The following is a 57,671-nucleotide window of genomic DNA, read 5'->3' on the forward strand; positions in this document are numbered from 1 at the left end:
CGGCCTAATCTCCTCTGGCTTTTCAACGCACCCGTTTAAGGGCCTCGTTTCGTCGTGTCTTGTGTTATGCGGCTGCACTTTGCGTGGGTGGCGTCATCTTCAAAACCTCCCTTGTTTGTGTTGCCCAAAGTCTGAATCTCTTTGCGCTGCAGCATCAAGAACTATCGAGTCAGCCATGTTGACCGATATGGCAAACACTGAGTCTTTGCGCGATAATCCGCACACAAATAAAAAAGCCGGGGCGTGTGCCCCGGCTTTTTCTGTTTGCGCTGCACAAGAAGCGCAGCGGTTATGCGTAGCCTTAGGCCGAGTAGTACATATCGAACTCAACCGGGTGCGGTGTCATTTCATAGCGCATGACCTCTTCCCACTTCAGTTCCATGTAACCATCGATCTGGTCGTCGGTGAACACGCCGCCCTTCTTGAGGAAGTCGCGGTCCGCGTCCAGCGAGTTAAGAGCTTCGCGCAGTGAGCCGCAAACGGTCGGCACATTGGCAAGTTCTTCAGGCGGCAGGGCGTACAGATCCTTGTCCATCGGCTCGCCGGGATGGATCTTGTTTTCAATGCCGTCGAGGCCCGCCATCAGCATGGCCGTGAACGCCAGATACGGGTTGGCGGTCGGGTCAGGGAAGCGGATTTCGATGCGCTTCGCCTTGGGGCCTGAGCCATGCGGAATGCGGCATGATGCAGAGCGGTTGCGGGCCGAGTACGCCAGCAGAACCGGTGCTTCATAGCCCGGCACCAGACGCTTGTAGGAGTTGGTGCTGGGGTTGGTGAAGGCGTTGATGGCCTTGGCGTGTTTCAGAATGCCGCCAATGTAGTAGAGGCACATGTCTGACAGGTCAGCATAGCCTGACCCGGCAAACAGCGGGTTGCCATCTTTCCAGATCGACTGGTGGCAGTGCATGCCGGTACCGTTGTCGCCAAACACGGGCTTGGGCATGAACGTGGCGGACTTGCCATAAGCATGTGCCACGTTGTGAACCACGTATTTGTAGATCTGCAGCTTGTCAGCCACACGCACCAGCGTGTCGAACTTCATGCCCAGCTCATGCTGTGCAGCCGCCACTTCGTGGTGGTGCTTTTCAGTATCGACGCCCATTTCCTTCATGACCGTCAGCATTTCAGAGCGCAGATCCTGCGCGCTGTCCACCGGGTTCACGGGGAAGTAGCCGCCCTTGGTGCGCGGACGGTGACCCAGGTTGCCGATTTCATATTCGGTGCCGGTGTTGGTCGGCAGCTCGACTGAATCAAGACGGAAACCCGTGTTGTATGGGTCGGATGAGAATTGCACATCGTCAAAAATGAAGAACTCGGCTTCCGGGCCGAAATAGGCTGTGTCGCCAATCCCGGTCTGCTGCAGATAGGCCAGAGCTTTTTTCGCCGTTGTGCGCGGGTCACGTTCATAGGCCTGACCGGTTGGGTCCACGATGTCGCACATGATGGCGAGCGTGGTCTGCGCATAGAACGGATCGATGGTGGCAGTGTCTGGATCCGGCATCAAAACCATGTCGGACTCGTTGATGGCCTTCCAGCCGGCAATCGACGACCCGTCAAACATGGTGCCGTCTGCGAACAGATCCTCGTCCACGAGGTCTGTATCGAAAGTGACGTGCTGCATCTTGCCACGCGGATCGGTGAAGCGGAGGTCAACATACTTGACGTCCTTCTCCTTGATCATCGCCAGAATTGAAGCGGCATCGGACATAGGCGTTATTCCTTTCCTTGTGGTCTTAAAGCGCGACGGCCCCTCACTGGAGCTGTCGGTGCTGGTACGTCCGCCATGCAGGGGCACAAGCCCCTGCATGGCGATTTGAAACTCATGAACCTTGGGCAGATATGCCCTCAGCCCCCCGATTTTGGCCTGCTGCCGTGCGTGCCAGCAGCGCGACCGGGCCTCGCTATCACGCGAAGCCTAAATAGCAGCGTCGCCGGTTTCGCCGGTGCGGATCCGCACGGCTTCCTCGACATTGGTAATGAAAATCTTGCCATCGCCGATGCGCCCGGTGCGGGCCGCAGCCTGAATGGCTTCGAGCGCGGCTTCCACCTGCTCGTTGCCCAGCACGATTTCAATTTTCACCTTCGGCAGAAAATCCACCACATATTCAGCACCGCGATAAAGCTCCGTATGGCCCTTCTGGCGGCCAAAGCCTTTGGCTTCGGTCACTGTAATGCCCTGCAGGCCCACGTCGTTCAAAGCCTCTTTTACTTCGTCGAGCTTGAACGGCTTGATGATTGCCTCGATTTTTTTCATGCCTCTTGCGGGCCTCCCTCTACGCAACCCATGCCCGACAACCGCTCCGGACACGCAGGGAACCAGTACCGGTTCCCATGTGCCCGCATATAGCACGCCTCATGCCAGTCAGGAGCAGGCCGGAAAGTTGTTTGGAATCAGATATTTCGTTAATGGCGGATTGAGGCTTCACGGCAGGCGAAATGGTTTTCGCCCACTATTTAATCATAGAGCACAAATTGTAGGCATCTAGATAGCCCGTTTAATAGCCATTTCCGCTGCCCGGCGTGTCATCGCCGGGATGCGTCATGGGTTGCCAACAATCAGGCGTTGCTGGCATGTGAGCGCGGCACTTCTTCAAACAGGACTCCGCGCTGCACCCGATGAAAGCCCCCAATCCAACATACGGGTCTCAAGGCACCACCATCTTTGCCGTGATGTCAGGGCTGGCGACTGAGGCCGGAGCCATCAATCTGGGGCAGGGTTTCCCGGACGACGAAGGCCCCGCCGACATTCGCGCTGCTGCCGCCCGTGCCATCACCGACGGCCCGAACCAGTATCCGCCGATGATGGGTATGCCGGAACTGCGCGAGGCTGTGGCAACCCACGCTCAACGCTTCTACGGGCTTGATCTGGACTGGCGCACGCAGGTGCTCATCACGTCCGGCGCAACGGAGGCATTGGCTGCCTCACTGAGTGCGCTTCTAAGCCCCGGCGATGAAGCCATTTTGATTGAACCGTTCTTCGACACGTATTTGCCTGTCATCGAGGCGGCAGGTGCCACCGCACGCTGCGTCAAGCTGCACCCGCCGACGTGGCATCTGGACCTCGACGAGCTTGCCTCAGCGTTTAGCGCCAAGACCAAACTCATTCTGGTCAACACGCCTCACAACCCCATTGGCCGGGTTCTCGACGCTGCCGAACTCAGCACCATTGCCGAGCTGTGCCAGCGCCATGATGTGGTGGCCGTGTGTGACGAAGTGTATGAGCACATGGTCTTTGACCGTCTGACGCACAGCCCGCTGATGACCATGCCCGGCATGGCAGATCGCGTGGTGCGAATACAGTCAGCAGGCAAGATATTCTCCCTCACCGGCTGGAAGGTGGGCTTCATCACCGGCTCTGCGGAGCTTGTGAGCCTTGTCTCGAAGGCACATCAAAACCTTGTGTTCACAACGCCGCCCGGCCTGCAACTCGGCGTCGCCTACGGGCTTGGGAAGGAAGACGCTTTCTTCCGCGATCAGGCTGGCGATCTGGCAGCCAGGCGCGACATCCTGCGCAGCGGCCTTGAGAAGGTCGGCTTCGATATCAGCCCCTGCGAAGGCACGTATTTTCTGACGGCGGACATCCGCCCTTTCGACACCGATGAAACCGACGATGCGTTCTGCCGCCGCATCACCACGCAGGCGAAAGTTGCTGCTGTACCCATCAGCGCATTTTACGCGCCTGCATCGCCGGACATTCCGCGGCATTACATTCGCTTTTGTTTTTGCAAACGCCCGCAGGTGCTTGAAGAGGCATGTGACCGCCTCTCGCGCTATCTGGGCTGACGTGACCCGCTTTAGCTATTCGCCATAATCCAGGAAACTCAGGAGACATCATGCCCGAAGCAAACACCCCCATTCTCGTCGGCGGCGGCCAGATCACCCAAAAGGGCGTGGCCGTGGCCGATGCGCTCTCACCCATGGGCCTGATGGCAGAAGCGGCCAGGCGTGCGCTGGCTGACTCACAATGCGGCGACGCGCTGACCAGGGCGCTGGATACGGTCGCGGTGGTGCGCTTCACGGCAGATTCGCCCGAAGCCGGACGCCTGCCGTTTGGCCAGTACACCAACGCACCGCGCACGCTGGCCAACGAGCTTGGTGCCAAGCCCACCCGTGAGCTGTACACCGCCACCGGCGGTAACACCCCGCAATGGCTGGTCAACCGCACCGCCGAGGAAATTGCCAATGGCGAAACCGATTGCGCGCTGCTGGCAGGCTCTGAAGGTCTGGCAACCATGCTCTCAGCCCTCAATCAGGGTGAGAGCCTGACATGGGGCGATGATCCCGGCGGCGAACCAACGCATATTGGTGTTGAAAAACCCGGCGTGAACGAAATGGAACGTCGCCACGCCATGTTTTTTCCGGTCAACACCTATCCGCTGTTCGAAAACGCTATTCGCGGTCAGCTTGGCCGCACGGTCGCTGACCATCAGCTTGAGCTTGGAAAGCTGTTTTCAAAGTTCACCAGGGTGGCAGCAGACAACCCGTATGCATGGTTCCCCACGTTCCGCTCGCCCGAAGAAATTGCGACTGAAACCCAGACCAACCGCTATGTCGGCTTTCCGTACACGAAGTATCTCAACTCAATCATTCGCGTCGATCAGGCGGCGGCCGTTGTGATGATGAGCGTCGGCAAGGCGCGTGAGCTTGGCATTCCCGAAGACCGCTGGGTCTATCTGCATGGCTGTGCAGACGCCAACGACCTTTGGTATGTGTCAGAGCGCGTGAACTATCATTCGTCTCCCGCCATCCGCACCATGGGCCGCAAGGCGCTGGACATGGCCGGTATGTCCATCGGCGATATGGAGTATCTGGACCTGTATTCGTGCTTCCCGTCTGCCGTACAGATTGGCGCGCAGGAACTGGGCCTGTCGCTGGATGACCCGCGCCCGTTCACCATCACCGGCGGGCTTCCGTATTTTGGCGGTGCAGGCAACAACTATGTGATGCACTCCATCGTCACCATGCTGGACAAGCTGCGCGCCAAGCCCGGCTCAAAAGGCATCTGCACGGCCAATGGCTGGTTTGTCACCAAACACTCCATCGGTGTGTATTCAACGCAGCCAAAGGAAGGTGCGTGGCAGCGTGAGAACCCTGCCACCTATCAGGCCGAGCTTGACGCGTTGGATCACCCCACGGTGGATGAAGCCCCACAGGGCAACGGCAAGATCGAGACATACACCGTTGTGCATGGCCGCGAGGGTGCGCAGTTTGGCCTTGTGATCGGCCGCAAGACCGACTCCGGCCACCGCTTCGTGGCACATGTTCCCGCTGACCCGGCGCTGCTTGAAACCATGAAACAAAAAGAGATGCTGGGCGCGCCCGGCACCGTCGAACCCGCCAAAGAGGGCCCCGATGGCAAACCCGGCGTCAACATCTTCACACCCGCTGCATAGGAAAACACACATGATCATCCGCATCGCCAAAAGACTTGGGAGTGCCGTTGCTCTGACGCTGCTCCTTGCAGCCTGCGACATCGGCGAGATCACGCCGGTTGAAACGCAGGGCTGGCGTGATGCTGCGGATGCACCCCAAAGCTGGGACGAAGTTGTTGCAGACCCCGTCGCTCTCGACGTAACCGCCTATGTTACCGGCGAGGTGCTGGCCGGCCCCGGCATTCTCATTGACCCGGATGTGGAAGGCGTGCCGGCCGAGTATGCGCAGGACATATGGGTGCCCGCCATCAGCTATCTGGTGACGCACCCAAGCGGCAAGCGCGTGCTGCTAGACGCAGGCCTCAAGGCGGGTGATTGCAGTTACTCGGTGGTGATGGTCATCTCCATCGGCTGCCGCAATGTGGTGGGTCGCGATGTTGTCACGCAACTGGCGGCTGATGACATCGACAGCATCGACTACATATTCATCTCGCACTTTCATGGCGACCACGCCAGCGGGCTGGAACAGGTGCTGGCGCGTTACGACCCGGTTGTGCTCACAACCGACGCGGAGCTTGACGGCATCCAGAGCATGACCCGCGAACTGGCAGGCTATAAGCGCAACCAGCTTGCCGCCGACATGCGCGTTGAAACCATGGATACGCACCTCCTCGACATGCAGCATCTAAAAGCGGCTGATCTTTTTGGCGATGGCTCACTGTGGCTGCTGTCAACGCCCGGCCATACGGCGGGCCATGCCTCGGCTTTGCTCAACACACCTGATGGCCCAACGGTGTTGACGTTTGATGCTGCCCACCTTGAAGCCACCTACACCTACACGGCCCCCGGCGGGCTTTGGTATGACGTAGAGGCGGGTGCGCAAAGCATTGAAGGTCTCAAGAGCCTTGCAGCGTCGCTTGCCGGTGCGCGCGTGCTGTTTGGCCACGAACCCACGCAGTGGACGCCGGACACCCACCGCGTTGCCCTCACATCACCCACAACAGGCGAGTAACCCATGGCGCGCATTTACATGATCCGGCACGGCAAGGCGGCGGCCGGCTGGGCGGCAGACCCTGACCCCGGCCTTGATGCCGAAGGTCAGGCGCAGGCGGAAGCCGTTGCAGAGCATCTTGGCCCGGCCCTGTCCGAAAAGGCAGGCCCGTTGCCGGTGCTCACAAGCCCGCTTAAGCGCTGCCGCGAAACCAGCATCCCGCTGGCCCGCATGTGGTCGCTGGTGCCGGTAGTAGAACCGCTGGTAAGCGAGATACCGTCGCCTACGGACGATCTGGAAGCGCGCGGCGCGTGGCTGCGACGCATCATGCCTGGCACCTGGGCCGATATTGCAAAGGATCAGACCTCCGGCACTGTCGATTTTACCGGCTGGCGCGATGCGCTGGTGCAGCGGCTTCAACGGATCGAACAGGACACGGTGATCTTCAGCCACTTCATTGCCATCAACGCTGCGGTGGGGGCAGCAAAAGGCAACGACAGCGTGGTCGTGTTCAGACCCGACAACTGCTCCGTAACCCAACTCGAAACGTCATCTGACGGTTTGCACGTAGTGTCACTGGGCCGCGAAGCAGATACGGTGGTTCGCTGATTTCAACCTGCGGGGGAGGCGGACATGCGCAACGACATATCTTCCGGCCAACCCGGCCCGGCGCTCCTCACGACCGAAGAAATGTATCGCGCGGATGCGTATGCCGTTAAGGCAGGCATCCCCGGCCGCACCCTGATGGAAACCGCAGGCACCGCCGTGGCGGATGCCATCTGCGACCGCTGGGACGCGCGCCCCACTGCCATCCTGTGTGGCCCCGGCAACAACGGTGGCGACGGGTTTGTGGTTGCACGCCTGCTGGCAGACCGCGGCTGGCCGGTAACGCTCTCCCTGCTCGGCGATATCACCAACCTCAAAGGCGACGCGGCGCTGGCAGCGGCTGACTGGTCCGGCGCAACGCAGCCGCTGACCGGCGACAGCACGAACGGCGCCGGGCTGATTGTGGACGTGCTGTTCGGGGCAGGCTTGTCGCGTCCGCTGGAAGGCGTTGCAGCTGATCTGGCGCGCGCCAGCCATAGTGCGGACGTGCCCGTGGCGGCGGTGGATGTGCCAAGCGGCATCAATGGCAACACGGGTGAAGCTCTGGGGGATGCTTTTGCCGCTGACCTCACCGTCACGTTCCACTGTGCCAAGCCTGGCCATGTACTGATGCCGGGCCGCGTGGCCTGCGGCGAACTGGTGGTGGCCCCTATCGGCATACCTGATGCGGCAATCGCCGAAATTGCGCCGACCATTTTCCACAACATGCCTGACCTGTGGCGCGATGTTTTCCCGGTCCCGCGCAATGACGGCCATAAATACGCGCGCGGTCATGCGCTGGTGGTGAGCGGTCCGGCCACAAAAACCGGCGCGGCCCGGCTGGCAGCCCGCGGTGCGCTGCGGGCGGGGGCGGGGCTTGTGACCGTTGCGACACCGCCGGATGCTGCCGCAGAAAATGCCGCCCACCTGACCGCCATCATGCTGGCTGAGTTCGACGGTGCGCCCGGGCTCAAAAGCATTCTGGAAGACAAGCGCAAGAACGCCGTACTGATCGGGCCGGGCAGTGGGGTTGGCTCCTCCACCCGCGCCCGCACCCACGCGGCACTGAAAATGGGACCGGCAATGGTCATCGACGCTGATGCGCTGACATCGTTCGAGGATGACCCGGCAAGCCTGTGGCGCGACTTCAATCAACCGGTTGTCCTCACCCCCCATGACGGTGAGTTCGCCCGGCTGTTCCCTGACCTGACGCACCACCCTGACGGCAAGCCGGGCCGCGTGCGCGAAGCGGCAAGGCGCAGCGGCGCTGTCGTGGTGCTCAAGGGTGCCGATACGGTCATCGCCGACCCTGACGGACGAGTGGCCATCAACTCAAACGCCCCGCCGACGCTGGCCACGGCTGGCTCCGGCGACGTGCTGGGCGGTTTTATTCTGGCGCATCTGGCGCAGGGCGTGCCGGCGTTTGAGGCCGCATGCATCGGCGTCTGGCTGCATGGCGAAGCAGCCACACTGTTCGGCCCCGGCCTGATTGCCGAAGACCTGCCTGAAATGCTGCCGGAAGTGCTCGAACAACTGGAGGCAGACCTTGGCTAACGGCGACACACACATTCGGCCCGCCACGCCAGACGACTGGCAGGCGATTGTCGATATCTACAACCACTATGTGACCGATACCCCGGCCACGTTTGATATCGAGCCGCACACGGTTGAGACCCGTATGCCCTATTTGTCACAGTTTGCCGATACCGGCCCCTACCGCCTGATGGTCGCCACCCGCGCCGGTCGGGTCATCGGCTATGCGGCGTCAGTGCAGTACAGCGCACGTGCCGCCTACGACCAGACAGTAATGGTCAGCATCTTTCTGCATAAGGACGAGCGGGGCAGGGGCACCGGCAAAGCCCTCTACAGGCACCTGTTTGCCGCTCTCGACGGCGAGCTTATCCACAGACTGGTAGCAGGCATTACACAGCCCAATCCGGCCTCTGAGGCGCTCCATGCAGGCTTCGGGTTCTCCCAATGTGGCCTGTTCGCCGAAGTGGGCTTCAAGTTTGGCCGCTACTGGGATGTGGGCTGGTATGAACGACCGTTCAAACAGCCTGTCAAACAGTAGCTGAGCAATCTCGCGTGATGGCTGTTTGCGTGCGGGCTTTCATGGTGTAGAAAGCGCACCGCCCGTCAGGCGGGTATGCGGGCGTGGTGGAATTGGTAGACACGCAAGATTTAGGTTCTTGTGCCGCAAGGTGTGGGGGTTCAAGTCCCTCCGCCCGCACCAACTCCTGACACTCTAATTTGCTGGCTTTTGGGCGCGCACCCCATGCGCTGCCCGTCATTCAAGCCCAGCGTCACGGCACCGGACATATCTGTCTGGTGCGCCATATGAAACGGAATTGAGACGTCTATGCAGGTCACCGAAACCCTCTCCGAAGGGCTCAAGCGCGAATTCAAGGTTGTTGTCGAGGCAGCCGAACTCAACACCCGCCTGGATGCCAAGCTGGACGAAATCAAAGGTCAGGTGCAGCTCAAGGGCTTCCGCCCCGGCAAGGTGCCCAAAGCACACCTGAAAAAGACCTATGGCAAGTCCGTGATGGGCGATGTCATTCAGGAGACCGTCGGCGAAACCTCCCAGAAAGCGATTGAGGAAAAAAACCTCAAACCCGCCCTGCAACCCAATATTGAGCTTGAGGGCGACGTGGAGCCCGTGATCGAGGGCACCGCTGACCTCGCCTACAAGCTGACCTTCGAAATCATGCCCGATTTCGACCTGCCGGACTTCTCAAGCCTCAAGCTGACCCGCCCGGTTGTGGAAGTCTCCGACGAGGAGATTGACGAAGCGCTGGGCCGCATGGCCGCCCAGCAGCAGAGCTATGAGCCGAAGGATGACAAGGCCAAGGCGGATGAAGGCGACCGCCTGACCATTGATTTCCTTGGCAAGATCGACGGCGTGCCGTTCGACGGCGGTGCCGCTGAAGGCGCGTCACTGGTCATCGGCTCGGGCCAGTTCATTCCCGGCTTTGAAGAGCAGCTCAAGGGCGCCAAAAAAGGCGACGAGGTGCTGGTCAAGGTAACCTTCCCTGAGGAATACGGTGCTGAGAACCTGGCCGGCAAGGATGCCGAGTTCGACGTGACCGTGCAGGAAGTGGCAGGCCCCGCTGAAACGAAAATCGACGATGAGTTCGCCAAACAGATGGGCCTTGAAAGCCTCGATGCATTGAAAGAGGCCCTCAAGGGCCGCATGGGCGAAGATTATGCCCGTATCTCGCGCAGCCGCGTGAAGCGCTCCCTTCTGGATGAACTGGACGGCATTACCGATTTTGAACTGCCGCCGACAATGCTGGAGCAGGAGCTGGAGCAGATCATCCAGCAGGCGCAATCTGAGAAGGCACACAGCGCTGAGGACTATGATCCTGAGCACGATCACGATCATGACCACTCGGACGTTGAAATCACCGACGAGGAGCGTGACGAGTACAAGACCATTGCCGGTCGCCGTGTGCGCCTTGGCCTGCTGTTGTCAGAGGTTGGCTCGCGCAACGAAATTACCGTGACGCAGGAAGAGGTAAACCGCGCTATTGCCGAGCAGGCCCGCAATTATCCGGGGCAGGAACAGCAGGTTTTCCAGTTCTACACCCAGAACCAGCAGGCCCAGGCTCAGCTTCGTGCGCCACTGTTTGAAGACAAGGTGGTGGATTACATCCTTGAGCTTGCCAAAGTGACCGATGAAAAAGTCACCCGCGAAGCCCTGCTCGAAGACCCCGACGCGCCTGCGGAAGATGCCGTGGATGCAAAGGACGACAAGCCCAAAAAGAAGAAAGCCGCTGCCAAAAAGAAGACAGCGACAAAAAAGAAAGACGCCAAGAAAAAAGACGACTAGGTGCAGGCACGCAGCGTCCGGCCACCAATTCCGGGATGTTCCCGTTCCAGTGGCAACCCATCCAGTGTCACCCCGAACTTGATCCGGGGTCCAGAGCGGCCCGGATCGCTGTTGCAGGTGGCTCAGGATTCCACGACCAGGTCGTGGAATGGCAAAAAGGGGGGGGGCTTAGTCGAAACTGAACCATTTCCCGGCACTGCGCTTTCCCGGGTCAGGTCCGGGTGACGGGAGCTTGGTGTGAATGCCCCCTTGCGGTTTCATTGCCCCGATAAATTGCCGGGCGGGATCAAAGAATCCTGCGTGCCTTTACGGTTTGGCCAGCAAACCCTATTTAATGTGCAGCATCGCGATTCCGCGCGTCTTGCCTCCGCTTACCGCCTCCGCAACAAGGACCACGCCCACATGAACGATCCGATCGAAACCTATATGAACCTTGTGCCGATGGTGGTTGAGCAGACCAGCCGGGGCGAACGCGCCTACGACATTTTCTCGCGGCTGCTGAAAGAACGGATCATTTTCGTGACCGGCGGCGTGGAAGACGGCATGGCCAGTCTGGTGACGGCGCAGCTTCTGTTTCTCGAATCCGAGAACCCGAAAAAAGAAATATCGATGTACATCAACTCGCCCGGCGGCATCGTGACCTCCGGCATGGCGATTTACGACACCATGCAGTTCATTCGCCCGAAGATCTCCACATTGTGCATAGGTCAGGCGGCGTCCATGGGATCCTTGCTGCTCGCGGCAGGCGAAAAGGACATGCGATTCGCGCTGCCGAATGCGCGCATCATGGTTCACCAGCCATCAGGCGGCTTTCAGGGCCAGGCGTCGGATATCGAGATTCATGCCCGCGAAGTGCTCGCGTTGCGTGAGCGGATGAATGACATCTACGTGAAACACACAGGCCAATCCATGGACGCGGTTCAGGAGGCACTGGAGCGGGATAACTTCATGACACCTGAATCTGCCAAGGATTTCGGTATCATAGACGCTGTTATGGACAGCCGACCCGGCGATCCTGCCGACGAAGCCAAGGCCGCCTGACCCAAAAATCCGCCTGTTTCGGGTCAGTTTGCAGGCCTGCCTTGATTTTGTGCACCTTGATTAAGGTAAAGGCCGCTCCACCTTGTTCTTAACCGGGTGTTGATCGGCCTTTGTCTATCGTGGTCGAATGAAACCTTGGGATTCGCCGGTGCCGCTTTTCCTGTTGCCGACCGTTCATATTGGCTGGCTTAGCATTTGCAGGATTTTCAGGCGCACTTTGGCGCAAACGAACGAGACAGCGGCCACTACTGGTCGCGCAGACAAATCGGAAGAACCCCAGATACCGGGGCCACTTGGGAAAAGTCTTTATGAGCAAAGTCACCGGCGGCGGCAGCAGCGATCCAAAAAACACTCTCTACTGCTCGTTCTGCGGAAAGAGCCAGCATGAAGTGCGCAAGCTGATTGCCGGGCCAACGGTTTTCATCTGTGATGAATGCGTTGAACTGTGCATGGACATCATCCGCGAGGAAAACAAATCCTCGCTGGTGAAATCCACTGACGGTGTGCCGACGCCCGCCGACATCAATGCAGTGCTCGATGAATATGTAATCGGTCAGGCCCATGCCAAGCGCGTGCTGGCAGTGGCTGTGCACAACCACTACAAGCGGCTTGGCCACGCCTCCAAGAACTCCGAAGTGGAACTGGCCAAATCCAACATCTTGCTCATTGGCCCCACGGGCTGCGGCAAGACGCTGCTGGCACAAACGCTGGCACGCATTCTGGACGTGCCGTTCACCATGGCCGATGCCACCACCCTGACCGAAGCAGGCTATGTGGGCGAGGATGTTGAAAACATCATTCTCAAGCTGTTGCAGTCTGCCGACTACAATGTGGAACGCGCTCAGCGCGGCATCGTTTACATCGACGAAGTGGACAAGATTTCCCGCAAGTCTGACAACCCGTCCATCACCCGCGACGTATCGGGTGAGGGTGTGCAGCAGGCATTGCTGAAAATCATGGAAGGCACCGTTGCCAGCGTGCCGCCTCAGGGCGGGCGCAAGCACCCGCAGCAGGAGTTCCTGCAGGTTGATACAACCAACATCCTGTTCATATGCGGTGGTGCATTTGCGGGGCTTGAAAAGATCATCGGCAAGCGCGGCAAGTCCACATCCATCGGCTTTTCAGCCCAGGTGGAAGCCGAAGACGACCGCAAGACCGGCGAATTGCTGAAAGGCATTGAGCCCGAAGACCTGTTGAAGTTTGGTCTTATTCCTGAGTTTGTCGGCCGCGTACCGGTTCTGGCAACGCTGGAAGACCTCGATTCCGACGCGCTCATCCAAATCCTCACCGAGCCCAAAAACGCGCTGGTGAAGCAGTATCAGCGTCTGTTCGAGATGGAAGACACCGCCCTGACCTTCACCGAAGAAGCGCTCAAGGAAATTTCACTGAAAGCCATTGAGCGCAAGACCGGTGCCCGTGGTCTGCGCTCCATCCTTGAGGCCATTCTGCTTGAAACCATGTTTGAGTTGCCGGGCCTCGATGGTGTGGAAGAAGTGGTGATCTCCGGCGATGTCGTCGAAGGCCGTGCTCAGCCACTTTACATCTATGCCGAGCGCCCGGCTGAAGAAGCAGACGCAAGCGCCTAGTACATTTGTGTCAGCGCGCGCGGGACACCACCTGGCCTTGAAGCCCCGCGCCGGCGCACCAGATATAGAGGCGTAGCGCGGTGCGTCCTGCACGGCCGCAGCTTCTCATACGTGTTGAAATCCGGGTTTTGATGCCCGCCGTCGCCTGATCTTTGGCGGGGGCAGAGCAGCAGCGTTAAGCCCGCCAGGATGCCTCATGCGAGGGTCCGCAACTCAAGGTGACTTTGTATGTCTGATAGTCCCGAAACACCAAAAGAGACCGCCGCTCCGGCGACGTCATCCAACGTGAAGGACGTGACGCCCCGGCCCGAAGGCCTGCCCGTCCTGCCGCTGCGTGACATTGTGGTGTTCCCCCATATGGTGGTGCCGCTGTTTGTCGGGCGCCCCAAGTCCGTTCGTGCCCTCGAAGATGTGATGGCGGACGACAAGCAGATTTTGCTGCTGACGCAAAAAGACGCGTCCAATGATGATCCGTCCACGGACGATATGTACGAGATTGGCGCTGTCGCCACAGTGCTGCAGCTTCTCAAGCTGCCCGACGGCACCGTCAAGGTGCTGGTCGAAGGCGTGCGCCGTGCGCGCGTAACCGAGTTTGTGCCCAACGATGATTTCTTCCAGGCCCGCATGGCGGTGCTGGATGACGACGTTGATGGCGAAGCTGAAATCAACGCTCTCAAGCGCTCGGTCACCGGGCACTTTGAAGAGTATGTGAAGCTCAACAAGAAAGTACCTCCGGAAGTGGTGGTGTCCGTCGGCCAGATCGCGGACGCCTCCAAACTCGCAGACACTGTGTCGTCGCACCTCAATATCTCGATTGCTGAAAAGCAGGAACTGCTGGAGCTCACCAGCATCCGCGAGCGGCTGGAACGCATCTTCGGCTTCATGGAAGGCGAGATCAGCGTCTTGCAGGTGGAAAAGGAAATCCGCAAGCGCGTCAAAACCCAGATGGAAAAGACGCAGCGCGAGTACTATCTGAACGAGCAGCTCAAGGCGATCCAGAAGGAACTGGGCGAAGGCGAAGACGGCAAGGACGACGTTGCCGAACTCGAAGAGCGCATCAGCAAGACCAAGTTCTCGAAGGAAGCCAAGGAGAAGGCCACTGCCGAGCTGAAAAAGCTCAAGCAGATGAGCCCGATGTCGGCTGAGTCCACGGTGGTGCGCAACTACCTGGACTGGATGCTGTCTATCCCCTGGGGCAAGAAGAGCCGCGTCAAGAAAGACCTCAACGCCGCTGAGAAGGTGCTCAACGACGACCACTACGGCCTGGAAAAGGTCAAGGACCGCATCCTCGAATATCTCGCGGTTCAGCAGCGCACGAACAAACTGCGCGGCCCCATTCTGTGCCTCGTCGGTCCTCCCGGTGTCGGCAAGACCTCGCTTGGCAAGTCCATTGCGAAAGCAACCGGACGTGACTTCGTGCGCATGTCGCTGGGCGGTGTGCGGGATGAATCCGAGATCCGTGGCCACCGCCGGACATATATAGGCTCAATGCCCGGCAAGATCATCCAGTCGATGAAAAAGGCCAAGTCCACAAATCCGCTGTTCCTGCTCGATGAAATCGACAAGATGGGTCAGGATTTCCGTGGTGACCCGGCATCGGCGCTGCTTGAGGTGCTTGACCCCGAACAGAACTCGACGTTCTCGGACCACTACATGGAAGTGGACTACGATCTGTCGAACGTCATGTTCGTCACCACCGCAAACACTCTCAATATGCCGCAACCTTTGATGGACCGGATGGAAATCATCCGTATTGCGGGGTACACGGAGGATGAGAAGGTGGAGATCGCCCGCCGTCACCTGATCGAGCGCCAGATCAAGGCGCATGGTCTGAAAAAGGGTGAGTGGGAAATAAGCGACGATGCCCTGCGCACGCTCATTCGCCGCTACACTCGCGAAGCCGGTGTGCGCAACCTTGAGCGTGAACTGGCCGGCCTCACCCGCAAGGCGATCAAGGCCATCCTCACCAGCGACGTGGACAGGGTGTCAGTCACCGACGACAACCTTGAGGAGTTTGCTGGTGTGCCCAAATACCGCTTCGGTGTGGGCGAGGAAGAAGATCAGGTGGGTGCCGTCACCGGCCTTGCCTGGACGGAAGTGGGCGGTGAACTGCTGACCATCGAAGGTGTGATGGTGCCTGGTTCCGGAAAAATGACCACCACCGGCAAGCTGGGCGATGTGATGAAGGAATCCATCGGTGCGGCGTCTTCTTATGTGAAGGCGCGGTCCGCTGAACTTGGCATCCGCCCGACGCTGTTCCAGCGCAAGGACATTCACGTCCATGTGCCCGAAGGCGCCACGCCCAAGGACGGTCCGTCGGCCGGCATCGGCATGGCGACCACCATCATCTCACTGATGACGGGCATTGCCGTGCGCAAGGACATTGCCATGACGGGTGAAGTAACCCTGCGCGGTCGTGTACTGCCCATCGGTGGTCTCAAGGAGAAGTTGCTGGCAGCCCTTCGCGGCGGCATCAAGACGGTGCTGATCCCCGAGGAAAACGCCAAGGACCTGCCGGAGATCCCCGACAACGTGAAAAACGCGATCGAGATCATTCCGGTGTCCAGCATGGACGAGGTGGTGAAACACGCGCTTATCAGGCCAGTGACACCCCTTGATGCGGAGACGGCGGAGCTTGAAGAAAAAGCCCTGTCTAACATTGCTCAGGGTGCAGGCAGTGCGGGCGAGGGCGCGATACGCGCTCACTAGGCCCACTGGATTGGGTCAAATGGCCTGATTCGAAAAACCGCGGGCGGCGAGACATTTTGGCCTCGTCGCCCGTTTTCGTGGAATGAACCGCTAAGTGCCTGATTTTTAATGACTTCTTGTCAGAGTTTGAGAAGCCAACATCGGCCAGAGAAATATCAGTAAAATCAATGCGTTAGACTTCTTTTGCCCCTCACCGTGAATCGCTGTTTATGGTGCGGCGCACCATCTTTTTTCCCTGTTTTCTGCGGAAAAGCCCTTGGGTGGGCCGAAGCGCGGGGCTAGTCTCAAAAGCCTAAACCGCACCACATTCAAAGCGATGGGGCATCAAAGTGAATAAGAACGATCTGATTGCAGAAGTGGCCGACCAGTCCGGCCTGTCAAAGAGCGACGCCACCCAGGCGGTCGAAAGCGTTTTTGACCAAATCACCAAAACCCTTCAGGGCGGTGATGAGGTTCGGATCGTTGGGTTCGGCACCTTCAGCGTGTCGCAGCGCGCCGCCAGCGAGGGTCGTAACCCCCGCACCGGCGAAAAAATCCAGATTCCAGCCTCCAAGCAGCCCAAGTTCAAGGCTGGCAAAGGCCTCAAGGATGCCGTGAATAGCTGACGCTGTTTGCGCGCCTTACCGCGACGGAACAACACAGCGGCCGGCACACCCTGTTATTGGGTGGCTGGCCGTTCGTGTTTTCGCCCGCTTTTTTGCTGGGCTGTTGCCCGGCCGCAGAATGTTTTGCGCAAAAATCATGACTGACCCTTGGCGAATGGCCGCGGCTGGCGTATGTCCTGCGTGTCGCGCGGCCACGCAGTGGGCTGTAGCGGCCTGTGGGGCGGTTAGCTCAGCTGGAAGAGCATCTCGTTTACACCGAGAGGGTCGGCGGTTCGAGCCCGTCACCGCCCACCATTTTCGCACTTTTGCACCCACGTCAGTCTCGCTGCGCTCCTCCCGTTTATGGTGGAGGGCGAAAAGCCCAGTCCGCGGTCGCGGCCTATGTGTGCACCATTCCGACACCCGTTTAGCGTCGTCTTAACCTCAATCAGTCAGACTTTCCGTCATCACAACCTGCGGCGAGAGTGACAGGCCCGTTGCCGCGCGGGCGTGCCCAATATCAAAAGGCCCCGGCACATGACGGACCGGTCCACCAGCGCCCCCGACACACAGAACACGGGCCTGCCCGATATTGACTGGTTGCCTGCACCCATGTTGCTGCTTGATGGCACCGGCAACTGCCTGGCTGCCTCGCAGGGGGCGGCTGATCTGCTGGGCACCCGCCGCAAAGACCTGCTGAATGACGGCTGGTTGCATCATTTTGAAAATGCCACGGCCAACATCCGCTGGATTGCCTCCATGGCGCGGATTGAAGGCGGAGCACCGGCGCTGGAACTGCATACCGGCCCAACGCGCCGCCGGTTTCGCCTCGCATTCAAGCCGGTGCCCGGTGTGCCCCACACCCTCAGCGTTACCCTTGCTGAAACCACCGCCGAGCGCGCAGCCATTGAGTCCAGTGCGCATCACAAGACCCTGCTCGACCGCGTGCAGAACATCAGCTCCACCGGCTACTGGCGTTACGAAGTGGCGACCGGGCAGGTGGTATGGTCTGACCGGGTGTTCGAAATCCACGGGATGGAGCCCGACCCGGCAGGCGTCACCATTGACCAAGCTGTGGCGGCGTATCATCCCGATGACCGCCAGCGCGTGCGCGATTGCATTTCCCACAGCATCGAAACCGGCGCGCCGTTTGATTTTGACCTGCGCATCGTGCGGGCCGACGGCTCGCTGCGCCATGTCATTGCGCGCGGCGAGGTGGATGGGGCTCACGATATCGGCAGCTGCCGCCTGTTCGGGGTGTTTCAGGATGTAACCGATGAGCGCGACCGCGCGCAGGCTAGCCGCATAACCCAGGAGCGCTTGTCGCTGGTGGTCAAGGCATCCCGCGACGGTGTGTGGGACTGGCGCTATGGCTCGGACGAAGTGTTTTACTCCGACCGCTTCAAGGAGATTTTGGGGCTGTCCGAGCCGGGCAACCTGATGTCAGTCGAGCGCGCCAAATCACTTATTCATCCAGACGATCTGGAAACCTATTCGGCGCTGGTGGTTGCGCATCTTGAGGGTCACAAGCGCTGCGATGCCGAAATACGCCTGATGCAGCCGGATGGCGGTTTTATATGGACAGAGATCAAAGCCGTTGCTGCGTTTGATGACAACGGCAACGCCACCCGCATCGTCGGCACGGTGGGCGATATTTCCGCCCGCAAGGAAGCTGAAAGCCGTATGCGCAAGGCACGTGCTGATGCGCTGGCGGCAAGCGACGCCAAATCGAAGTTTATCGCCACCGCCAGCCATGAACTGCGCACACCCCTCAACGGTGTGCTTGGTATGCTCGACTTGTTGGCGAACGCGCAACTTGATGCAGACCAGCAGCCGCTGGTGGAAACCGCTGCTGAAAGTGCCCGCAGCCTGCTGGCCATCCTCGATGACTTGCTCGACCTGTCGAAACTCGACGCCGACCGGCTTGAACTTAACCCGGTGGCGTTCGACCCCGTGCGCCATGTACAAAGCGTGGTGGACCTGTTCGCGCCTTCCGCCGCCAAGCGCAATGTTGATCTGTTCTTCGATGCTGCGGATAACCTTCCCGAAACCCTGGTGGCCGATCAGGCACGGCTTCGGCAGGTGTTGACCAACCTCGTCGGCAATGCCGTCAAGTTCACCTCCGCAGGGTCCATCCGCGTGAGTGCCGAAGTTATTGAGGCTGAGGGAATTGCCGCGCCCAGCAAGCGACGTCTGCGCTATTGCATCGCCGACACCGGCATTGGCATCGCACCTGAGATGCAGCAAAAGCTGTTTCAGCCATATGCTCAGGGCAGCAATCGCACCGCAGAAACCTACGGCGGCACTGGTCTTGGCCTTGCCATTTGCAAGCAGCTTGTTGAACGCATGGGCGGCACAATCGGCGTTGAAAGCGCGCCGGGTCAGGGCAGCCGGTTCTGGTTTACGCTTGATGCCGTTTCTCCGGATGCCATTACCGACGCCGACGAAATGCCGACGAAGACTGCGGATTCCGTCTGCGAAGAGACTAACCGCTCCTTGCATGTGCTGATTGCCGAAGACAATGCCGTCAACCAGCGCGTGATCACCGCCATGGTGTCGCGCCTTGGCTGTACGTTCGAGGTGGTGACTGATGGTATTGAAGCGGTAGAGGCTGTGCGCCGGGGCAACTTCGATGCAGTGCTGATGGACATTCAGATGCCGCGCATGGACGGTGTTATGGCCACCCGGCTCATTCGCGAGGAAGAGCAGGGGACAGGGCGAGCAGTACCCATTATTGCCATCACCGCCCACGCCATGCGCGGCACACGCGACGACTACCTGAAAGCCGGCATGACCGACTTCGTGCCCAAGCCCATTGAAGTGAAATCACTGGCGCTGGCGCTTCATGCGGTTGCCAAAAAACACGCTCCCGAAGAGGCGCAAACCGCTGCCTCCGATTTATCCCCGGTATCTACCGCTCAGAGCGCTTGACACCGCCGGTCAGAGTGCCCTAGACACGCCGCTCGCACGGGCGCTTTTGGCCCCGCGCGAAGCCCTCATGCGGGGGTGTAGCTCAGTTGGTTAGAGTGCCGGCCTGTCACGCCGGAGGTCGCGGGTTCGAGTCCCGTCACTCCCGCCACTTTTTCTGCCCTTGCGCAGGCAAAAGTGGCCACCCGCATGACCGCCCTTCGGGCCTTTGCAAAACCTCTCTGCACGCCCCTCGGCATAACCCTTCGCTGCGTCTGTTTTTATGCGGCAAATCCATGTCAGTTGCGAGAAGCTCGCAACCATGCGCGATATGCCGTGCCGCCATGCGAAAAAGCAGGCATTTCCGATACTGGTTCGCGTTGAAATGCTGCACCGCGTCGATATAGTGTCGCCACTCTTGGGTGCGGCACTGAATCGCTGTATCGCTGTCTTGAAGTCCGCATGTCTGCCGGGCTAGGCACCCCTTGTAAGAAGCCGATCAAGCTGAGGCGCGACCTGCAACCATGCCCGACCTGCTAGCCAACTATCTGCCGATCATTATTTTCCTCGGCGTATCGATCGTTCTGGTAACGGCGTTTCTCGTCGCCCCGATGATCGTCGCCCCCTCCAACCCGGACCCGGAAAAACTGTCGGCCTATGAGTGCGGCTTCAATGCGTTTGACGATGCGCGCATGAAGTTCGATGTGCGGTTCTATCTGGTGGCGATTCTGTTCATCATCTTCGATCTGGAAGTGGCCTTCCTGTTTCCCTGGGCTATTTCTCTGGGTGAGATCGGGCTGTTCGGTTTTTGGTCAATGATGGTGTTTCTCGGTATCCTCACCATCGGCTTTGTCTATGAGTGGAAGAAGGGCGCGCTGGAATGGGAATAGAAAGCAAAGACGGTGTGCTGGTGCCTGAGGGGTCGCAAGGTCTGATTGACCCCAGGACCGGCTATCTGGCCCGCGCGCCGCAGCCATCTGACGCCGACAATGACCCGCTGGTTCGCCAGATCACCGAAGAGATGGACGACAAGGGCTTTGTCGTCACCAGTCTTGAGGACCTGATCGCCTGGGGCCGCACCGGCTCACTCATGTGGATGACATTTGGTCTGGCCTGCTGCGCCGTTGAAATGATGCAGGTCTCCATGCCGCGCTACGACGTTGAGCGCTTCGGCTTTGCGCCGCGCGGCAGCCCCCGTCATTCCGACGTGATGATTGTGGCGGGCACGCTCACCAACAAGATGGCCCCGGCCCTGCGCAAGGTCTATGACCAGATGCCGGAGCCGCGTTACGTCATCTCCATGGGCTCGTGTGCCAATGGCGGCGGCTACTACCACTATTCCTATTCAGTCGTGCGCGGCTGTGACCGAATTGTGCCGGTGGATGTATATGTGCCCGGCTGCCCGCCCTCCGCTGAGGCGCTGCTGTATGGCGTGCTTCAACTGCAAAAGAAAATCCGCCGTACCAGCACAATCGAGCGCTGAACCGCCCGTAACTTCGGTGTGTCATCTGATGCATCCCTGAAACAAGACCAGTTGGACCTGAATGCATGTCTGCCATTGACGTGACCCCGGACGCAGAAGCCCTCCAAGAACTGTCGGAGCATATTGCTTTGGGTCTTGGCGATACGCTTGAGCGTCAGCGCATTGCGTTCGGCGAGCTTGAAATCAGCGTGCCCGCCGGTGACATCGTCCGGGTGCTGAAGTTTCTGCGCGACGACGCCGGTTGCGAGTTCACAACGATGATTGACATGACCGGCGTTGACTACCCGTCACGCACACGCCGGTTTGATGTGGTCTATCACCTGCTGTCCATGACCATGAACCACCGCATCCGCATCAAGATTGAAGCCGACGAGGAAACGCTGGTACCAAGTGTGGTGTCGGTTTACCCCGTCGCCAACTGGCAGGAACGCGAAATCTGGGACATGTACGGCGTGCAGTTCGCCGGCCACCCGGACCTGCGCCGTCTGTTGACAGACTACGGCTTTGAGGGCCACCCGCTGCGCAAGGACTTCCCGCTGACGGGCTACTATGAAGTGCGCTACGACGATGAACAAAAAAAGGTTGTGTACGAACCTGTGAAGCTGATGCAGGAGTTCCGCAGCTTTGATTACATGAGCCCGTGGGAAGGCGCTGAATATGTGCTTCCCGGCGATGAAAAAGCGGAGCAGCCCAAATGACCATCGCTCCCGTTGACCTGGCCACCGCTGAAGACGGTGCCGAAAAGACCGACAACCTGACCATCAACTTTGGTCCCCAGCACCCGGCCGCTCACGGCGTGCTGCGGCTGGTTCTTGAGCTTGACGGCGAAGTCGTTGAGCGTGTGGATCCGCATATCGGCCTGCTGCATCGCGGCACCGAAAAGCTGATGGAGCAGAAGACCTATCTGCAGGCCGTGCCCTACCTTGATCGCCTCGACTATGTGGCACCGATGAACCAGGAGCACGCTTTTTCTCTGGCCGTTGAACGCCTGCACGGCATCACGGTGCCAAAGCGCGGCCAGCTCATTCGGGTGCTGTATTGCGAGATCGGCCGTCTGCTGTCGCACATTCTCAACATCACCACCCAGGCGCTGGACGTGGGCGCGATGACGCCGCCTGTCTGGGGCTTTGAAGAGCGCGAAAAGCTGATGGTGTTTTACGAGCGCGCGTCTGGCAGCCGTATGCACGCAGCCTATTTCCGCCCCGGCGGTGTGCACCAGGATCTGCCCAACGCCCTGCTTGATGACATCATGACCTTCTGCGACGAGTTCCCGCAGGTGATGAACGACATCGAAGGTCTGCTCACCGACAACCGCATCTTCAAGCAGCGCAACGTGGACATTGGCGTTGTCAGCCGCGAAGAAGCGCTGGCCTGGGGTTTCTCCGGCGTGATGGTGCGCGGCTCCGGCATGGCGTGGGATCTGCGCCGCTCGCAGCCCTATGAGTGTTACAACGAGCTTGAGTTCGATGTGCCGGTTGGCAAGAACGGTGATTGCTACGACCGCTATCTGTGCCGCGTTGAAGAGTGCCACCAGTCCATCCGCATCATGAAGCAGTGCATTGAAAAGCTGCGCAGTGCGGAAGGGCAGGGGCCGGTCTCGTCCACCGATGGCAAGATCGTGCCACCCAAGCGCGGCGAGATGAAGCGCTCCATGGAGGCGCTCATCCACCACTTCAAGCTCTACACCGAGGGCTATCACGTGCCCGCCGGTGAAGTGTATTCATCTGTAGAAGCACCCAAGGGTGAGTTTGGCGTCTATCTGGTGTCGGACGGTTCCAACAAACCGTATCGCTGCAAGCTGCGCGCACCGGGCTTTTCGCATCTGCACGCGATGGATCATATTTGTAAGGGCCACATGCTGGCGGACGTTGGCGCCATTCTGGGCTCTCTTGATATTGTATTTGGCGAGGTGGACCGATGAGCGTCCGGCGTCTGGATGAAAACCAGCCAGAGAGCTTTGAGTTCACTCCTGAAAATCTGGAGTGGGCCAAGGGTCAGATAGCGAAGTACCCGCAAGGCCGTCAGGCCTCGGCAATCATTCCGCTGTTGTGGCAGGCGCAAAAGCAGCACGACTACTGGTTGCCCGAACCCGCCATCCGCTATGTCGCTGAAATGCTCGACATGCCCTACATCCGGGCGCTGGAAGTGGCGACGTTCTACACGATGTTCAACCTCTCGCCGGTGGGTAAGTTCTTCGTGCAGCTTTGCGGCACCACGCCGTGCTGGCTGCGCGGCTCCGACGACATCAAGGCCGTGTGCCGTGAGAAGATCGGCGAGCAGAGCACCGTCTCAGCTGACGGCAATTTCTCATGGCTTGAAGTTGAGTGCCTGGGTGCCTGCGCCAACGCACCCATGGTTCAGATAAATGACGACTACTATGAAGACCTGACGGCGGAAAACTTCGCAAAACTGCTGGATGATCTGGCGGCCGGGCGCGAGGTAAAGGTCGGCCCGCAGGTGGATCGTCAAACATCCGCGCCGGTCGGCGGCCCGACAACGCTGCGCGAAATCCCGCACATCGCTCAAACAACCGGCGGGGAGGCCTAGGTCGATGCTCGCTGACAAAGATCGCATCTTCACAAATCTCTACGGCTTTGAAAGCTGGAACCTTGACGCCGCCCGCAAGCGCGGCGACTGGGACGGCACCAAGGAGTTGCTGGCCAAGGGCCGCGACTGGATTGTGGAAGAAATCAAGAAATCCGGCCTGCGCGGGCGCGGCGGGGCTGGCTTCCCCACCGGCCTTAAATGGTCGTTCATGCCCAAGGAAAGCGATGGTCGCCCGCACTATCTGGTAGTGAATGCGGACGAGTCCGAACCGGGCACCTGCAAGGACCGAGAGATGATGCGGCACGACCCGCATAAGCTCATTGAGGGCTGTCTGGTCGCGGGTTTCGCCATGGGCGCAAACCACGCCTACATTTATCTGCGCGGCGAATATATTTTCGAGCGGGACCGTCTGCAGGCCGCCGTTGACGAAGCCTATGACGCCGGGCTGATCGGCCCGGATGCGTGTGGCTCAGGCTATCCGTTTGACGTGATCGTGCATCACGGCGCGGGCGCGTATATCTGCGGTGAGGAAACAGCGCTGCTGGAAAGCCTCGAAGGCAAAAAGGGCATGCCGCGCCTCAAGCCGCCATTCCCGGCGAATGTAGGCCTTTACGGCAACCCCACCACGGTCAACAACGTGGAGAGCATTGCTGTTGCGCCTACCATTTTGCGCCGTGGCGCGGACTGGTTCGCGGGCTTTGGCCGCCCCGGCAACACCGGCACAAAAGTGTTTTCCATCTCCGGCCATGTCAACAACCCTTGCAACGTCGAAGAAGAAATGTCGATCCCGCTGAAAGAGCTGATCGAGCGTCACGCCGGCGGTGTGCGCGGCGGTTGGGATAACCTGCTGGCCGTCATTCCCGGCGGCTCGTCTGTGCCGCTGATCCCCAAGGACATTTGCGACACGGTGCTGATGGACTTTGACGCGCTGAAAGACGTGCAGTCGGGCCTTGGCACCGCAGCCGTCATCGTCATGGATAAATCCACCGACATCATCAAGGCCATTGCGCGGCTATCCTACTTCTACAAGCACGAAAGCTGCGGCCAGTGCACGCCGTGCCGCGAGGGCACCGGCTGGATGTGGCGGGTGATGGAGCGCATGGCCAGGGGCGAAGCGGAAGTCGAGGAAATCGACACGCTGCTGAAAGTTACCAAACAGGTGGAAGGTCACACCATCTGTGCGCTGGGCGATGCCGCCGCATGGCCGGTGCAGGGCGTCATCCGCCACTTCCGCCCGGAGTTTGAAGCACGCATTGCTGCCCGCAAGGCCCGCCAGTCCGGCGCGCCTGCGGTTGCGGCAGAATAGTCAGGATACGGATCACGAGCATGGGCGAACTGCGCACCATCAAGGTTGACGGCCAGGAAGTTGAGGTTGATAGCGATCTCACGCTGCTGCAGGCGTGTGAGGAAGCGGGCAAGGAAATCCCGCGCTTTTGCTATCACGAGCGTCTGTCAGTCGCCGGCAACTGTCGCATGTGCCTCATTGAAGTGAAGGGTGGCCCGCCCAAGCCGGTTGCCTCGTGCGCGCAAAACGTCAAGGACCTGCGCCCCGGCCCCGAAGGCCAGCCGCCGGAACTGTTCACCAACACCAAAATGGTGAAAGAGGCGCGCGAAGGGGTGATGGAGTTTCTGCTCATCAACCACCCGCTGGATTGCCCGATCTGCGACCAGGGCGGCGAGTGCGACCTGCAGGACCAGGCCATGGCCTATGGCACTGATGGCTCGCGCTACGCGGAAAACAAGCGCGCCGTCGAGGACAAGTATATCGGCCCGCTGGTCAAGACCATCATGACCCGTTGCATCCACTGCACGCGCTGCATCCGCTTTGCCACAGAGGTGGCAGGCGTGCCGGAGCTTGGTGCAATCGGCCGCGGCGAAGACATGGAAATCACGACATATCTTGAAGAAGCCATGTCGTCCGAGTTGCAGGGCAACGTGATTGACCTGTGCCCCGTCGGTGCGCTCACTTCGCGGCCCTATGCGTTTCAGGCGCGCCCTTGGGAACTCAAGAAGACTGAAACCATCGACGTGATGGACGCGCTTGGCAGCAACATTCGGGTGGATTCGCGCGGCAAGGCCGTGATGCGGATCATTCCGCGCAACGCCGACGACATCAACGAAGAGTGGATTTCCGACAAGACACGCTTTGTGTGGGACGGCCTTGGCCGCCAGCGTCTGGACCAGCCCTATGTGCGCCGCGACGGCAAGCTGCAGCCTGCAACCTGGAATGAGGCGTTCGCCGCCATCGCTGAAAAGATGGACGGCCTCGACGGCACACAGTTTGCCGCCCTCGCCGGTGATATGGCGTGCGCTGAAAGCATGAAGGCCCTCAAGGATCTGGCAATGGCTGTTGGCAGCACCAGCATTGACTGCCGACAGGACGGCACAAAGCTGGAAGCTGGCGCGCGCGGTGGCTACATCTTCAATTCCGGCATTGCCGGCATTGATGAAGCCGACGCCATTTTGCTCATCGGCTCCAACCCGCGCACGGAAGCCCCCGTGCTCAACGCCCGCATCCGCCGCCGCTGGCGTGAAACGGGTCTGCCGGTTGCCAATATCGGCCAGCCGTTTGATCTGACCTATCCCGTCACGCAGCTTGGGGCTGGGCCTGATACGCTCAACGAAGTTGTGTCCGGCACCCACGGCATTCATTCGTTTGCGCAGGTTCTGCAGGACGCCAAACGCCCGATGATTATTGTCGGGCAGGGTGCGCTCACCCGCGCTGACGGTGCTGCCGTGCTCGCCGCAGCTATTTCGCTGGCGGGGAGCGTTGGTGCTTTGAGCGACGAATGGAACGGCTTCAACGTGCTGCACACCGCCGCTGCCCGTGTGGCAGGTCTCGACCTTGGGTTTGTGCCCGGCGAAAGCGGGCGTGACACCACAGCCATTCTGGATGCTGCGCGCTCCGGCGACGTCAAAGTTGTTTATCTTTTGGGTGCTGACGAAATCGACGGCACGCAGTATGGCGATGCCTTTGTGATTTATCAGGGCAGTCACGGCGACCGGGGCGCACACCGCGCCGACGTTATTCTGCCCGGTGCTGCTTACACTGAAAAATCAGCCACATGGGTCAACACCGAAGGCCGTGCCCAGCTTGGTCGCCGCGCCACGTTCCCGCCGGGGGATGCCCGCGAGGACTGGTCCATTTTGCGCGCGCTGTCTGACGTGCTTGGCAAAACACTGCCCTACGACAATCTGGCAGACCTACGCGCCGCCATGTATGAAGACGCGCCGCATCTCATGCGCATCGGCCAGGTTGAGGCAGGCGATGTGCCGCGCCCGGCTGCCGGCAACATGGACTCAGCACCGTTTGAACCTGCCATCGCAGATTTCTTCCTGAGCAACCCGATTGCCCGCGCCAGCAAAACCATGGCTGACTTGTCGCTGGCCGCCACCCACCGCGTTGCCGCGACCGACGAAGGAACAGGCACCCATGGCTGAGTTCCTTTCAGAATACGGTATGACCGGCGCCATCATTATCGGCCAGACGTTGCTGACCATCGTCGGCCTGCTCGTGCTGATCGCGTTTCTTCTGTATGCGGACCGTAAGGTGTGGGCCGCTGTTGCCCTGCGCCGTGGCCCCAACGTGGTTGGGCCATTCGGCGTGCTGCAAACCTTCGCCGACTTTTTGAAGTTCGTCTTCAAGGAGTTTGTCATTCCGTCCGGCGCCAACAAGGGCGTGTTCGTGCTTGCCCCCATTGTGGCGGCCGTGCTGGCGCTCACGGCGTGGTCGGTCATTCCCATGGCGGACGGCTGGGCGCTTGCCGACATAAATGTCGGCATCTTGTTTGTGTTCGCCATTTCGTCATTGGGTGTGTACGGCATCATCATGGCGGGCTGGGCGTCAAACTCTAAATACCCGTTTATGGGCGCGCTGCGTTCAGCGGCGCAGATGGTGTCCTACGAAGTGTCGCTTGGGTTTGTGATCGTCACAGTGCTGCTGGTGGCGGGCTCGCTGAACCTGTCAGAGATTGTGCGCGCGCAGGATGGCAACTACGGGATGCTGAACTGGTATTTCATTCCGCTGTTCCCGATGTTCGTCATCTTCTTTATTTCAGCGCTGGCCGAAACCAACCGTCCGCCGTTTGACCTGCCCGAAGCCGAAGCTGAACTGGTGGCGGGGTTTGCCACCGAGTATTCGTCCACGCCTTACATGCTGCTGTTCCTCGCCGAATATGTGGCGATCCTGCTGATGTGCGCCATGATTACCATCCTGTTTCTGGGTGGGTGGCTGCCACCGGCAGACATAGCTCCGTTCACCTGGATACCGGGCTTCTTCTGGTTCTGGATCAAGGTGATTTTCCTGTTCTTCATTTTTGCAATGGTGAAGGCAATGGTGCCGCGGTATCGCTACGACCAGTTGATGCGCCTTGGCTGGAAAGTGTTTCTGCCCTTGTCGCTGTTTTATCTGGTGGCGACGGCAGGCGTACTCGTTGCCTTCGACCTGTTGCCGGCATAAGGGAGAGACATCATGGCCTGGCTTGATCAATCTGCCCGTTCGCTGTTCCTCACAGAGTTTGTGTCGAGCTTTTTTCTGGCGTTTCGCTACATGCTGAAACCCAAGCCGACGCTGAACTACCCGTTTGAAAAAGGGCCGATCAGCCCGCGCTTCAGGGGTGAGCACGCGCTGCGCCGTTACCCAAATGGCGAAGAGCGCTGCATTGCCTGCAAGCTGTGCGAAGCCATTTGCCCCGCGCAGGCGATCACCATTGAGGCCGAGCCACGCGGCAATGACGGCACCCGTCGCACCACGCGCTATGACATCGACATGGTGAAGTGCATCTATTGCGGCTTTTGTCAGGAAGCCTGCCCGGTGGACGCCATTGTCGAAGGCCCGAACTTTGAGTTCGCCACCGAGACCCGTGAAGAACTGATGTACGACAAGGACAAACTTTTGAGCAATGGCGACCGCTGGGAACGCGAGATCGCCAAAAACATGGAACTGGACGCGCCCTACCGCTAAAAGCGGCACGGACGCAGCCCGCATATTTTAATCGCAGGCCGCACAAGAAGCCTGCAAAACACTTTCCGGGCCGGGGGGCTCACACAATGATCGTTGCAACGATTGCGTTTTACGTCTTCGCCGGCATTGCCGTGGCGTCGGCTGCGATGGTCATCGCCGCACGCAATCCTGTTCACTCCGTGCTGTTTCTTATTCTCGTGTTCTTCAACGCCGCGGGCCTGTTCGTGCTCATGGGCGCTGAGTTTCTGGCGATGATTCTGGTCATCGTCTATGTGGGTGCCGTCGCCGTGCTGTTCCTGTTTGTGGTGATGATGCTGGACGTGGACTTTGCAGAGCTGCGCGAAGGCTTCTTGCAGTACATGCCGTTTGGTGCGCTGATCGGCTTCATCCTGCTGCTGGAACTGTTGCTGGTCGTCGGCGTCTGGGCCATTGCGCCGGAAGCCGCATCCCTTGTTGCTGCGCCCACGCCTGCCATGACCGAGGTGACCAACACGGAAGCCATTGGCCGTATTCTCTATACGGATTATGTCTATTACTTCCAGGCCTCCGGCATGATCCTGCTCATCGCCATGATCGGCGCCATTGTGCTGACGCTTCGCCACAAGCCCGGCGTCAAGCGGCAGAACATTGCAGCCCAGGTGGCACGCACCCGCGAACAGGCCGTTGAACTGAAAAACGTCAAACCCGGCCAGGGCATTTGAGGGAGCAAGGCACATGATCGCAATCGGCCTTGGCCATTATCTTACCGTCGCTGCCCTGCTGTTTACGCTGGGCATCTTCGGCATCTTCTTGAACCGCAAGAACATCATCATCATCCTGATGTCGATCGAGTTGATGCTGCTCGCCGTCAACATCAACCTGGTGGCTTTTTCCACCACGCTGGGCGACATGGTGGGGCAGATCTTCGCAATGATCGTGCTCACGGTAGCCGCCGCCGAAGCGGCCATCGGTCTTGCCATCCTGGTTGTGTACTTCCGAAACCGCGGCTCCATCGCGGTTGAGGATGTCAGCCTCATGAAGGGTTAGGGGCACACACTCATGTATTCAGCCATTCTGTTTTTACCGCTCATCGGCGCGCTGATCGCGGGCCTCGGCGGCCGCATCATCGGCCATCGCGGTGCTGAAATTGTCACCACGGCGCTGCTGCTGGTTGCAGCCTTGCTGTCGGCCATTGCCCTGATTGACGTGGGCTTCGGCGGCTACACCGGCAAGGTGTATATTCTGCGGTGGATTGATTCAGGCGCTCTTGAAGTGGACTGGTCCATTCGCATCGACACGCTGACCGCCGTCATGCTGGTGGTGGTGACGTGGGTGTCGTCTCTCGTCCACGTTTATTCCATCGGCTACATGAGCCACGATCCGCACCGTGCGCGGTTCTTTGCGTATCTGTCGCTGTTCACCTTCGCCATGCTGATGCTGATTACGGCCGATAACTTCGTCCAGTTGTTCTTCGGCTGGGAAGGCGTGGGCCTCGCATCCTATTTGCTCATCGGCTTCTGGTACAAAAAGCCCTCCGCCAATGCGGCCGCCATGAAAGCGTTTGTGGTCAACCGCGTTGGCGACTTCGGCCTCATTTTGGGTCTTGCAGGCATCTTCCTGGTGTTCGGCTCGCTGGAGTTCGACACCGTGTTTGCCATGGTGCCGGAAATTGCCGGCCAGACCTTCACGTTTGCGGGAATGCAGCTTGATGTGATGACCACCATCTGCCTGCTGCTGTTCATGGGTGCCATGGGCAAGTCAGCCCAGTTCCTGCTGCACACCTGGCTGCCGGACGCGATGGAAGGCCCGACGCCTGTGTCCGCGCTCATCCACGCCGCCACCATGGTGACGGCTGGCGTGTTCCTCGTCGCACGCACGTCGCCCATGTTTGAGTTTGCACCGGACGCGCTGTGGGTTGTCACGCTGGTAGGCGCAACAACAGCATTCTTTGCCGCAACAGTCGGGCTTGTGCAGAACGACATCAAGCGCGTGATCGCGTACTCCACCTGCTCTCAGCTTGGCTACATGTTTGTGGCGCTGGGGCTGGGCGGCTATCAGATGGCGATCTTCCACCTGTTCACGCACGCGTTCTTCAAGGCACTGCTGTTCCTGGGTGCAGGCTCTGTCATCCATGCCGTGTCCAACGAGCAGGACATGCGCAAGATGGGCGGCCTGTACAAAATGATCCCCGGCACGTGGTTCATGATGATTATCGGCACGCTTGGCCTGACCGGGTTCCCGTATCTCGCAGGGTACTATTCCAAGGACGCGATTATCGAAGCTGCCTACATGGCCGACTCCGGTCTCGCGGGGTATGCCTTCGCTATGACAGTGGTCGCGGCCCTGATGACCAGCTTTTATTCCTGGCGTCTCATCTTCATGACGTTCCACGGCGAAAGCCGCGCTTCAAACGAGGTCATCAGCCATGTGCACGAAAGCCCGTGGGTGATGCTTGTTCCGTTGATTGTGTTGTCAGCAGGCACCGTGCTCGCAGGCTTTCCGTTCAAGGAGTTTTTCGTCGGCCACGATCAGGCAACGTTCTGGAATGGGGCAATTTTCACTGGCCCGGCCAACGACCTCATCAATACTTTCCACGACGCGCCCGCCTGGGTGGTCTGGTCACCGTTCGTGATGATGGTTATCGGCTTTGCGACCGCGTGGCTGTTCTACATAGCCCGGCCCGACATTCCCAAAACGCTCGCGCGCGAGCAGCAGCCGCTGTATCAGTTCCTGCTCAACAAGTGGTACTTCGACGAGCTGTACAATCTGATTTTCGTGCGCCCCGCCATGTGGCTTGGCCGCGTGCTGTGGAAGGGCGGCGACGGCTACATCATTGATGGCTTTGGCCCCAACGGCATTGCCGCGCGCGTGCTCGACATCACCCGCAACGTGGTGAAGCTGCAAACGGGTTTCGTCTATCACTACGCCTTCGCCATGCTCATCGGCGTGGCCGCCTTCATCACCTACTACACGCTGACGGGGGCCAACTAAGCCATGATTGACTGGCCGATCCTTTCCCTCGTCACGTTTTTGCCGGTGCTTGGTGCGCTGTTCATTCTGGTTATCCGGGGTGACGAAGAAGTGGTGGCGCGCAACGCCCGCTACGTGGCGCTGTGGACCACGGCAATCACCTTCGCCATTTCGCTGCTGCTGTGGACCAATTTCGATTACACCACCGCCGACTTCCAGTTCGTTGAAAAGCACGACTGGCTGGGCGGCGTTGCGTCCTATCATCTGGGTGTGGACGGCATTTCGATGCTGTTCATCATCCTCACGACGCTGCTGATGCCCGCGTGTATTCTGGCGAGCTGGACAAGCATCAAGACGCGCGTGAAGGAATACATGATCGCGTTTCTTATTCTGGAAACGCTGATGATCGGCGTGTTCTGTGCGCTCGATCTTGTGTTGTTTTACCTGTTCTTTGAAGCAGCGCTCATTCCCATGTTCCTCATCATTGGTGTGTGGGGCGGGGCGCAGCGCGTGTATGCCAGCTTCAAGTTCTTCCTCTATACGCTGCTGGGCTCCGTGCTGATGCTGCTGGCCATCATGGCCATGTACTGGACGGCGGGCACAACCGACATCCCGACCCTGCTGACATATCAGTTCGGCGCCGACATCCAGACCTGGCTGTGGCTCGCCTTCTTCGCCAGCTTTGCCGTCAAGATGCCCATGTGGCCGGTGCACACCTGGCTGCCGGATGCCCACGTGCAGGCACCTACTGCCGGCTCGGTCATTCTGGCCGGCATTCTGCTCAAGATGGGCGGCTATGGCTTCCTGCGGTTCTCGCTGCCGATGTTCCCCATCGCCTCCGACATGTTCGCGCCGATGGTGTTCGTGCTCTCGGTTGTTGCCATCATCTACACATCACTGGTGGCGCTGGCGCAGACCGACATCAAGAAACTCATTGCCTACTCATCCGTCGCCCATATGGGCTTCGTGACCATGGGCATTTTTGCCATCAACATGCAGGGTGTGCAGGGCGGCATCTTCCAGATGATCAGCCACGGGTTTATTTCCGGTGCGCTGTTCCTGTGTGTTGGTGTGATCTACGACCGGCTGCATACCCGCGAGATTTCGGCCTATGGCGGCCTTGTGCAGCGTATGCCGTTTTACGCCGTGGCATTCATGCTGTTCACCATGGCCAATGTGGCACTGCCGGGCACCAGTGGTTTTGTTGGTGAATTTCTCACCATCATGGGCGTGTTCGCCGTCAACACATGGGTTGCCATTCTGGCCACAACCGGCGTCATTCTGTCTGCCGCCTACGCGCTGTATCTTTACTGGCGTGTCATCTTTGGCGAGCTTGAAAAAGACAACCTAAAAAATATAGCTGACGCCAACCGCCGCGAGATCGCGACACTTGTGCCGTTGATTGCACTGGTCATCTTCTTCGGCGTTTACCCGTCTCCCATCCTTGATGTTACCGCTGTATCGGTTGAGAACCTGCTCACCAATGCCAACGCGGCCATTGAGGCCCACCATGCCGCCGGGGCTTCCGCCTCGGTCGCGGGCCTGAACTAGGGGGCAGGGAACAAGATGGAAACCGCTTCAATGATGCCTGACCTCGCCCCCGCTCTGCCGGAGATCATCCTCGCCATTGGTGCCATGGCGCTGCTGATGTTCGGTGTGTTCCGCAAGGATGACGACGCAGGCCCCGTCGCCGCCGGCGCGCTCGTTTTGTTTATCATCACCGGCGCAGCCGTGCTGATGGCCCCTGCTGAAACTGCCGTCACATTCAACGGCAGCTTCATCGCAGACCCGTTCGCGCGCTTTGTGAAGATACTCATTCTCATTGGTGCTGCGGCCACCATGTTCATGGGCGTATCGTCCATGCGCTCCGATAATCTCAACCGCTTTGAATATCCCGTGCTGCTGGTCCTCGCCACGCTGGGCATGTTCATGATGGTGTCTGCCAACGGCCTGATTGCGCTGTATGTTGGCATCGAACTGCAAAGCCTCGCGCTCTACGTGGTGGCCGCGTTCAAGCGCGACAGCCTGAGGTCGTCGGAAGCAGGTCTCAAATACTTTGTCCTCGGTGCCTTGTCGTCGGGCATGTTGCTTTACGGCGCGAGCCTGATTTACGGCTTTGCCGGTACCGTCACTTATGCGGGACTTGGCACAGCGATAACCGAAGATGCGTCCCTTGGCGTCATCGTCGGCCTTGTGTTCTTCATGGCCGGTCTGGCCTTCAAGATGTCCGCTGTGCCGTTCCACATGTGGACGCCGGATGTCTATGAAGGCGCGCCCACGCCCGCCACGGCATTTCTGGCTGCCGCGCCAAAAGTCGCTGCCGTTGCCATGACCGTGCGTGTGCTGATGGAAGCGTTTCCCGGTGCACTGGCCGAATGGCAGCAGATTATTTTCTTCATGGCGGTTGCCTCCACATTGCTGGGTGCATTCGCCGCCATTGGCCAGAACAACATCAAACGACTGATGGCGTATTCGTCCATCGGCCATATCGGTTTCATTCTCATTGGCCTGTCAGCCGGTACTGAGCAGGGCGTGCAGGGTGTGTTGGTCTATCTCGCCATCTACCTCGCCATGACGGTGGGTACATTTGCCTGCATTCTGGCCATGCGCCGCCCCGAGGGCGCTGTGGAAAGCATTGACGATCTGGCGGGCCTGTCGCGCAACCAGCCTATTCTGGCCTTCGTCATGGCCATGCTGATGTTCTCGCTGGCAGGCATTCCGCCGCTGGCTGGCTTTTTTGCCAAATACTACGTGTTCCTCGCGGCCATTGAGGCCGGGCTGTATGTACTCGCCGTCATCGGCGTGCTGGCAAGCGTTGTGGGTGCCTTCTATTACCTGCGGGTCATCAAGGTGATGTATTTTGACGAACCCGCCGCACCGTTCGATCATCCCATCGCCAGCGACGTGCGCCTGGTGCTCGCCATCTCCAGCATCTTCGTACTGCTGTTCTTCCTCTACCCATCTCCGGTGGTGGACGGCGCGGCCTTTGCTGCAAGTTCGCTGTTCTGACCATGAGCACCCGCCTGCCGGACGGCTGGCCGACAGGCATTGCCCTGCATCATCATGCGCAGATTGATTCAACCAACGAGGAAGCCCGACGTCTGGCGCGCGCAGGTGCCGTTGGCCCCGCGTGGATATGCGCTGACACCCAGACGGCAGGCCGGGGTCGCAGGGGCAGGGCGTGGATGTCGGAACCCGGCAACCTTTTTTGCACGCTCCTGCTGGCCCCCGGCTGCCCGATGCCCAAAGCCGCCCAGCTATCCTTTGTTACAGCCCTTGCGGTGCATGACGCGGTTACCGCTGCGGGCATTCACGGGGCTGACCTCAAATGGCCCAACGACGTGCTGATCGAGGGCGCAAAAGTCAGTGGCATTCTCATCGAGTCAGCGCCGCGCGGGCCAGGCCATGAAGACACAGACCCGTTGCTTGCCATCGGCATCGGCATCAACATTGCGTGCGCACCTGACAATACGCCCTATCCCGCGACCAGTCTCGCGGCCCATGCCATTGCCGTTGAGCCGCTCCGCCTGCTGACACTGGTCGCAACAGCGTTTGCAACCCGCCTGAATCAATGGAACAAGGGCGCGGGTTTCGCTGATATCCGCAGTGCCTGGCTTGAGCGTGCCCGTGCCATCGGCGGTGCCATCACCGTACGCCTGCATGACGAGACCATTGAGGGCGAGTTTGTGAGCCTTGACGACGATGGCGCGCTTGTGGTGCGCAGCCGTGATACAGTCCGCACCATTACAGCGGGCGACGTTTTTTTCCCGCCAGTCAGAGTGCAGACCAGCTAAGGTAACGCGATGCTTCTCACCATTGATACCGGCAACACCAACACCGTGTTTGGCGTGCACGACGGCAACGAGTGGCGCGCCCAGTGGCGCACTGCCACAGCCACAGGCCGCACAGCGGATGAGTATATCGTCTGGCTCGCCGAGCTTATGCGAATGCAGCAGTTGCAGCCCTCCGACATTAGCGGCTGCATCATCTCAACCGTGGTGCCGCAATCGCTGTTCAACCTGCGCAACCTGAGCCGCCGCTACTTCAATATCGACCCGAAAGTCATCGGCGAAAATGTCGAGCTTGGTGTCGAGGTGCATATGGACAATCCGCGTGAAGTGGGCGCGGACCGGCTGGTCAACGCAGTGGGGGCGTTTATATCCCACGGTGGGCCGTTGCTGATTGTCGACAGTGGGACGGCCACGACGTTTGACGTGGTGGATGAGAACGGTGCGTTCAAAGGCGGCATTATTTCGCCGGGCATCAACCTGTCCATGCAGGCCCTGCACGATGCGGCCGCCAAGCTGCCGCGTGTTGCCATTGAGCGGCCGGAACAAACCATCGGCCGCAACACGGTTGAGGCCATGCAGTCGGGCGTGTTCTGGGGGTACATCTGTTTGATTGAAGGGTTGATTGAGCGCGTGAAAAAAGAATACGGCAAACCCATGAGGGTGGTCGCCACCGGCGGGGTCGCATCGTTGTTTGATGGTGCAACCGACAAAATTGATGTGTTTGATCCGGACGTTACCAGCGTCGGCCTGCTCGAACTTCACCGGCGCAATTCATAGATGACACGGTCCGAACGCCCTGCCTCCATAAATGATGAGTTGGTATTCCTGCCGTTGGGTGGCACCGGCGAAATCGGCATGAACTTCAATCTTTATGGCTATGGCCCGGCGACAAAGCGCAAGTGGCTGGCGATTGATCTTGGCATCACCTTTCCCGACGCCTCCGAGCCCGGCATCGACGTCATCATGCCTGACCCGATTTTTATTGAAGGAGAACGCGAAAATCTTTTGGGGCTTGTACTGACCCATGCCCACGAGGATCACATCGGCGCAGTGGCGCATCTGTGGGAGCGCCTCAGATGTCCGGTTTATGCCACCCCGTTTACCGCCGCGATGCTGCGCGGAAAGCTGGCGGAGGCGGGCCTCCTCAACGATGTGCCGCTGCACGAAGTACCGCTTGGCGGGCATTTGCAGCTAGGCCCGTTCGACCTCACATTTGTGACGCTCACCCATTCCATTCCTGAGCCGAATGCCATTGCCATACGCACACCGCTTGGCAATGTCATGCATACCGGGGACTGGAAAATTGACGATGCACCCCAAATCGGTGATGTGACCGATATCAAGACCCTGACCGCTTTCGGCGACGAAGGCGTGCGCGCCATTGTGTGCGACAGCACCAATGTGTTGTCGCCGGGCCGTTCCGGCTCGGAAGCCGATGTGCGTAAAAATCTCACGGCATTGATAGGCACCCTCAAGGGCCGCGTTGCCGTCACAACGTTTGCCTCCAACCTCGCGCGGCTCTCCACCATCATGAAGGCCGCCGAGGCCAATGGCCGTCACACGGTGCTGGTGGGCCGCAGTATGCACAAGGTCACAAGTGCGGCGCGTGAAACCGGCTATCTCAAGGATGTGCCGACACCCGTGTCGGAGGAAGACGCGGGCTTTTTGCCGCCCGACAACGTGCTGTATCTGTGCACCGGCAGCCAGGGTGAGGCCCGCGCCGCCCTGTCGCGCATTGCTGATGACAGCCACCGCCACATTGCCCTGAGCAAAGGCGACACGGTGATTTTCTCGTCGAAGATCATTCCGGGAAACGAGTTGCCGATTTTTGAATTGCACAACCGCCTGTCCGAGCGCGGCATTGATGTGCTGACCGAAAAAGATCATGACGTGCATGTGTCCGGTCATCCGTGCCGGGATGAACTGATCCAGATGTATCAGTGGATCAGGCCGGAGCTGTCCATTCCCGTGCATGGTGAGCCGCGTCACCTGCTGGCTCATGCCGAACTGGCGAATGAACTGCAGGTGCCTGAACAGCTTGTGCTGCGCAACGGCCTGATGGCCCGCATCGCACCCGGCCCCGCGCAGGTGATTGATGATGTGCCCGCAGGCCGCCTGCATCTTGATGGCCGGGTGCTGGTGCGCGCCGGTGAAGCACCGCTGCGCGAACGCCGGCAGATGTCATTTGCCGGCCACGTCGTCGTGTCGCTGGTGGTGGACGATGATGGAAAGCTGCTGGCCGACCCTGAGGTGGCGTGCGAGGGCATTCCTGATCTGGAAGAAGGCCTGAGCGTCGAGGATACCTGCCGCGAGGCTGCAGACGACGCCGTCAGCCGAATGCGCAAATCAGCGGCGCGTGATGATGCGGCCGTAGCAGAAGCCGCCCGCCGCGCGGTGCGCGGGCGACTGCGATTCCTGTGGGACAAAAAACCACCCGTGCGCGTTCTGGTCACACGGGTTTAGCAAGAAAGAGGACGTGCAATGTCGCTGATCGGTGGACTGGCCATTTATGGCCTTATCTGGTGGCTGGTGCTGTTTGCCGTGTTGCCGTTTGGTGTGCGCACAAGTGCGGAGGCCGGGGAGGCAAAGGTCGAAGGTGCAGCCGATAGCGCCCCCGTGCGCCCGCAGATGCTGCGCAAACTTCTCATTACCACGGCAGTGGCATTTGCAATCTGGGCAGTTGTCTTTGTTGTGCTCGACAGCCGCCTGATCCCGCTCGACGACATCCCCTTCCTGCCGCGCTTCGGTGAGCACGAGTAGAGAGACACGCCCCCCAAAGGTCCAAGCGTCCGACCGGACGCCGGGCGTAGCCGCCCGTCCCGCCGGAGCGGGTGTGCGCAGCGCACATAAGCGCAAGGCAAGAAAAGAAAAAAGCAAGGCTCCCAAAAGAGCCTTGCTTTCAAAGTTTGCTTCTTGTCCCTCAAGTGCAGCGGGCAGCTTAAAAAAGCGCCGCGCACAGGTGGCACGGGTTGAACCCCGATGCCGTTGCAGGGTGAAGCGTTCCTCCCTGAACTTGGGCCATATGGTGCGAAAATCCGCACTACGCCCCCGTCTTCTTATTGTTACATGTTTATTACAGCGCCCGCGACACCCTGTCACGTTAAAAACGCGCAAGGGTGACTAAAAGACAAGCAACATGCCTGCATTTCAACCATAAGCAGCAATAGAGTGTGCGCGACACTCAAGTTGTCTTGACTTGCCGAGACAGGCTGAACACCCTGAGCATTCACGGCTATCGGGCACGCGCGCTGCGGGCGGCCCGGCACGCAGACCTGCGTGGGGGAATGGCCTGGGTGCAGCACTGCGTTACGGCTGTTTGTTGGGGGCAACCGGAATGTCTGGCTTTTCTTTGCTGCGTGTTTCTTTCAAAACCGCAGCCTACGCGGCCTGCATCACAGCGGGTGCGGCGCTTCTTTCTGTTGCCACAACAAGCAGCGCCCTTGCCGCGCGCTCGTCGCAGTGGGTCATCACCAAAGATCACTGGAGCGAGTCTGACGAGCGCGGCTTCAGCGAGTTTGTGACGGCGCTGGGCGAAGCCGACTGCTACACCATGAACGACTGCCTTAAGAGCCCGGCCAACCCGTATCGCGCCACCGACCCGTGGGTGAAATGGTATGCTGATTGCGCTGACATGCCCTACATGCTGCGCGCCTACTATGCGTGGAAAAACGGCCTGCCGTTTTCCTATCAGACCGCCATGCGCTCCGGTGACGGGGCGGGCAGCGACATCCGCTATTCCATGACCGGCAACCAGGTGGTGGCACGCCGCGATGCACGCACCGGCACCAACGCTGTGAGCTTCATTCGTTACATTCCGACCATTTCAACCGGCATGTATCGCCACCACGCCGCGGCAGAGGCCGAACCCTATTTTACCGATCACTATTCGCCCGCCATCAATCGCGACACAATTCGTCCGGGTACGGTTGTGTATGACGTGAACGGCCATGTGACCATGGTGTACAAGGTCACCGAAGACGGTCGCGTGCTCACGCTGGCGGCGCACCCGGACCAGTCATTGTCGCGCAGCTATTTTGGCCGCAACTTTTTGCGGACCCAGGCAGCGCTTGGCACGGGCTTCAAGAACTGGCGTCCGATCAAACTGGTGGGCTACAAGCGCGCCGCCAACGGCACGCTGTATGGTGGTCGCGTTGTAGGTGTGCCTAACGCTGACTTGCCTGACTTCTCGCTGGAGCAATATGCCGGCACCGAGGTGCTGAACTTCACCAAGTGGTATGAGGAGTCATTTACCGTCAAAGGCCAGAACCTCAACTACTATGAGTGGGTGAGGGCCTCCCTTTCTGTTGGCGACCTGAAATACCGCCCGGTGCGCGAACTGCGCGCGATGCTGACATCGCTGTGTCAGGATGCCTCTGCCCGCAAGCACGCCGTGGACATCGCCATCAAGCGCGGCATTCATCGCTACAACCAGCCTGGCAAGTTGCCGGATAATATCTACGGCACAACCGGCATCTGGGAGAGTTATTCCACGCCGTCACGCGATGCTCGCCTCAAGACATCGTTCAAGGAAACTTACGACCTGGTGCAGAACCTGCTGGACATGCACGCGAGTGGCGACCCCAAACTTGCCTATGAAGGTACGGACATTGCGGGCGACCTCATGGCCGCTTTCTATGAGGAAAGTCACGCCTGCGACATCACATACGATCGCAGCAACGGCCAGAAGGTGCATCTCAACCTTGAGGATGTAATGAACCGCCTGTGGGACATGTCGTTTGATCCCTACCACTGCATTGAGCGCCGCTGGGGCGCGAGCGACCCTGCTGAGCTCGCATCGTGCAATGACGGTCCGCTCAAGACCGCGTGGTATGAAGCCGAACAGCATCTGCGCTACCAGATCGACCGCACCTATGACGTGGACATGGGCCATGACCTCGCCAGCCTGCAGGCCCCCGGCAAGGGCCTGTATTCCGGTCGTGGTGTTGAAGCTCCGCCGGAGGTCAACATACCCGCGCTGCTGGCGCGCAACCTTGCAACCAAGGTCGAGGCCCGCAACGATGTGCCCGTGGTCCCCGTGAGTACGCTGCCGAACTAGCACCTGCTGGCGCCCAAACCAAACCTTCTGCCTTTCCGCGACTTGATCGCGGAACCCAGAGCGCCACGCACACGCCTGTGTGTGTTGCCCTGGACCCCGGATCAGGTCCGGGGAAGCGGAGTGTGATGTTGTCAGCTCCTGCCCACACAAACACTTTGCCTTTCCGCGACTTGATCGCGGAACCCGGAGCAACACGCAGATGCCTGCGCGAGCTACCCCGGCACCCGCCACACGTTCAAAGGTGACATCGTGAGTTCAGGCGGCGATGATATTGCTGTCGCCTCTACACAGGAAATCACCCGATGAAAATCTATGACTACGGCATTGCGCCAAACCCCCGGCGTGTCCGCATTTTCCTGCACGAGAAAGGCATCGACGTGCCCTTCCAGACGCTGGACATTCTCAAGCACGAAGGCCACACGCCGGAGTTTCTTGCAAAGAACCCGCTCGGCGGCATCCCCGTGCTGGAACTGGACGACGGAACCTGTATTTCTGAATCGGTGGCGATCTGCCGTTACTTCGAGGCGCTGCATCCTGACCCGCCGCTGTTTGGGGCAACGCCCACTGAAATCGCCCAGGTGGATATGTGGCTGCGGCGGATTGAAATCTACCTGATGTCACAGGTTGGCCTTGTCTGGCTGCACGGTCACAAGGCCACAGCGCACCTGCTGGAACAAAAGCCCGATGTGGCTGAGTTTGGCCGCGCCCGCACACATCACTTCTACAGCATTCTCAACACGGCTCTTGAGGGCAAAACGTTCCTCGCCTGTGATCGCTATACGGCGGTTGAATCAGTGGCATTGGCGACCCTTGATTTTGCCGTCAGCATGGTCGGCGTTCCGTACAAGGATGACCACATCAACCTGAAATCCTGGCATGAGATGATGTCCGCGCGTGACAGTGCCGGGGCATAAACCCGCCCACCCTCATTAGCCCTCTCGCTTTTGTGTTCAATCGCTTATAGTTCCGCCACATTCCTGACACGGCTGCGGCGGATACCGGCGGGCCTCAAAAAAAGTGCGAAAAGTCCCCATGCGTCTGAGCCGTTTCTACCTTCCCATCCTTCGTGAAACCCCGAAGGAAGCCGAGATTGTGTCCCACCGCCTGATGCTGCGGGCGGGGCTGGTGCGCCAGATGAGCGCCGGCATTTATGCCTGGCTGCCGCTGGGCCACATGGTGCTGCGCAAGATCGAGCAGATTGTGCGTGAGGAGCAGGCGCGGGCAGGGGCCGTTGAGCTGCTGATGCCCACTCTCCAGTCCGCCGACCTGTGGCGCGAGTCGGGGCGCTACGATGGCTACGGCAAGGAGATGCTGCGCATCGAGGACCGCCACGAGCGCGACATGCTGTATGGCCCCACCAACGAGGAAATGATTACCGACATCGTTCGTCGCGACATCAAATCCTACAAGGAGCTGCCGTTCACGCTCTACCACATTCAGTGGAAGTTCCGCGACGAGATCCGCCCGCGCTTTGGCGTCATGCGCGGTCGTGAGTTTTTGATGAAGGACGCGTATTCGTTCGACCTGACGGAAGAAGCCGCGCGCGTCTCGTACCAGAAGCAGTTTGTTGCCTATCTGCGCACGTTTGGCCGCATGGGGCTCAAGGCTGTGCCCATGCGCGCGGACCCCGGCCCCATCGGCGGCGACCTGAGCCACGAGTTCATCATTCTGGCCGACACCGGCGAGAGCGAAGTGTTTTGCCACCGCGATCTTGTGGATATGCCCATCCCCGACGAAGACACGGATTTTGACGGCGATCTGTCAGCCATCGTTGAGGAGCGGTCCAGCCTTTATGCCGCGACCGACGAAATGCACGACCAGGCGCGCTTTGAGGCCGAAGTGCCCGAAGATAAGCGCCTGTCTGCCCGCGGCATCGAAGTGGGGCACATCTTTTATTTCGGCACCAAATATTCTGAGCCCATGAAGGCAGGCGTTCAGGGGCCGGACGGCTCAGAAGTGCTGCTGCATGGCGGCTCTTATGGGGTGGGCGTGTCCCGGCTTTTGGGTGGCATCATCGAAGCCAGCCACGACGATGACGGCATCATCTGGCCCGACGCTGTCGCGCCGTTTCATGTCGGCCTCATCAACCTCAAATCCGGCGATGCAGATACCGATGCTGCGTGTGACGATGTTTACGCGAAACTCACCACTGCCGGGCTGGATGTGCTCTACGATGACCGCGACGAGCGCGCCGGCGGCAAGTTTGCCACCATGGATCTGATCGGCCTGCCCTGGCAGTTGATCATCGGCCCGCGCGGCCTCAAGACCGGCATGGTTGAACTGAAGCGCCGTGCCACCGGCGAAAAAGAAGAACTCACGATTGATGCAGCCATCGCCAAACTAATCGGGTAACGCCACATGAGCGAGACGGCACACACAGCAGACGCAAACCTTGAAGCTGACGCCCGCGCGTCACGCAGGACGGTGCCGTTCTCAGCGTTTGAATGGTTCCTCGCCGGGCGCTACCTGCGTGCCCGCCGCAAGGAAGGCTTCATCTCCGTCATCGCGTTCATTTCGTTCATCGGCATCATGCTGGGCGTGGCCACCCTCATCATCGTCATGGCGGTGATGAACGGTTTCAGGTCAGAACTCATCGGCCGCATTCTGGGCCTCAACGGCCACATGATGGTCCAGTCGATGACGGGTGCCTTCCCCAACTACGAAGCATCTGCCGCCCGCATCCGCGAGGTCGATGGCGTGGTGCGGGTGACGCCGCTGGTGGAAGGCCAGGTGATGGTCTCCGCCCGACAGCGCGCGTCAGGCGCACTGGTGCGCGGGCTTTCAACAGACAACCTGCAAAACTTTGACATCATCTCGGACAACATCATTGCCGGGTCGCTGGACACCTACCGCAATGTCGAGACCGATGGCGGCAGCCCGTTGCTCGTCGGCGCGCGCCTGGCAGAGGCGCTGGGCGTCGGCGTCGGCGACAGCCTCACGCTGCTGGCCCCGCGCGGTGCGGCAACACCGTTTGGCACCACCCCGCGCGTCAAATCCTATCTGGTTGCGGCCACCTTCCAGATCGGCATGTCGGAATATGATTCCAGTTTCATCTTCATGCCACTCGCCGAAGCGCAGGGCTTTTTCCGGCAGAACGGTATGGTATCCGGCATTGAGGTGATGATTGAACGGCCGGACCAGGTGAAAGCCTTCACGCCCGCCGTGCAGGCGGCGGCAGGCGACATTGCCACCGTGTATGACTGGCAGGAAATCAACGCCACGTTCTTTAACGCCCTGCAGATCGAGCGCAATGTGATGTTCATCATCCTGACGCTGATTTTGCTGGTCGCTGCCCTCAACATCGTGTCCGGCTTGTTCATGCTGGTGAAGGACAAGGGGCCGGACATCGCCATCCTGCGCAGTATGGGTGCCACGCGCGGCGCGGTCATGCGCGTATTCCTGATTGTCGGTGCCGCCATCGGCGTGCTGGGAACACTGGCGGGTTTTGTCATCGGCATTCTGTTCACGGAAAATATCGAGAGCATCCGGCAGGCGCTGATCTTCCTCACCGGCGCACAACTGTTTGACCCGGCGATCTACTTCCTCAGCGAATTGCCTGCGGAGGTGGATATGGGCGAGGTCATTTCCGTGGTCATCATGTCACTCACATTGTCGCTGCTCGCCACCATCTATCCAAGCTGGCGCGCGGCCCGCCTCGATCCGGTGGAGGCGCTGCGGTATGAGTAATGCAGCCCTCGAACTGCGCGGCGTCGAACGCACGTTCCATCAGGGCGAGGCAGAACTGCGTATTTTTCGTGGTGCCAACCTCACCGTGCAGCCCGGCGAACTCGTCGCGCTCGTTGGCCCGTCCGGTGCCGGTAAATCATCGCTGCTGCATATTGCAGGTCTGCTTGAAAAACCGGACGCAGGCGAGGTGCTGATTGGCGGCGTGCCGTGTATGCATCTCAGCGACACCGACAAGACCCTCACCCGCCGCACTGAGATCGGCTTTGTCTATCAGGCCCATCATCTGTTGCCGGAGTTTTCCGCCACCGAGAATGTCGTGCTGCCGCAAATGGTGGCGGGCGTGAAACGCAAGCACGCCATCGCCGTCGCCGAACGGCTGCTGGGCCGTCTGGGTCTGGCTGAGCGTCTTGAGCACCGCCCGGCACAGCTTTCAGGTGGTGAACAGCAGCGCGTTGCCATTGCCCGCGCGCTGGCCAACCGCCCGCGCCTGTTGTTGGCAGATGAACCCACCGGCAACCTCGACCCCAAAACCTCGCGCGGTGTTTTCAATGAGTTTGTGGCCCTCACGCGCGGGGAGGGCGTCGCGGCCCTCGTCGCCACCCACAACCTGGACCTCGCCCGCGAGATGGACCGCGTCGTCCTGCTGCACGAGGGCTTGCTGGTGGACGGCGCCGACCTCGCCGGAAGCCAGCTCTGAACTCTGCTGTTTTTGTTCCCCGGACTTGATCCGGGGTCCAGGGCCACCTGCAAAAACGCCTGCAATACAGCGAAAAACCTCTCCAAAAACACCCCTCAACACGCCCTATTGACAAAAAGAACAAAACAAGAACATACTCAAGCCTCATCCACATGCAACGGAGGCTCATCATGTCTGAATGGATCAAGGATACAGCGGCACTTCTGGTACTGGGTGCCGTCATGTGGAGCGGCTTTGCCCTCACCGCAGTGGCTCAGGCCGCTGGCTAGAGGCACCAAAAAGTCTGGGGATAACCACCCCGCAGGGCTTAGGCGCGGCCACAAGAGCGTTAAGCTGAGTCATGAACACTGAGTCGCCAGCCACTTCGTCAACCGCAGCCGACATGAGCCAGCCCGGCTTTATCCACCTGCGCGTCCACACAGCCTATTCGCTGCTGGAAGGCGCAATCCGCATCCCCGACCTTGCCACCCGCTGTGTGGATATGGCGATGCCTGCGGTCGCCGTCACTGACACCGGCAATCTGTTTGGCGCCCTTGAGTTTGCCGAAAAAATGTCCGGCGTCGGCATTCAGCCCATCATCGGCTGCACGCTGGCGCTGGATATGGAAACCGAGCCAAAACGTGGCGGCGCACAGGTGCCCGACCCGACCCTCGCCTTGCTCGCCAAGGATGAGGCGGGGTACCTCAACCTGATGGCGCTCACGTCAAAGGCCTATCTGGCCACCGACGGCACCGAGCAACCGCATATTTCTCTTGATGATCTGGTGGCCCACGCAGAAGGGTTGATCTGCCTCACCGGCGGCCCCAACGGCCCCGTTAACCGGCTTGCCGTGGCAGGACAGCCGGAGGCTGCCGCAGCCCTGGTGGACCAGCTCGCCAAAGCCTTCCACAACCGGCTCTATGTTGAGCTGCAGCGCCACGGCATGGCCCATGAAGCGCAGGCGGAGCCTGTGCTGATCGACATCGCCTACACCAGGAACCTGCCGCTGGTCGCCACCAACGAAGCCTACTTCTTTGATGCCGACGACTACGAAGCCCACGACGCTTTGTTGTGCGTCGCCGACGGTGCCTATGTCATGCAGGAAGACCGCCGTCGGCTCACCCCTGAGCACCGTTTCAAGTCTGCCGCTGAAATGGCCGCCCTTTTTGCGGACCTGCCCGAAGCACTGGCCTCAACGGTGGAAATTGCCCAGCGCTGCGCCTACCGCCCGCGCATCATTGACCCCATCCTGCCGCGCTTTGAAGGGCTGGATGGGGTGGACGGCGAAGCGCTGGAACTGCGCCGCCAGGCCGAAGAAGGCCTGCGCGCCCGCATTGCAGCGCTTGGTACATTTGCGCCGGAAGAAGACTACTGGAAGCGCCTCGATTTCGAGCTTGATGTGATCAAAAACATGGGGTTCCCCGGCTACTTCCTCATCGTGGCCGACTTCATCCAGTGGGCAAAGAAGCAGGGCATTCCCGTGGGGCCGGGCCGTGGCTCCGGTGCAGGCTCCGTGGTGGCGTGGGCGCTGACCATCACCGACCTTGATCCGCTGCGCTTCGGCCTGCTGTTCGAACGGTTTTTGAATCCCGAACGCGTGTCGATGCCTGACTTCGACATCGACTTCTGCCAGGACCGGCGCGACGAAGTCATTTCCTATGTGCAGGACAAATACGGCCGCGACCGCGTCGCCCAGATCATCACCTTTGGTAAGTTGCAGGCCCGTGCCGTGCTGCGCGATGTCGGGCGCGTGCTGCAAATGTCCTATGGCCATGTGGACCGCCTGTGTAAACTCGTGCCCAACAATCCGGCCAGCCCGGTGACGCTTGGTCAGGCCATTGACGGCGAACCCAAGCTGCAGGAGGCACGCCGCTCCGAAGAGGTGGTGGACCGGCTGATCGGCATGTCGCTGAAGCTCGAAGGCCTTTACCGCCACGCCTCTACCCACGCCGCCGGTGTCGTCATCGGCGACCGCCCGTTGCAGGAGCTTGTGCCGCTCTACCGCGACCCGCGCTCCGACATGCCGGTCACCCAGTTCAACATGAAATGGGTGGAGCCTGCGGGGCTGGTGAAGTTTGACTTTCTTGGCCTCAAGACACTTACGGTCATTGAGCGTGCGCTGGGCTTTTTGAAGGCGCGCGGCGTGGACGTGGACATTGCCGCCCTGCCGCTGGACGACAAACCCACCTACGACATGCTGTCGCGCGGCGAGACTGTGGGCGTGTTCCAGCTTGAAAGCTCAGGTATGCGTGACATCCTGCGCAAAATGAAGCCGGACAGGTTCGAGGACATCATCGCCCTTGTGGCGCTCTACCGCCCCGGCCCGATGGACAACATTCCCAAATACCTCGCCGTCAAAAAGGGCGACGAAGACCCCGACTATCTGCACCCAAGCCTTGAGCCGATCCTGACCGAAACCTACGGCATCATGATCTATCAGGAGCAGGTGATGCAGATTGCCCAGGTGCTGTCAGGCTTCTCGCTGGGCGATGCTGACCTTCTGCGTCGCGCCATGGGCAAAAAAATCCAGTCCGAAATGGACAAGCAGAAAGCCCGCTTCGTGGAAGGCGCGCAGGCCAACAATGTGGACGGCAAACAGGCGGCGGGCATTTTTGAGCAGGTGGCCAAGTTTGCAGGCTACGGCTTCAACAAGAGCCATGCTGCCGCCTACGCGCTGGTCGCCTATCAGACCGCGTGGCTCAAGGCCAACCACCCGGTTGAGTTTCTTGCCGCCTCCATGAACCTCGATATGGGCAATACGGACAAACTCAATGCGTTCCGCCGTGAGGCGCAACGGCTGGACATCCCCGTCCATGCGCCCAACGTCAATCTGTCCGGTGCCGAGTTCACGGTGACCGATGGCGGCATCGCCTACGCGCTGGCCGCCGTGCGCAATGTCGGCAAGCAAGCCATGCGTCACCTGGAAGAAGAACGCGCGCGCAATGGCCCGTTCAAGACACTGGCGGATTTTGCATCGCGCGTATCGCCCAAATACGTCAACAAGCGCGCGATTGAAAATCTCGCCTGCGCCGGCGCGTTCGACAGTCTGGATAAAAACCGCGCCCGCTTGCACGGCGCAGCCGACAGGATGATGTCCGAAATGGTCCGCTCCGAGACTGAACGTGAAAGCAACCAGTCGAGCCTGTTTGGTGATGGCCCCGCCGTTGCCCCGGACCTGCGCCTTGGTGACCGACGCGACTGGGCACCCATGGAGCGCCTGCGTCACGAAATGGAAGCGGTAGGCTTTTACCTGTCCGGCCACCCGCTGGATGATTACCGCGATGCCCTGCGCCACGCTCGCATCAAAACCTATGCGCAGTTCGTGGAAGCCGTTCAGGCGGGCGGTGCCCGCGCCGCACGGCTGGCCGGCACTGTGGCCTACAAGCAGGAGCGCCGCGCCAAGAGCGGCAATGCGTTTGCCTTTCTGGGTCTGTCAGACGGCACCGGCGAGTTTGAAGCGGTGATTTTTTCCGACACGCTGGCCACCTCCCGCGACTATCTGGAGCCCAACATGTCGGTGGTTGTGGGCGTCGAGGCCGAAGTGGACGGCGACGACATCAAACTCAAGATCGCCACCGTTCAGCCGATAGATAAAGTTGCGTCGGAAACCTCGAATGGCCTGCGCCTGTTTATTGATGATGCCGCCGCCCTTGCCAGCATTCAGGCCTGCCTGCCGCCGAAGGGCAGGGGGCAGTTGAGCCTCATCGTCGATGCTGATGCGGGCAGGAAGGAAGTGGAGATAACACTCCCCGGCCGCTTCGATGTCACCCCGCAGGCGCGTGGCGCGCTCAAGGCCATCGACGGCGTGGTCCACGTCGAGGACTTATAACGAGGATCTGTAGCAAACGTTTTGTGCGCGCCTACGCTTTTGCAAGCGTCACGGGCATACCGTTCAGCCGTGCGTTGCCGCTCAGCGGGTCCAGTTCCTCGTAGTCCACAATGGTGTTGACGTTCACACCCGGATTGGCCGCCGCCACATTCATTTTGCCTTTCAGGGAGGCGTGGCCCCACCCGTGGGGAATGGACACAACACCCGGTGCAATCTTGTCGGTTGTTTCAACCGGAAGGGTGATCGTGTTGCGCCCGGCAGATACGGCCACCTGCTCGCCACCGCGCACACCAAGCTCGCGTGCATCTGCCGCATTCATATGAATGGTACATTCGCGGGTCGGGTGCGCCAGCCCTGCAAGGTTATGAAACCACGAATTGTTGGAGCGCAGTTGCCGCCGCCCGATCAGCACATGGCGCGCGCGGGGTTTGTGCAGCCAGTCTGCCAGCCGCGCCAGCTCAGTGCCAAAAATTGCGTGCGCTGCTTCAATGCGCCCCGATTGTGTGCGCAACACTTCCGGCAGGCGCGGCACCATTGGTCCGCAGTCCACGCCTTGGGGGGTGTCTTTGAGTGTTTGCAGCGTGATGCCGTCGCGCGCGCCAAAGCCATCCCCGAAAGGGCCGATGCGCACACCAAAATCCATCTTGCGCTCCATCGGCTCCAGGTCGCGCAGCATGTCCATGATCTCGTCAGGGTCGCGGCCTTCAATGGCGCTGTTGGGCACCTGCGTCATCTGCTTGACCGAGGCGTAAAGCTCAGCCGCATCCAACGCATCAATGTCGGCGTCCCAGCCATGCCCCTGCACAATGGCCATCAGCCGCAGCAACACCTCGCGGTCACTGCGCTCATTGTCCCCAAGCGGACGAACTTGTTGGGTGTACCGCCCGTAATTGCGCACGGCAAACCGATAGAAGAAAGCGTCGTAATTTGCCTTCGCCAGTCGCGGCGGCGACGGCAGAATGACATCGGCTTTGGACGATGTTTCATTCTGATAGATGTCGAGTGATACAAGCAGCTCAAGCCCGTCTATCGCTGCTTCCATGCGCTGCGTATCCGGGCTTGAAATGATCGGGTTGCCCGCGAGCGTAATCAGCGCCCGCACCTGCCCGTCGCCGGGTGTCTCCAGTTCCTCTGCCATGCAGGCCATTGGCAACTGCCGGACAATCTCTGGTGCGCCGCGCACCCGCGATGTCCACTTGCCAACGGTAAAGCCCGCGCCAATGCCACCAGGCCCGATGGTATTGGGCTGAGCAAGAAGTGGCTTTGCAAACATCGACCCGCCGACAGCATCCAGATTGCCGGCCAGAATATTGACCATGTCGATCAGCCAGCAGGTGAGGGAGGAGAACGCCTGCGTCGTCGTGCCGATGCGCCCGTAAACGGCGGCCGCCGACGTATCGCGCAGCTCGGTTGCCAGCCGGACGATCGTGTCGGCATCTATGTCGCACGCCTGCGCCACATGCTCGGGGGCAAATGGTTCAAGCCACATGGCGATCTGCTCAATATCATCCAGCAACGACAAGGCGGTGGTATGCGGTGGCCCCAGCTTGAGCAGGGTGTGCGCCACCGCCGCCAGAAAGGCCGCGTCCCCCGATGGTCGGATGGCAATATGTTCGCTGGCCCGTTCTGCTGTCAGTGTCCGGCGCGGATCAAACACAACAACCCGCCCGCCACGGTCGCGCAGCTTCTGCATACGGCCGATAAAACCAGGGGCAACAATCATGCTGCCGTTTGATTCAGCCGGGTTGGCCCCCATCACCCACAACAGCTGGCTACGGTCGATGTCTGGCACGTTGAGCGAAAACTCGTCGCCAAACAAAAGACCGGACACAACCTGGCGTGGATTCTGGTCAAGGCTGCCGGCCGTAAAGAAGTTGGTGGAGCCAAGTGCCTTCACCAGCTCCTCAAAATACATCACCATGGTCAGGTTGTGGGCCAGGGCATTGCCCACATAGATGCCCGCCGCCTGGCGGCCGTGTTCGTTTATGATGGCGCTCAGCCGCTTGTCGATGAAGGCAAAAGCCTCCTCCCACGTGGCTGCCTGAAGCTCGCCGTTTTTACGCAGCAGCGGCGTGCGTACCCGGTCAGGGTCTGCTTCAAGCTGGGGAATGGCTGCCCCCTTGGCGCAGATGAAACCGCCTGAAAGGGCGTCCTCCCGATCTGCGGTGACCTTCACTATTTTGCCGTCATCGACGGTCATAACCGCGCCGCACGAGGCTTCGCACAGGCTACAGGTGGTCCTGAATTGCTCCATTACGCGCCCTCCGGGAACAGTTTTGTTTCTTTTTGAAACTGTTCACAGTGTAAACAAAAATGGCGTGCGGTGCCAATCAGCGCGATACCAGGCAAGGCCCGCCGGTGCGCCCCCTTGCGCTGCATCTCCTAACCCCTTATACCGCCACACATTCCACATGCGAGGGACGGGGTGTCGGGGTCCGCACAGGCGCAGTTTTTGGCGCTTTTGCACACATTCCTGCCAGTCCATCCGGTGCGGTTCAGGCTTTTTGTCTGCCGCTCTACATCCCCCGCAGAGGCTGAACCGGAAAACAAAAGGAGCAAGGCACATGGCCCTGCCAGAATTTTCTATGCGCCAACTGCTTGAAGCAGGCGTACATTTTGGACACCAAAGTCACCGCTGGAACCCGAAAATGGGCCAGTTCATCTTCGGCGTCCGCGACAACATCCACATCATTGACCTGGCCCAGACGGTGCCGCTTTTGCATCAGGCGCTTGTTGCGCTCAGCGACGTGGCAGCCGGTGGCGGACGTATTCTGTTCGTCGGCACCAAGCGCCAGGCGTCCAACCCGGTTGCTGAATCAGCCCGCCGCTGCGCTCAGTACTACATCAACTACCGCTGGCTCGGCGGCACGCTCACCAACTGGAAGACCGTGTCGGCCTCCATCAAGAAGCTGCGCGAATATGATGAAAAGCTGTCCGACGAAAGCCTGCGCCTGACCAAGAAAGAGCGTCTGGTGCTGACCCGCAACCGCGACAAGCTGGAGCAGGCCATCGGCGGTATCCGCGACATGGGCGGCGTACCCAATCTGATTTTCGTGGTTGATACCAACAAGGAACAGATCGCCATTCAGGAAGCCGCCAAGCTCGGCATTCCGGTGATCGCGGTGCTGGACTCCAACTCGGACCCGTCAGGCATCACTTACCCGATCCCCGGCAATGATGACGCCTCGCGCGCCATCTCGCTTTACTGTGACCTTGCCTCGCGCGCCGTGCTGGACGGTATTTCGCGCAGCCAGGGTGGTGCCGCATTTGATCCGGGCGAAGCAGCCGAACCGATTGCTGAAGTGCTGCCCGAAGCAGACATTCCTGCTGAAGCCGAAGGCGCGGCAGAAGCAGCACCGGCAGAGACGGCCTAGCCCTCTGCCACACGCATGATGCGTTGATGCAGCAGGGCGGTCTTGCAGATGAGGCCGCCCGCTGTCCCACCCCATTCACGACAAGACGACCAAAGAGGATCTTCAAGTGGCCAACATTACTGCCGGCATGGTGAAAGAGCTCCGCGAGACAACCGGCGCGGGCATGATGGATTGCAAGACAGCACTCACGGAGAACGACGGTGACATGGAAGCCGCCGTTGACTGGCTGCGCACCAAGGGCTTGTCAAAGGCCGCCAAGAAGGCGGGCCGTGTGGCGGCTGAAGGCCTTGTGGCCGTAGCCGTTGACGGCACCCGTGGCGTGGTTGTTGAGGTCAACTCTGAAACTGACTTCGTGGCCCGCAACGAAACCTTCCAGAAAATGGTGTCGCGGATTGCCGAGGTTGCCGCGTCAACCGGCGGTGACTTTGAAGCGCTCAAGGCGGCTGACTTCCCGGGCGCTGGCAAGTCTGTTGAGGCGCATGTCACTGAAATGGTCGGCACCATTGGTGAAAACATGACCCTGCGCCGCAGCGAGGCGCTGGAAGTGAGCGCCGGCGCTGTCGCGGCTTACGTGCACAACCAGGTGGCCCCCGGCCTTGGCAAGATCGGCGTTCTGGTAGCGCTTGAGTCAACCGGCGACGCGGGCAAACTTGCAGAGCTTGGCCGCCAGATTGCCATGCATGTGGCAGCCACAAGTCCTCTGGCGGCAACCGAAGCGGAACTTGACCCGGCCGTGGTGGAAAAAGAGCGCGAAGTGCTCTCCGCCGAGGCACGCGAAAGCGGCAAGCCCGAAGAGATCATCGGCAAGATGGTGGAAGGTCGCATCCGCAAGTTTTATGAGGAAGTCGTGCTGTCCAAACAGGCTTTCGTCATTGATCCGGACGTGACCGTCGAAAAAGCCATCAAAAACGCCGAAGGCGATGTTGGTGCGCCGATCACGCTCAAGGCGTTCCGGCGCTATGAACTGGGCGAAGGCATCCAGAAGGAAACATCTGATTTTGCCGCCGAAGTGGCTGCAGCGGTTGGTTCCTGACGGTTTTTAGACGTGTTGCGGCTCTGGAAACTCTGGAAACAGAGCCGCGCATCGTACACTATGACGCGCCGTCGACTTGCCTGAGTCGGCGGCGCGTTGCTATGTGAAGCAGGCAGTGCTTGTCGGCCGATTTTCCGTCCACCGGAGCCACCACCTTATGTCGAAACCTCACTACAAGCGTGTCCTCCTCAAGGTGTCAGGCGAGGCGCTTATGGGCGAGGAGGCCTACGGCATTGACCTCAACGTGGTGCAGCGCATTGCCGGGGAAGTGAAAGACGCTCTGGCGGCAGGCGTTGAAGTATGCCTCGTGATCGGCGGCGGTAACATTTTTCGCGGCCTCAAGGGGGCCGCTGAAGGCATGGACCGCGCCAGCGCCGACTATATGGGTATGCTTGCCACCGTCATGAATGCGCTCGCTGTGCAGAACGGGCTTGAACAGCAGGGTGTGCCGACGCGGGTGCTCTCCGCCATTCCCATGACCACCGTCTGCGAGCCGTATATTCGCCGCCGCGCCGTACGCCACATGGAAAAAGGCCGCGTCGTTATTTTTGCGGCCGGCACCGGCAACCCGTTTTTTACCACCGACACTGCGGCTGCCTTGCGCGCCTCTGAAATGGGCTGCGATGCCCTGATGAAAGGGACGCAGGTGGATGGCGTTTACACAGCCGACCCCAAACTGGACCCGACCGCCACCCGCTATGAGCGACTGGGCTATTTGCAGGTGCTGGCAGATGACCTGCAGGTCATGGACGCCTCCGCCATCAGCCTGTGCCGCGACAGCTCCATACCCATCGTGGTGTTCAACATTCACGAGACCGGCGAATTCGTCCGTGTACTGTGCGGTGAAGGCCGCGCGACCATAGTAGAAGATGAAGCGGCGTAGGCGGGCAGGTGCCCCTCCCGGCGTGCGCTAAAGGAGAAGACCAAAATGGCCGACGACGGATCAGGTGTTGACCTGAAAGACATTGAGCATCGGATGCATGGTGCGCTCGACAGCCTGAAGCACGAGTTTGGTGGTCTGCGTACCGGACGTGCATCGGCATCGCTGCTGGACCCGGTGATGGTGGATGCCTATGGCCAGAAAATGCCGCTCAATCAGGTCGGGACGGTGTCTGTGCCCGAACCGCGCCTGATCACCGTGCAGGTGTGGGACAAGTCGATGGTTGGACCCGTTGAAAAGAGCATTCGCGATGCGGGGCTGGGCGTTAACCCGGTGGCAGATGGCCAGCTTGTGCGTGTCGGCATTCCCGAACTCAACGAAGAACGTCGCGTGGAACTCACCAAGGTGGCAGGCAAATATGCCGAAACCGCCCGCGTGGCGATCCGCAATGTGCGACGCGATGCGATGGACCACCTTAAAAAAGCCGAAAAAGCTGGCGACATAGGCCAGGACGACCACAAGAAGCTATCTGAAAAGGTCCAGGGTCTCACCGACAAGGCCGTCGCTGATGTGGATGCGGCTCTGGCCACCAAGGAAGCGGAGATCATGCAGGTCTGACAGCCCTGCGCCCCGTCGGCCGCCTGAGTATTGAGGGTAACCTGCGGGCAAGGCTTGAATGATACTGTAATGCCCATGAAACACGCTGACGCACAATTTCCTGTTGTCACCTCGGCTGCCGCTCAGGCGTCGGCGGGCGATGCCGTGGCCCGCATTGAGCCTGGTGTCGAAACCAGCAAGCTGCCGCAACATCTGGCGATCATCATGGACGGCAATGGCCGGTGGGCTGCAAAACGGCACCTGCCGCGCAAAGTTGGCCACCGGCAGGGCGTTGAAACGGTTCGACGTATCGTCCGGGCTGTCGGGGACCGCCGCATCCGCTATCTGACGCTGTATGGGTTTTCCACCGAGAACTGGCGCCGCCCTCCCGAAGAGGTGGCCGACCTGATGGGTCTGCTGCGGCTCTACATCCGCAAGGATCTGGCCGACCTGCACAAAAATAATGTCCGTATTCGGATCATTGGCACCCGCGAAGGACTTGCCGACGACATTGTGCGGATGATTGCCGATGCCGAGGAACTGACCCGTGCCAATGACGGCCTGAACCTCACGATCGCCTTCAACTATGGTGGTCAGACTGAAATAACCCATGCCGCAAAGCGCATCGCGCAGGCGGTGGCACGCGGCGACATCACGCCCGACGACATTACGCCTGAGATGGTTGCAGGTGAGCTTGAAACCCACGATCTGCCGGACCCGGATATGATTATCCGCACCAGCGGCGACAAGCGCCTGTCGAACTTCCTGATCTGGCAGGCGGCCTATGCCGAGCTTGTGTTTGTGGATACGTTGTGGCCGGACTTCACCGACGATGTGCTGGGGCAGGCGCTTGACGAATATGCCTGCCGCGAACGCCGCTTTGGTGCGCGTGCGCCTGAACCGACGGTGACAGGGGAACCGCAGTCATAGTGGCGTCTGACAACCATTCCTCCGGTGGCGCGGACGCAGGTGAGGCAGGCAGCACCAACACTGTGCCGCCGCACCCGCCGCGCGGCAACGAACTCTGGATGCGTATTGCATCTGCCGCAGTGCTGGCACCTGGCGTCATTTATCTGGTGTATCTGGGCGGCTGGGCGTTTACAGCACTCATCATGCTGGCCGCCGTACTGATGACCTATGAGTGGGCGCGCCTCGTGCGCGGCAGTCATCTGAATGCGGACTATGTCATTCACGCCATCACAGCAATCATCGCCGTTGGTCTGGCGGGCGCGGGTACGCCTTTGCTGGCACTGGGTGCTGCGGTGATTGGCTTTGCCATTGCCTTCGGCGTGGTCATTTTTCGGGGTCAGGACAAACGCTGGCCTATGATGGGCTTCCCCTACATTCTGCTGCCGTGTATCGCGATTGTCTGGCTGCGCGAAGGCGGTGACTGGGGAATGTTGACGCTGTACTGGCTGCTGGCGGTTGTCTGGGCAACGGACATTATGGCGTTTGGCGTGGGCCGCACAGTTGGCGGCCCGAAGCTGGCACCGCGCGTATCGCCGGCCAAGACATGGTCCGGCCTGTTGGGCGGCATGGCGGGTGCCGCAATTGCGGGCGGGGCCACGTCGCTCATTCTTGATCTCAACGCATTCTGGCTGCTGGCCTTCCTCAGCGGCATCATGGCGGTGATCGCGCAGGTCGGCGACATTGCCGAGTCACGCCTCAAGCGCTACGCGGACGTAAAGGATTCCGGCGCTCTCATTCCCGGACACGGCGGTGTGCTGGACCGGGTGGACGGGCTTTTGTTCGCTGCCGTTGCCGCCGCCATGGTCGCGCTGATCGGCGTGCTGGCTGACGAAGGGCAGGGCATTGGTCTTGGAGCATTTGTGTCATGACGCCAGCACAAGAAACACCACGCAGCATTTGTGTGCTTGGCTCTACCGGCTCTGTAGGCCAATCCACGCTTGACCTTGTGGCCCGTGACCGCCAGCGCTTTGTGGTGGATACGCTGACCGCCAATTCAAACGTTGAGTTGCTGGCCAGCCAGGCGCGCGAGTTTGGTGCGCGTCATGCGGTGGTTGCCGACCCGGCACAGTACAATGCCCTCAAGGACGCGCTGGCGGGCACCGACACTGAAGCCGCCGCAGGCCCGAAGGCACTGAATGAGGCCGCTGACCGCGACACCGATTTTGTGATGGCCGCCATTGTGGGCGCGGCGGGCCTTGAGCCGACACTAACCGCCGCCCGGCGCGGTGCGTGTGTTGCGCTGGCCAACAAGGAGTGCCTGGTAAGTGCTGGCACCGTGTTTCTGGACGCTGTGACGAAGGCGGGCGCAACACTGCTGCCGGTTGATTCTGAGCACAATGCCATTTTTCAGGTGCTCGAAACCCACAACCGCGACCAGATTGAGAAAATTATTCTCACCGCCTCAGGCGGCCCGTTTCGCACCTGGGACATGGACGCGATGCGCGCCGCCACCCCCGCGCAGGCTGTCGCCCACCCCAACTGGGATATGGGGGCGAAAATCTCGGTTGATTCCGCCACAATGATGAACAAGGGCCTTGAGGTCATCGAGGCGTTTTACCTGTTTGGCGTGGAAATCAGCCAGTTAGACGTGATTGTCCACCCCCAGTCGGTCATTCATTCCATGGTCGCCTACAGCGATGGATCCGTGCTCGCGCAGCTTGGATCGCCGGATATGCGCACACCCATAGCCCATACCATGGCGTGGCCCCAACGGATGGCCGCACCGTCGCCGCGCCTGAACCTTGCTGAAATTGCCCAACTCACCTTCGAAGCCCCTGATTTGGAACGGTTTCCCGCCCTGCGACTGGCGCTGGCTGCCTTGCAAACAGGGGGGGCGGCACCTACACTTCTCAATGCGGCGAACGAAGTGGGGGTTGCCGCATTTTTGGCCGGAGACATTGGGTTTCTCGACATTGCCGCAATTGTCGAGGAGACAATGTCGCGCGGTGTTGCGCGCGGCCTGGCCGCAGCGCCCGCCACACTGGCTGAAGTGCTGGGGCTGGACCGCGAAGGTCGGTCGATCGCGGCGGAATTGGTGCGCACGCACCGTTAGGTGAATTGGTGCGCACGCACCGTTAGGTTCAAGGCGTAAGCACCCGAAAAGGGGCACGCAAAAACGGGGATGGGTACCGTCTAGATGGATTTTCTGTCCGGCCTTTTCGGGTACGCCATACCCTTCATCTTCGTTTTGTCCCTCGTGGTATTCATCCACGAGATGGGGCACTTTTTG

47 protein-coding genes and 3 tRNA genes (1 of these 50 cut by a window edge) are annotated in these 57,671 nt (G+C 60.0%); 47 read left to right on the plus strand and 3 right to left on the minus strand.

From position 1 onward, the window contains the following. Positions 1-301 precede the first annotated feature (301 nt). Both glnA and RIB87_RS00505 read right to left on the minus strand, forming a co-directional pair. Positions 302-1,708, minus strand: coding sequence for a type I glutamate--ammonia ligase (gene glnA, locus RIB87_RS00500; RefSeq protein WP_350142369.1), 1,407 nt, complete (start codon positions 1,706-1,708; stop codon positions 302-304). Positions 1,709-1,915: 207 nt separating this feature from the next. After that, positions 1,916-2,254, minus strand: coding sequence for a P-II family nitrogen regulator (locus RIB87_RS00505; protein ID WP_350142371.1), 339 nt, complete (start codon positions 2,252-2,254; stop codon positions 1,916-1,918). A 362-nt stretch (positions 2,255-2,616) separates the two neighbouring features. Between RIB87_RS00505 and RIB87_RS00510 the strand changes: the two genes are divergently transcribed. The 39 genes from RIB87_RS00510 to dnaE all read left to right on the plus strand — a co-directional run bounded on the left by RIB87_RS00510 (position 2,617) and on the right by dnaE (position 48,588). Continuing rightward, positions 2,617-3,783 carry an aminotransferase gene (locus RIB87_RS00510; protein WP_350142373.1) on the plus strand — a complete coding sequence of 389 codons (1,167 nt, stop codon included), beginning with the start codon at positions 2,617-2,619 and terminating at the stop codon, positions 3,781-3,783. 50 nt (positions 3,784-3,833) lie between these two features. Then, positions 3,834-5,393 (plus strand): acetyl-CoA acetyltransferase, encoded by a 1,560-nt coding sequence (locus RIB87_RS00515; protein WP_350142375.1) that lies wholly within the window; start codon positions 3,834-3,836, stop codon positions 5,391-5,393. A gap of 10 nt (positions 5,394-5,403) precedes the next feature. Next, entirely contained in the window at positions 5,404-6,384 is a 981-nt protein-coding gene (locus RIB87_RS00520) for an MBL fold metallo-hydrolase (RefSeq protein WP_350142377.1), read from the plus strand. 3 nt (positions 6,385-6,387) lie between these two features. Next, positions 6,388-6,972: a histidine phosphatase family protein gene (locus RIB87_RS00525; RefSeq protein WP_350142379.1), complete on the plus strand. Its 585-nt coding sequence runs from the start codon at positions 6,388-6,390 to the stop codon at positions 6,970-6,972. Positions 6,973-6,996: 24 nt separating this feature from the next. Beyond that, complete coding sequence (locus RIB87_RS00530) at positions 6,997-8,502, plus strand: NAD(P)H-hydrate dehydratase (RefSeq protein ID WP_350142381.1); 1,506 nt, start codon at positions 6,997-6,999, stop codon at positions 8,500-8,502. Next, positions 8,495-9,019 carry a GNAT family N-acetyltransferase gene (locus tag RIB87_RS00535; RefSeq protein WP_350142383.1) on the plus strand — a complete coding sequence of 175 codons (525 nt, stop codon included), beginning with the start codon at positions 8,495-8,497 and terminating at the stop codon, positions 9,017-9,019. The genes RIB87_RS00530 and RIB87_RS00535 overlap by 8 nt, the downstream gene beginning before the upstream one ends. A gap of 77 nt (positions 9,020-9,096) precedes the next feature. Further along, positions 9,097-9,181: transfer RNA gene (locus tag RIB87_RS00540), tRNA-Leu, on the plus strand. A 126-nt stretch (positions 9,182-9,307) separates the two neighbouring features. Further along, positions 9,308-10,780, plus strand: a complete 1,473-nt coding sequence (tig, locus tag RIB87_RS00545) for a trigger factor (RefSeq protein WP_350142385.1) — start codon at positions 9,308-9,310, stop codon at positions 10,778-10,780. Positions 10,781-11,182: 402 nt separating this feature from the next. Next, positions 11,183-11,821 carry an ATP-dependent Clp protease proteolytic subunit gene (locus tag RIB87_RS00550; protein ID WP_350142387.1) on the plus strand — a complete coding sequence of 213 codons (639 nt, stop codon included), beginning with the start codon at positions 11,183-11,185 and terminating at the stop codon, positions 11,819-11,821. Between the two features lie 308 nt (positions 11,822-12,129). Next, positions 12,130-13,407, plus strand: a complete 1,278-nt coding sequence (clpX, locus tag RIB87_RS00555; RefSeq protein WP_350142389.1) for an ATP-dependent Clp protease ATP-binding subunit ClpX — start codon at positions 12,130-12,132, stop codon at positions 13,405-13,407. Between the two features lie 228 nt (positions 13,408-13,635). Further along, positions 13,636-16,116, plus strand: a complete 2,481-nt coding sequence (lon, locus tag RIB87_RS00560) for an endopeptidase La (protein WP_350142391.1) — start codon at positions 13,636-13,638, stop codon at positions 16,114-16,116. A gap of 329 nt (positions 16,117-16,445) precedes the next feature. Continuing rightward, complete coding sequence (gene hbs, locus RIB87_RS00565) at positions 16,446-16,721, plus strand: non-specific DNA-binding protein Hbs (protein ID WP_350142393.1); 276 nt, start codon at positions 16,446-16,448, stop codon at positions 16,719-16,721. A 218-nt stretch (positions 16,722-16,939) separates the two neighbouring features. After that, positions 16,940-17,015, plus strand: a tRNA-Val gene (locus RIB87_RS00570). A 222-nt stretch (positions 17,016-17,237) separates the two neighbouring features. Continuing rightward, the gene (locus tag RIB87_RS00575) at positions 17,238-19,631 is read left to right on the plus strand and encodes a hybrid sensor histidine kinase/response regulator (RefSeq protein WP_350142395.1); all 2,394 of its coding nucleotides are present in this window, start codon (positions 17,238-17,240) and stop codon (positions 19,629-19,631) included. A 71-nt stretch (positions 19,632-19,702) separates the two neighbouring features. Continuing rightward, positions 19,703-19,779, plus strand: a tRNA-Asp gene (locus RIB87_RS00580). Positions 19,780-20,131: 352 nt separating this feature from the next. Then, entirely contained in the window at positions 20,132-20,497 is a 366-nt protein-coding gene (locus tag RIB87_RS00585) for an NADH-quinone oxidoreductase subunit A (protein WP_350142397.1), read from the plus strand. Next, the gene (locus RIB87_RS00590; RefSeq protein ID WP_350142399.1) at positions 20,488-21,090 is read left to right on the plus strand and encodes a NuoB/complex I 20 kDa subunit family protein; all 603 of its coding nucleotides are present in this window, start codon (positions 20,488-20,490) and stop codon (positions 21,088-21,090) included. The genes RIB87_RS00585 and RIB87_RS00590 overlap by 10 nt, the downstream gene beginning before the upstream one ends. A gap of 65 nt (positions 21,091-21,155) precedes the next feature. After that, complete coding sequence (locus tag RIB87_RS00595; RefSeq protein ID WP_350142401.1) at positions 21,156-21,788, plus strand: NADH-quinone oxidoreductase subunit C; 633 nt, start codon at positions 21,156-21,158, stop codon at positions 21,786-21,788. Further along, entirely contained in the window at positions 21,785-23,011 is a 1,227-nt protein-coding gene (locus RIB87_RS00600; RefSeq protein WP_350142403.1) for an NADH-quinone oxidoreductase subunit D, read from the plus strand. Before RIB87_RS00595 ends, RIB87_RS00600 begins: the two co-directional genes overlap by 4 nt. Then, positions 23,008-23,637 (plus strand): NADH-quinone oxidoreductase subunit NuoE, encoded by a 630-nt coding sequence (gene nuoE, locus RIB87_RS00605; protein ID WP_350142405.1) that lies wholly within the window; start codon positions 23,008-23,010, stop codon positions 23,635-23,637. Before RIB87_RS00600 ends, nuoE begins: the two co-directional genes overlap by 4 nt. Positions 23,638-23,641: 4 nt before the next feature. Continuing rightward, positions 23,642-24,943 carry an NADH-quinone oxidoreductase subunit NuoF gene (gene nuoF / locus RIB87_RS00610; protein ID WP_350142407.1) on the plus strand — a complete coding sequence of 434 codons (1,302 nt, stop codon included), beginning with the start codon at positions 23,642-23,644 and terminating at the stop codon, positions 24,941-24,943. Between the two features lie 29 nt (positions 24,944-24,972). Further along, the gene (gene nuoG / locus RIB87_RS00615) at positions 24,973-27,078 is read left to right on the plus strand and encodes an NADH-quinone oxidoreductase subunit NuoG (protein WP_350142553.1); all 2,106 of its coding nucleotides are present in this window, start codon (positions 24,973-24,975) and stop codon (positions 27,076-27,078) included. Further along, positions 27,071-28,096 (plus strand): NADH-quinone oxidoreductase subunit NuoH, encoded by a 1,026-nt coding sequence (nuoH, locus tag RIB87_RS00620; RefSeq protein WP_350142409.1) that lies wholly within the window; start codon positions 27,071-27,073, stop codon positions 28,094-28,096. The genes nuoG and nuoH overlap by 8 nt, the downstream gene beginning before the upstream one ends. Before the next feature lie 12 nt (positions 28,097-28,108). Then, positions 28,109-28,600 carry an NADH-quinone oxidoreductase subunit NuoI gene (gene nuoI, locus RIB87_RS00625; protein ID WP_350142411.1) on the plus strand — a complete coding sequence of 164 codons (492 nt, stop codon included), beginning with the start codon at positions 28,109-28,111 and terminating at the stop codon, positions 28,598-28,600. An 86-nt stretch (positions 28,601-28,686) separates the two neighbouring features. Further along, positions 28,687-29,301: an NADH-quinone oxidoreductase subunit J gene (locus tag RIB87_RS00630; RefSeq protein ID WP_350142413.1), complete on the plus strand. Its 615-nt coding sequence runs from the start codon at positions 28,687-28,689 to the stop codon at positions 29,299-29,301. A gap of 16 nt (positions 29,302-29,317) precedes the next feature. Beyond that, positions 29,318-29,626, plus strand: a complete 309-nt coding sequence (gene nuoK / locus RIB87_RS00635) for an NADH-quinone oxidoreductase subunit NuoK (RefSeq protein WP_350142555.1) — start codon at positions 29,318-29,320, stop codon at positions 29,624-29,626. A 12-nt stretch (positions 29,627-29,638) separates the two neighbouring features. Then, complete coding sequence (gene nuoL / locus RIB87_RS00640; protein ID WP_350142415.1) at positions 29,639-31,570, plus strand: NADH-quinone oxidoreductase subunit L; 1,932 nt, start codon at positions 29,639-29,641, stop codon at positions 31,568-31,570. A gap of 3 nt (positions 31,571-31,573) precedes the next feature. Then, on the plus strand, positions 31,574-33,100 hold the full coding sequence (locus tag RIB87_RS00645; RefSeq protein WP_350142417.1) for an NADH-quinone oxidoreductase subunit M: 1,527 nt from the start codon (positions 31,574-31,576) through the stop codon (positions 33,098-33,100). 15 nt (positions 33,101-33,115) lie between these two features. Beyond that, entirely contained in the window at positions 33,116-34,558 is a 1,443-nt protein-coding gene (gene nuoN, locus RIB87_RS00650; protein WP_350142419.1) for an NADH-quinone oxidoreductase subunit NuoN, read from the plus strand. Positions 34,559-34,560: 2 nt separating this feature from the next. Beyond that, complete coding sequence (locus RIB87_RS00655) at positions 34,561-35,343, plus strand: biotin--[acetyl-CoA-carboxylase] ligase (RefSeq protein ID WP_350142421.1); 783 nt, start codon at positions 34,561-34,563, stop codon at positions 35,341-35,343. A 9-nt stretch (positions 35,344-35,352) separates the two neighbouring features. Further along, positions 35,353-36,117 carry a type III pantothenate kinase gene (locus RIB87_RS00660; protein WP_350142423.1) on the plus strand — a complete coding sequence of 255 codons (765 nt, stop codon included), beginning with the start codon at positions 35,353-35,355 and terminating at the stop codon, positions 36,115-36,117. After that, on the plus strand, positions 36,118-37,803 hold the full coding sequence (locus tag RIB87_RS00665; RefSeq protein ID WP_350142425.1) for a ribonuclease J: 1,686 nt from the start codon (positions 36,118-36,120) through the stop codon (positions 37,801-37,803). A gap of 18 nt (positions 37,804-37,821) precedes the next feature. Then, complete coding sequence (locus RIB87_RS00670; RefSeq protein ID WP_350142427.1) at positions 37,822-38,100, plus strand: DUF1467 family protein; 279 nt, start codon at positions 37,822-37,824, stop codon at positions 38,098-38,100. A gap of 574 nt (positions 38,101-38,674) precedes the next feature. Further along, the gene (locus RIB87_RS00675) at positions 38,675-40,396 is read left to right on the plus strand and encodes a hypothetical protein (RefSeq protein ID WP_350142429.1); all 1,722 of its coding nucleotides are present in this window, start codon (positions 38,675-38,677) and stop codon (positions 40,394-40,396) included. A 302-nt stretch (positions 40,397-40,698) separates the two neighbouring features. After that, positions 40,699-41,310 carry a glutathione S-transferase family protein gene (locus tag RIB87_RS00680; RefSeq protein ID WP_350142431.1) on the plus strand — a complete coding sequence of 204 codons (612 nt, stop codon included), beginning with the start codon at positions 40,699-40,701 and terminating at the stop codon, positions 41,308-41,310. Between the two features lie 118 nt (positions 41,311-41,428). After that, complete coding sequence (gene proS / locus RIB87_RS00685) at positions 41,429-42,748, plus strand: proline--tRNA ligase (RefSeq protein WP_350142433.1); 1,320 nt, start codon at positions 41,429-41,431, stop codon at positions 42,746-42,748. A gap of 6 nt (positions 42,749-42,754) precedes the next feature. Continuing rightward, positions 42,755-44,083 carry a lipoprotein-releasing ABC transporter permease subunit gene (locus tag RIB87_RS00690; protein WP_350142435.1) on the plus strand — a complete coding sequence of 443 codons (1,329 nt, stop codon included), beginning with the start codon at positions 42,755-42,757 and terminating at the stop codon, positions 44,081-44,083. Then, positions 44,076-44,780, plus strand: coding sequence for an ABC transporter ATP-binding protein (locus tag RIB87_RS00695; RefSeq protein ID WP_350142437.1), 705 nt, complete (start codon positions 44,076-44,078; stop codon positions 44,778-44,780). Before RIB87_RS00690 ends, RIB87_RS00695 begins: the two co-directional genes overlap by 8 nt. A gap of 382 nt (positions 44,781-45,162) precedes the next feature. Further along, entirely contained in the window at positions 45,163-48,588 is a 3,426-nt protein-coding gene (dnaE, locus tag RIB87_RS00700; RefSeq protein ID WP_350142557.1) for a DNA polymerase III subunit alpha, read from the plus strand. Between the two features lie 31 nt (positions 48,589-48,619). Here the strand turns inward: dnaE and RIB87_RS00705 are convergent, their stop codons facing one another. Continuing rightward, positions 48,620-50,842: a molybdopterin-dependent oxidoreductase gene (locus RIB87_RS00705; protein ID WP_350142439.1), complete on the minus strand. Its 2,223-nt coding sequence runs from the start codon at positions 50,840-50,842 to the stop codon at positions 48,620-48,622. A 310-nt stretch (positions 50,843-51,152) separates the two neighbouring features. On the opposite strand from RIB87_RS00705, the gene rpsB reads away from it, so the two are divergent. The 8 genes from rpsB to rseP all read left to right on the plus strand — a co-directional run. Further along, positions 51,153-51,962, plus strand: a complete 810-nt coding sequence (rpsB, locus tag RIB87_RS00710) for a 30S ribosomal protein S2 (RefSeq protein ID WP_502943185.1) — start codon at positions 51,153-51,155, stop codon at positions 51,960-51,962. A gap of 106 nt (positions 51,963-52,068) precedes the next feature. Further along, the gene (gene tsf / locus RIB87_RS00715; RefSeq protein ID WP_350142441.1) at positions 52,069-52,995 is read left to right on the plus strand and encodes a translation elongation factor Ts; all 927 of its coding nucleotides are present in this window, start codon (positions 52,069-52,071) and stop codon (positions 52,993-52,995) included. A 157-nt stretch (positions 52,996-53,152) separates the two neighbouring features. Further along, positions 53,153-53,878, plus strand: coding sequence for a UMP kinase (gene pyrH / locus RIB87_RS00720; protein WP_350142443.1), 726 nt, complete (start codon positions 53,153-53,155; stop codon positions 53,876-53,878). Positions 53,879-53,923: 45 nt separating this feature from the next. After that, positions 53,924-54,493: a ribosome recycling factor gene (gene frr, locus RIB87_RS00725; protein WP_350142445.1), complete on the plus strand. Its 570-nt coding sequence runs from the start codon at positions 53,924-53,926 to the stop codon at positions 54,491-54,493. Between the two features lie 75 nt (positions 54,494-54,568). After that, positions 54,569-55,402, plus strand: a complete 834-nt coding sequence (locus tag RIB87_RS00730; RefSeq protein WP_502943188.1) for an isoprenyl transferase — start codon at positions 54,569-54,571, stop codon at positions 55,400-55,402. After that, the gene (locus RIB87_RS00735; RefSeq protein WP_350142449.1) at positions 55,402-56,310 is read left to right on the plus strand and encodes a phosphatidate cytidylyltransferase; all 909 of its coding nucleotides are present in this window, start codon (positions 55,402-55,404) and stop codon (positions 56,308-56,310) included. The genes RIB87_RS00730 and RIB87_RS00735 overlap by 1 nt, the downstream gene beginning before the upstream one ends. Then, positions 56,307-57,494, plus strand: a complete 1,188-nt coding sequence (locus RIB87_RS00740; protein WP_350142451.1) for a 1-deoxy-D-xylulose-5-phosphate reductoisomerase — start codon at positions 56,307-56,309, stop codon at positions 57,492-57,494. The genes RIB87_RS00735 and RIB87_RS00740 overlap by 4 nt, the downstream gene beginning before the upstream one ends. Before the next feature lie 84 nt (positions 57,495-57,578). After that, positions 57,579-57,671: the beginning of an RIP metalloprotease RseP gene (gene rseP, locus RIB87_RS00745; RefSeq protein ID WP_350142453.1), read on the plus strand. The gene runs 1,056 nt beyond the window's last position; the window shows 93 of its 1,149 coding nt (coding positions 1-93); it begins with the start codon at positions 57,579-57,581; its stop codon lies beyond the right edge, outside the window.

Origin of the sequence: Pyruvatibacter sp. (assembly GCF_040219635.1) — a bacterium.
Taxonomy (GTDB): domain Bacteria; phylum Pseudomonadota; class Alphaproteobacteria; order CGMCC-115125; family CGMCC-115125; genus Pyruvatibacter.

What these genes read in the sequence shown, in the direction of transcription:
- glnA (WP_350142369.1), bottom strand. Translation starts at nt 1,708, where the DNA reads ATGTCCGATGCCGCTTCAATTCTGGCGATGATCAAGGAGAAGGACGTC.
- RIB87_RS00505 (WP_350142371.1), bottom strand. Translation starts at nt 2,254, where the DNA reads ATGAAAAAAATCGAGGCAATCATCAAGCCGTTCAAGCTCGACGAAGTA.
- RIB87_RS00510 (WP_350142373.1), top strand. Translation starts at nt 2,617, where the DNA reads ATGAAAGCCCCCAATCCAACATACGGGTCTCAAGGCACCACCATCTTT.
- RIB87_RS00515 (WP_350142375.1), top strand. Translation starts at nt 3,834, where the DNA reads ATGCCCGAAGCAAACACCCCCATTCTCGTCGGCGGCGGCCAGATCACC.
- RIB87_RS00520 (WP_350142377.1), top strand. Translation starts at nt 5,404, where the DNA reads ATGATCATCCGCATCGCCAAAAGACTTGGGAGTGCCGTTGCTCTGACG.
- RIB87_RS00525 (WP_350142379.1), top strand. Translation starts at nt 6,388, where the DNA reads ATGGCGCGCATTTACATGATCCGGCACGGCAAGGCGGCGGCCGGCTGG.
- RIB87_RS00530 (WP_350142381.1), top strand. Translation starts at nt 6,997, where the DNA reads ATGCGCAACGACATATCTTCCGGCCAACCCGGCCCGGCGCTCCTCACG.
- tig (WP_350142385.1), top strand. Translation starts at nt 9,308, where the DNA reads ATGCAGGTCACCGAAACCCTCTCCGAAGGGCTCAAGCGCGAATTCAAG.
- RIB87_RS00550 (WP_350142387.1), top strand. Translation starts at nt 11,183, where the DNA reads ATGAACGATCCGATCGAAACCTATATGAACCTTGTGCCGATGGTGGTT.
- clpX (WP_350142389.1), top strand. Translation starts at nt 12,130, where the DNA reads ATGAGCAAAGTCACCGGCGGCGGCAGCAGCGATCCAAAAAACACTCTC.
- lon (WP_350142391.1), top strand. Translation starts at nt 13,636, where the DNA reads ATGTCTGATAGTCCCGAAACACCAAAAGAGACCGCCGCTCCGGCGACG.
- RIB87_RS00575 (WP_350142395.1), top strand. Translation starts at nt 17,238, where the DNA reads ATGACGGACCGGTCCACCAGCGCCCCCGACACACAGAACACGGGCCTG.
- RIB87_RS00585 (WP_350142397.1), top strand. Translation starts at nt 20,132, where the DNA reads ATGCCCGACCTGCTAGCCAACTATCTGCCGATCATTATTTTCCTCGGC.
- RIB87_RS00590 (WP_350142399.1), top strand. Translation starts at nt 20,488, where the DNA reads ATGGGAATAGAAAGCAAAGACGGTGTGCTGGTGCCTGAGGGGTCGCAA.
- RIB87_RS00595 (WP_350142401.1), top strand. Translation starts at nt 21,156, where the DNA reads ATGTCTGCCATTGACGTGACCCCGGACGCAGAAGCCCTCCAAGAACTG.
- RIB87_RS00600 (WP_350142403.1), top strand. Translation starts at nt 21,785, where the DNA reads ATGACCATCGCTCCCGTTGACCTGGCCACCGCTGAAGACGGTGCCGAA.
- nuoE (WP_350142405.1), top strand. Translation starts at nt 23,008, where the DNA reads ATGAGCGTCCGGCGTCTGGATGAAAACCAGCCAGAGAGCTTTGAGTTC.
- nuoF (WP_350142407.1), top strand. Translation starts at nt 23,642, where the DNA reads ATGCTCGCTGACAAAGATCGCATCTTCACAAATCTCTACGGCTTTGAA.
- nuoH (WP_350142409.1), top strand. Translation starts at nt 27,071, where the DNA reads ATGGCTGAGTTCCTTTCAGAATACGGTATGACCGGCGCCATCATTATC.
- nuoI (WP_350142411.1), top strand. Translation starts at nt 28,109, where the DNA reads ATGGCCTGGCTTGATCAATCTGCCCGTTCGCTGTTCCTCACAGAGTTT.
- RIB87_RS00630 (WP_350142413.1), top strand. Translation starts at nt 28,687, where the DNA reads ATGATCGTTGCAACGATTGCGTTTTACGTCTTCGCCGGCATTGCCGTG.
- nuoL (WP_350142415.1), top strand. Translation starts at nt 29,639, where the DNA reads ATGTATTCAGCCATTCTGTTTTTACCGCTCATCGGCGCGCTGATCGCG.
- RIB87_RS00645 (WP_350142417.1), top strand. Translation starts at nt 31,574, where the DNA reads ATGATTGACTGGCCGATCCTTTCCCTCGTCACGTTTTTGCCGGTGCTT.
- nuoN (WP_350142419.1), top strand. Translation starts at nt 33,116, where the DNA reads ATGGAAACCGCTTCAATGATGCCTGACCTCGCCCCCGCTCTGCCGGAG.
- RIB87_RS00655 (WP_350142421.1), top strand. Translation starts at nt 34,561, where the DNA reads ATGAGCACCCGCCTGCCGGACGGCTGGCCGACAGGCATTGCCCTGCAT.
- RIB87_RS00660 (WP_350142423.1), top strand. Translation starts at nt 35,353, where the DNA reads ATGCTTCTCACCATTGATACCGGCAACACCAACACCGTGTTTGGCGTG.
- RIB87_RS00665 (WP_350142425.1), top strand. Translation starts at nt 36,118, where the DNA reads ATGACACGGTCCGAACGCCCTGCCTCCATAAATGATGAGTTGGTATTC.
- RIB87_RS00670 (WP_350142427.1), top strand. Translation starts at nt 37,822, where the DNA reads ATGTCGCTGATCGGTGGACTGGCCATTTATGGCCTTATCTGGTGGCTG.
- RIB87_RS00675 (WP_350142429.1), top strand. Translation starts at nt 38,675, where the DNA reads ATGTCTGGCTTTTCTTTGCTGCGTGTTTCTTTCAAAACCGCAGCCTAC.
- RIB87_RS00680 (WP_350142431.1), top strand. Translation starts at nt 40,699, where the DNA reads ATGAAAATCTATGACTACGGCATTGCGCCAAACCCCCGGCGTGTCCGC.
- proS (WP_350142433.1), top strand. Translation starts at nt 41,429, where the DNA reads ATGCGTCTGAGCCGTTTCTACCTTCCCATCCTTCGTGAAACCCCGAAG.
- RIB87_RS00690 (WP_350142435.1), top strand. Translation starts at nt 42,755, where the DNA reads ATGAGCGAGACGGCACACACAGCAGACGCAAACCTTGAAGCTGACGCC.
- RIB87_RS00695 (WP_350142437.1), top strand. Translation starts at nt 44,076, where the DNA reads ATGAGTAATGCAGCCCTCGAACTGCGCGGCGTCGAACGCACGTTCCAT.
- dnaE (WP_350142557.1), top strand. Translation starts at nt 45,163, where the DNA reads ATGAGCCAGCCCGGCTTTATCCACCTGCGCGTCCACACAGCCTATTCG.
- RIB87_RS00705 (WP_350142439.1), bottom strand. Translation starts at nt 50,842, where the DNA reads ATGGAGCAATTCAGGACCACCTGTAGCCTGTGCGAAGCCTCGTGCGGC.
- rpsB (WP_502943185.1), top strand. Translation starts at nt 51,153, where the DNA reads ATGGCCCTGCCAGAATTTTCTATGCGCCAACTGCTTGAAGCAGGCGTA.
- pyrH (WP_350142443.1), top strand. Translation starts at nt 53,153, where the DNA reads ATGTCGAAACCTCACTACAAGCGTGTCCTCCTCAAGGTGTCAGGCGAG.
- frr (WP_350142445.1), top strand. Translation starts at nt 53,924, where the DNA reads ATGGCCGACGACGGATCAGGTGTTGACCTGAAAGACATTGAGCATCGG.
- RIB87_RS00730 (WP_502943188.1), top strand. Translation starts at nt 54,569, where the DNA reads ATGAAACACGCTGACGCACAATTTCCTGTTGTCACCTCGGCTGCCGCT.
- RIB87_RS00740 (WP_350142451.1), top strand. Translation starts at nt 56,307, where the DNA reads ATGACGCCAGCACAAGAAACACCACGCAGCATTTGTGTGCTTGGCTCT.